Source organism: Reichenbachiella sp. (genome assembly GCF_965233835.1).
Classification (GTDB): Bacteria; Bacteroidota; Bacteroidia; order Cytophagales; family Cyclobacteriaceae; genus Reichenbachiella.
Window position 1 is genome coordinate 2,923,087 of the sequence record NZ_OZ247585.1, and the last position, 57,671, is coordinate 2,980,757.

General features: G+C 38.4%; 54 protein-coding genes (2 of these 54 only partly in view). 27 read left to right on the forward strand and 27 right to left on the reverse strand.

Annotation, left to right across the window (positions count from 1 at the left end; translation table 11 throughout):
• The 14 genes from ACO6S2_RS12315 to ACO6S2_RS12380 form a co-directional block, all read left to right on the forward strand.
• A protein-coding gene (locus ACO6S2_RS12315; protein ID WP_422358855.1) for a S8 family serine peptidase crosses the window boundary here: on the forward strand, positions 1-776 show its 3' portion. It extends 601 nt beyond the left edge of the window; 776 of the gene's 1,377 nt are visible here — the last part of the coding sequence; its start codon lies off the left edge, out of view; the stop codon is at positions 774-776.
• Positions 777-789: 13 nt separating this feature from the next.
• Positions 790-1,164 (forward strand): hypothetical protein, encoded by a 375-nt coding sequence (locus tag ACO6S2_RS12320; protein ID WP_422358856.1) that lies wholly within the window; start codon positions 790-792, stop codon positions 1,162-1,164.
• 201 nt (positions 1,165-1,365) lie between these two features.
• On the forward strand, positions 1,366-1,548 hold the full coding sequence (locus ACO6S2_RS12325; RefSeq protein WP_422358857.1) for a hypothetical protein: 183 nt from the start codon (positions 1,366-1,368) through the stop codon (positions 1,546-1,548).
• 131 nt (positions 1,549-1,679) lie between these two features.
• Positions 1,680-2,129, forward strand: coding sequence for a hypothetical protein (locus tag ACO6S2_RS12330; protein ID WP_422358858.1), 450 nt, complete (start codon positions 1,680-1,682; stop codon positions 2,127-2,129).
• Positions 2,126-3,508, forward strand: coding sequence for a hypothetical protein (locus ACO6S2_RS12335; protein WP_422358859.1), 1,383 nt, complete (start codon positions 2,126-2,128; stop codon positions 3,506-3,508). Before ACO6S2_RS12330 ends, ACO6S2_RS12335 begins: the two co-directional genes overlap by 4 nt.
• Positions 3,509-3,513: 5 nt before the next feature.
• A complete protein-coding gene (locus ACO6S2_RS12340; RefSeq protein ID WP_422358860.1) occupies positions 3,514-5,481 on the forward strand; it encodes a hypothetical protein in 1,968 nt (655 codons plus the stop codon).
• Between the two features lie 424 nt (positions 5,482-5,905).
• The gene (locus ACO6S2_RS12345; protein ID WP_422358861.1) at positions 5,906-7,924 is read left to right on the forward strand and encodes a tetratricopeptide repeat protein; all 2,019 of its coding nucleotides are present in this window, start codon (positions 5,906-5,908) and stop codon (positions 7,922-7,924) included.
• Positions 7,925-9,214 carry an APC family permease gene (locus ACO6S2_RS12350; RefSeq protein WP_422358862.1) on the forward strand — a complete coding sequence of 430 codons (1,290 nt, stop codon included), beginning with the start codon at positions 7,925-7,927 and terminating at the stop codon, positions 9,212-9,214.
• A 369-nt stretch (positions 9,215-9,583) separates the two neighbouring features.
• Positions 9,584-10,078: a GbsR/MarR family transcriptional regulator gene (locus tag ACO6S2_RS12355; protein ID WP_422358863.1), complete on the forward strand. Its 495-nt coding sequence runs from the start codon at positions 9,584-9,586 to the stop codon at positions 10,076-10,078.
• Positions 10,079-10,153: 75 nt separating this feature from the next.
• On the forward strand, positions 10,154-10,519 hold the full coding sequence (locus tag ACO6S2_RS12360; RefSeq protein ID WP_422358864.1) for a hypothetical protein: 366 nt from the start codon (positions 10,154-10,156) through the stop codon (positions 10,517-10,519).
• Positions 10,520-10,521: 2 nt separating this feature from the next.
• Entirely contained in the window at positions 10,522-10,887 is a 366-nt protein-coding gene (locus ACO6S2_RS12365) for a hypothetical protein (RefSeq protein ID WP_422358865.1), read from the forward strand.
• Positions 10,884-11,804, forward strand: coding sequence for a TIGR01777 family oxidoreductase (locus ACO6S2_RS12370; RefSeq protein WP_422358866.1), 921 nt, complete (start codon positions 10,884-10,886; stop codon positions 11,802-11,804). The genes ACO6S2_RS12365 and ACO6S2_RS12370 overlap by 4 nt, the downstream gene beginning before the upstream one ends.
• 4 nt (positions 11,805-11,808) lie before the next feature.
• The gene (locus ACO6S2_RS12375) at positions 11,809-12,516 is read left to right on the forward strand and encodes a YqjF family protein (protein ID WP_422358867.1); all 708 of its coding nucleotides are present in this window, start codon (positions 11,809-11,811) and stop codon (positions 12,514-12,516) included.
• A 240-nt stretch (positions 12,517-12,756) separates the two neighbouring features.
• Positions 12,757-14,589, forward strand: coding sequence for a type II CAAX prenyl endopeptidase Rce1 family protein (locus tag ACO6S2_RS12380; protein WP_422358868.1), 1,833 nt, complete (start codon positions 12,757-12,759; stop codon positions 14,587-14,589).
• Between the two features lie 260 nt (positions 14,590-14,849).
• Here the strand turns inward: ACO6S2_RS12380 and ACO6S2_RS12385 are convergent, their stop codons facing one another.
• Positions 14,850-15,887, reverse strand: coding sequence for a helix-turn-helix domain-containing protein (locus tag ACO6S2_RS12385; RefSeq protein ID WP_422358869.1), 1,038 nt, complete (start codon positions 15,885-15,887; stop codon positions 14,850-14,852).
• A gap of 148 nt (positions 15,888-16,035) precedes the next feature.
• On the opposite strand from ACO6S2_RS12385, the gene ACO6S2_RS12390 reads away from it, so the two are divergent.
• The 3 genes from ACO6S2_RS12390 to ACO6S2_RS12400 all read left to right on the forward strand — a co-directional run bounded on the left by ACO6S2_RS12390 (position 16,036) and on the right by ACO6S2_RS12400 (position 18,133).
• On the forward strand, positions 16,036-16,443 hold the full coding sequence (locus ACO6S2_RS12390; protein ID WP_422358870.1) for a c-type cytochrome: 408 nt from the start codon (positions 16,036-16,038) through the stop codon (positions 16,441-16,443).
• Between the two features lie 108 nt (positions 16,444-16,551).
• Positions 16,552-16,911, forward strand: a complete 360-nt coding sequence (locus ACO6S2_RS12395) for a YciI family protein (protein ID WP_422358871.1) — start codon at positions 16,552-16,554, stop codon at positions 16,909-16,911.
• The gene (locus ACO6S2_RS12400) at positions 16,904-18,133 is read left to right on the forward strand and encodes an RNA polymerase sigma factor (RefSeq protein ID WP_422358872.1); all 1,230 of its coding nucleotides are present in this window, start codon (positions 16,904-16,906) and stop codon (positions 18,131-18,133) included. The genes ACO6S2_RS12395 and ACO6S2_RS12400 overlap by 8 nt, the downstream gene beginning before the upstream one ends.
• 84 nt (positions 18,134-18,217) lie before the next feature.
• On the opposite strand, the gene greB is transcribed toward ACO6S2_RS12400, so the two are convergent.
• Positions 18,218-18,730 (reverse strand): transcription elongation factor GreB, encoded by a 513-nt coding sequence (greB, locus tag ACO6S2_RS12405; RefSeq protein WP_422358873.1) that lies wholly within the window; start codon positions 18,728-18,730, stop codon positions 18,218-18,220.
• A 449-nt stretch (positions 18,731-19,179) separates the two neighbouring features.
• Here greB and ACO6S2_RS12410 point away from each other — a divergent pair, with 449 nt between their 5' ends.
• The 3 genes from ACO6S2_RS12410 to ACO6S2_RS12420 are packed head-to-tail and all read left to right on the forward strand — an operon-like array spanning position 19,180 to position 21,529.
• Positions 19,180-19,917 (forward strand): class I SAM-dependent methyltransferase, encoded by a 738-nt coding sequence (locus ACO6S2_RS12410; protein WP_422358874.1) that lies wholly within the window; start codon positions 19,180-19,182, stop codon positions 19,915-19,917.
• Positions 19,918-19,923: 6 nt separating this feature from the next.
• Positions 19,924-20,757 carry a class I SAM-dependent methyltransferase gene (locus ACO6S2_RS12415; protein ID WP_422358875.1) on the forward strand — a complete coding sequence of 278 codons (834 nt, stop codon included), beginning with the start codon at positions 19,924-19,926 and terminating at the stop codon, positions 20,755-20,757.
• Entirely contained in the window at positions 20,750-21,529 is a 780-nt protein-coding gene (locus tag ACO6S2_RS12420; protein ID WP_422358876.1) for a hypothetical protein, read from the forward strand. The genes ACO6S2_RS12415 and ACO6S2_RS12420 overlap by 8 nt, the downstream gene beginning before the upstream one ends.
• On the opposite strand, the gene ACO6S2_RS12425 is transcribed toward ACO6S2_RS12420, so the two are convergent.
• Both ACO6S2_RS12425 and ACO6S2_RS12430 read right to left on the reverse strand, forming a co-directional pair.
• Complete coding sequence (locus ACO6S2_RS12425) at positions 21,518-22,225, reverse strand: glycosyltransferase (protein ID WP_422358877.1); 708 nt, start codon at positions 22,223-22,225, stop codon at positions 21,518-21,520. The two genes, ACO6S2_RS12420 and ACO6S2_RS12425, sit on opposite strands and share 12 nt — an antisense overlap.
• On the reverse strand, positions 22,218-23,195 hold the full coding sequence (locus tag ACO6S2_RS12430) for an NAD-dependent epimerase/dehydratase family protein (RefSeq protein ID WP_422358878.1): 978 nt from the start codon (positions 23,193-23,195) through the stop codon (positions 22,218-22,220). Before ACO6S2_RS12430 ends, ACO6S2_RS12425 begins: the two co-directional genes overlap by 8 nt.
• 39 nt (positions 23,196-23,234) lie before the next feature.
• On the opposite strand from ACO6S2_RS12430, the gene ACO6S2_RS12435 reads away from it, so the two are divergent.
• From ACO6S2_RS12435 to ACO6S2_RS12455, 5 genes are all read left to right on the forward strand, one after another.
• Complete coding sequence (locus tag ACO6S2_RS12435; RefSeq protein WP_422358879.1) at positions 23,235-24,923, forward strand: DUF6044 family protein; 1,689 nt, start codon at positions 23,235-23,237, stop codon at positions 24,921-24,923.
• Positions 24,910-25,116 (forward strand): hypothetical protein, encoded by a 207-nt coding sequence (locus tag ACO6S2_RS12440; RefSeq protein WP_422358880.1) that lies wholly within the window; start codon positions 24,910-24,912, stop codon positions 25,114-25,116. Before ACO6S2_RS12435 ends, ACO6S2_RS12440 begins: the two co-directional genes overlap by 14 nt.
• 360 nt (positions 25,117-25,476) lie before the next feature.
• Positions 25,477-26,970 (forward strand): CehA/McbA family metallohydrolase, encoded by a 1,494-nt coding sequence (locus ACO6S2_RS12445; RefSeq protein ID WP_422358881.1) that lies wholly within the window; start codon positions 25,477-25,479, stop codon positions 26,968-26,970.
• 650 nt (positions 26,971-27,620) lie between these two features.
• Positions 27,621-27,887, forward strand: a complete 267-nt coding sequence (locus ACO6S2_RS12450) for a hypothetical protein (RefSeq protein WP_422358882.1) — start codon at positions 27,621-27,623, stop codon at positions 27,885-27,887.
• A gap of 19 nt (positions 27,888-27,906) precedes the next feature.
• A complete protein-coding gene (locus tag ACO6S2_RS12455) occupies positions 27,907-28,182 on the forward strand; it encodes a hypothetical protein (RefSeq protein WP_422358883.1) in 276 nt (91 codons plus the stop codon).
• 247 nt (positions 28,183-28,429) lie between these two features.
• On the opposite strand, the gene ACO6S2_RS12460 is transcribed toward ACO6S2_RS12455, so the two are convergent.
• From ACO6S2_RS12460 to ACO6S2_RS12480, 5 genes are all read right to left on the reverse strand, one after another.
• On the reverse strand, positions 28,430-30,007 hold the full coding sequence (locus ACO6S2_RS12460) for an argonaute/piwi family protein (RefSeq protein ID WP_422358884.1): 1,578 nt from the start codon (positions 30,005-30,007) through the stop codon (positions 28,430-28,432).
• 3 nt (positions 30,008-30,010) lie between these two features.
• Positions 30,011-31,555: a toll/interleukin-1 receptor domain-containing protein gene (locus ACO6S2_RS12465; protein ID WP_422358885.1), complete on the reverse strand. Its 1,545-nt coding sequence runs from the start codon at positions 31,553-31,555 to the stop codon at positions 30,011-30,013.
• On the reverse strand, positions 31,548-31,889 hold the full coding sequence (locus tag ACO6S2_RS12470) for a helix-turn-helix domain-containing protein (protein ID WP_422358886.1): 342 nt from the start codon (positions 31,887-31,889) through the stop codon (positions 31,548-31,550). Before ACO6S2_RS12470 ends, ACO6S2_RS12465 begins: the two co-directional genes overlap by 8 nt.
• 109 nt (positions 31,890-31,998) lie before the next feature.
• The gene (locus tag ACO6S2_RS12475; RefSeq protein WP_422358887.1) at positions 31,999-32,763 is read right to left on the reverse strand and encodes a metallophosphoesterase; all 765 of its coding nucleotides are present in this window, start codon (positions 32,761-32,763) and stop codon (positions 31,999-32,001) included.
• Position 32,764: 1 nt separating this feature from the next.
• Entirely contained in the window at positions 32,765-33,019 is a 255-nt protein-coding gene (locus ACO6S2_RS12480) for a hypothetical protein (protein ID WP_422358888.1), read from the reverse strand.
• A 335-nt stretch (positions 33,020-33,354) separates the two neighbouring features.
• Here ACO6S2_RS12480 and ACO6S2_RS12485 point away from each other — a divergent pair, with 335 nt between their 5' ends.
• Positions 33,355-33,585, forward strand: coding sequence for a helix-turn-helix domain-containing protein (locus tag ACO6S2_RS12485; protein WP_422358889.1), 231 nt, complete (start codon positions 33,355-33,357; stop codon positions 33,583-33,585).
• A gap of 56 nt (positions 33,586-33,641) precedes the next feature.
• Here ACO6S2_RS12485 and ACO6S2_RS12490 read toward each other — a convergent pair whose 3' ends face one another.
• The 18 genes from ACO6S2_RS12490 to ACO6S2_RS12575 all read right to left on the reverse strand — a co-directional run bounded on the left by ACO6S2_RS12490 (position 33,642) and on the right by ACO6S2_RS12575 (position 57,328).
• A complete protein-coding gene (locus ACO6S2_RS12490; protein WP_422358890.1) occupies positions 33,642-36,137 on the reverse strand; it encodes a heavy metal translocating P-type ATPase in 2,496 nt (831 codons plus the stop codon).
• Positions 36,138-36,196: 59 nt separating this feature from the next.
• A complete protein-coding gene (locus ACO6S2_RS12495) occupies positions 36,197-36,457 on the reverse strand; it encodes a heavy metal-binding domain-containing protein (RefSeq protein WP_422358891.1) in 261 nt (86 codons plus the stop codon).
• 138 nt (positions 36,458-36,595) lie between these two features.
• A complete protein-coding gene (locus ACO6S2_RS12500; protein WP_422358892.1) occupies positions 36,596-38,380 on the reverse strand; it encodes an efflux RND transporter periplasmic adaptor subunit in 1,785 nt (594 codons plus the stop codon).
• A 1-nt stretch (position 38,381) separates the two neighbouring features.
• Complete coding sequence (locus tag ACO6S2_RS12505) at positions 38,382-39,617, reverse strand: TolC family protein (protein ID WP_422358893.1); 1,236 nt, start codon at positions 39,615-39,617, stop codon at positions 38,382-38,384.
• Positions 39,614-43,414, reverse strand: a complete 3,801-nt coding sequence (locus ACO6S2_RS12510; protein WP_422358894.1) for an efflux RND transporter permease subunit — start codon at positions 43,412-43,414, stop codon at positions 39,614-39,616. Before ACO6S2_RS12510 ends, ACO6S2_RS12505 begins: the two co-directional genes overlap by 4 nt.
• 102 nt (positions 43,415-43,516) lie before the next feature.
• Entirely contained in the window at positions 43,517-43,936 is a 420-nt protein-coding gene (locus ACO6S2_RS12515; protein ID WP_422358895.1) for an HYC_CC_PP family protein, read from the reverse strand.
• 112 nt (positions 43,937-44,048) lie between these two features.
• A complete protein-coding gene (locus ACO6S2_RS12520; protein WP_422362446.1) occupies positions 44,049-44,846 on the reverse strand; it encodes a cation transporter in 798 nt (265 codons plus the stop codon).
• Positions 44,846-45,445 (reverse strand): methyltransferase family protein, encoded by a 600-nt coding sequence (locus ACO6S2_RS12525; protein ID WP_422358896.1) that lies wholly within the window; start codon positions 45,443-45,445, stop codon positions 44,846-44,848. The genes ACO6S2_RS12520 and ACO6S2_RS12525 overlap by 1 nt, the downstream gene beginning before the upstream one ends.
• 10 nt (positions 45,446-45,455) lie before the next feature.
• Positions 45,456-46,643, reverse strand: coding sequence for an efflux RND transporter periplasmic adaptor subunit (locus ACO6S2_RS12530; RefSeq protein WP_422358897.1), 1,188 nt, complete (start codon positions 46,641-46,643; stop codon positions 45,456-45,458).
• Between the two features lie 60 nt (positions 46,644-46,703).
• Positions 46,704-51,071, reverse strand: a complete 4,368-nt coding sequence (locus ACO6S2_RS12535; RefSeq protein ID WP_422358898.1) for a CusA/CzcA family heavy metal efflux RND transporter — start codon at positions 51,069-51,071, stop codon at positions 46,704-46,706.
• Positions 51,072-51,167: 96 nt separating this feature from the next.
• Positions 51,168-51,470 (reverse strand): DUF6660 family protein, encoded by a 303-nt coding sequence (locus ACO6S2_RS12540; RefSeq protein WP_422358899.1) that lies wholly within the window; start codon positions 51,468-51,470, stop codon positions 51,168-51,170.
• A gap of 46 nt (positions 51,471-51,516) precedes the next feature.
• Positions 51,517-51,918: a Fur family transcriptional regulator gene (locus ACO6S2_RS12545; protein WP_422358900.1), complete on the reverse strand. Its 402-nt coding sequence runs from the start codon at positions 51,916-51,918 to the stop codon at positions 51,517-51,519.
• A gap of 5 nt (positions 51,919-51,923) precedes the next feature.
• Positions 51,924-53,156, reverse strand: a complete 1,233-nt coding sequence (locus ACO6S2_RS12550; protein ID WP_422358901.1) for a hypothetical protein — start codon at positions 53,154-53,156, stop codon at positions 51,924-51,926.
• Complete coding sequence (locus ACO6S2_RS12555) at positions 53,153-53,584, reverse strand: Rieske (2Fe-2S) protein (RefSeq protein ID WP_422358902.1); 432 nt, start codon at positions 53,582-53,584, stop codon at positions 53,153-53,155. Before ACO6S2_RS12555 ends, ACO6S2_RS12550 begins: the two co-directional genes overlap by 4 nt.
• A gap of 1 nt (position 53,585) precedes the next feature.
• Positions 53,586-54,743 carry a di-heme oxidoredictase family protein gene (locus ACO6S2_RS12560; protein ID WP_422358903.1) on the reverse strand — a complete coding sequence of 386 codons (1,158 nt, stop codon included), beginning with the start codon at positions 54,741-54,743 and terminating at the stop codon, positions 53,586-53,588.
• A gap of 709 nt (positions 54,744-55,452) precedes the next feature.
• Complete coding sequence (locus ACO6S2_RS12565) at positions 55,453-55,677, reverse strand: GDCCVxC domain-containing (seleno)protein (protein WP_422358904.1); 225 nt, start codon at positions 55,675-55,677, stop codon at positions 55,453-55,455.
• A gap of 2 nt (positions 55,678-55,679) precedes the next feature.
• Positions 55,680-56,966 carry a mercuric transport protein MerTP gene (merTP, locus tag ACO6S2_RS12570; protein WP_422358905.1) on the reverse strand — a complete coding sequence of 429 codons (1,287 nt, stop codon included), beginning with the start codon at positions 56,964-56,966 and terminating at the stop codon, positions 55,680-55,682.
• Positions 56,963-57,328: an ArsR/SmtB family transcription factor gene (locus ACO6S2_RS12575; RefSeq protein WP_422358906.1), complete on the reverse strand. Its 366-nt coding sequence runs from the start codon at positions 57,326-57,328 to the stop codon at positions 56,963-56,965. The genes merTP and ACO6S2_RS12575 overlap by 4 nt, the downstream gene beginning before the upstream one ends.
• Before the next feature lie 198 nt (positions 57,329-57,526).
• Here ACO6S2_RS12575 and ACO6S2_RS12580 point away from each other — a divergent pair, with 198 nt between their 5' ends.
• Positions 57,527-57,671, forward strand: the start of a protein-coding gene (locus ACO6S2_RS12580) for a recombinase family protein (RefSeq protein WP_422358907.1). 482 nt of this gene lie beyond the right edge of the window; 145 of the gene's 627 nt are visible here — the first part of the coding sequence; the start codon lies at positions 57,527-57,529; its stop codon lies off the right edge, out of view.

Sequence of the window (57,671 nt, forward strand, 5' to 3'; positions counted from 1 at the left end):
CGATTGCAAGTACGGATTCAATATTTCCAGGGATTGCCCCAGGAGTTGATTTATACAATATCAAAGTCTTAAGGTCTGATGGGCGTGGCAGCCATACCAACGTAGTACAAGGTATAGATAAGGCGCTTGATTTTGGAGCAGATATATTGTCCATGAGCTTGGGTTTCAATCATTTACCAAAGTGGTCCTCCAATGGCCATGGCTGGATGTGCGATAATGGCCATTGCCCACTTTGTGTGGCAGTTGACAACGCCGTCTTACTTGACAATACAGTAGTTGTGGTGGCAGCCGGCAATGATCATATGAGAGCCGAAGCCTTAAGAAACCAGGGGAGTGGAAATACATTTGATACAGAACTCGGGTGTCCTGGTCAGGCAAGAGAAGCAATTACTGTTGGAGCCATTCACAAGAGGTCATTTCACCCTGCCGCCTTCAGCAGTCAAGGTACTACAAGTTACCACACCACTAAGCCCGATTTGGTAGCACCAGGTGTCAATATTACTTCTACTATACCCGTACCTCGCAATGCAAGAGGGCAACTGATGGCCAAGCCTCCAAGGTCTCTACTATTTGACCGCAAAGATGGTACCTCTATGGCTACTCCTATGGTTTCGGCGGCATGCGCGCTTATTATTGAGAAAATGAGAGCCTCAAATATGAAGGTGACTCCATATGCCGTGAAGCAGCAGTTATATCAGGATGGCATCATAGCAATGCGTGGAAAAGGAAGAAATGTAATAGGTAGAGGGCGTTTGACGTTATCTAAAGTGAGATAATTTCGTTAAATTTATGAAGGTAAGTGAAGAGAAAAGTATTATGGATGGCAAAAGCTTATTGAATATTGCTAAAGAGCTTTCGGAAAAAGGGTTTACAGATAAACTGGGGTCTGGAGAAAAAGCTATTAATGTAGCACTCGGTAGCCAAGTTCAATTTCATGACGGCTCACGAGCACTAAGAAGGGAAAAATTGAAAAGCCAATTTACCGAATCATTGAAATTGATAAATCCGGACGATGTTGAGGTAGATTTTGATTCATTATCTGTTTCAGGTCAGACAGTAAATGCTAAGATTAAGATTGAACGCTTGATCGATGTTTGCAACAAACTGGACAATCAAAAAATAAATATTTATCCCAACAATTTAGAGCAAGTACACAATTCCTGAATTATCTCGTTGAAGTGTGGTTTAAGCATTCAACAAAAAGTAAAGGATTTGGCATCTTAGTTAATGTCGTGTTTTTAATTTTCCTAAATTTATATAATCTCTAGTTGGGGAGCCTATTACACAACGGAACGTTCTTCATGGTTTGTAAAACAGGGGTTTAAATTATTTAATAGCAACATTGAATACCATTATGGAGGCACGATGGTGTTGAATGATGACGCTAAGAAAATCGAATTTTCCTTTCTTGATGGTTGGAATCTATTGATGGATGAAATCAAGAAAATTCAAGACAATGGAATCATGACCCGAGTGCGCATCTTTGATGAGTACCCCAATCACCAAACACTTTTGACATTTTTTGGCTCAAAGAGCTGGAGAGTTTAAGTCGCAAAAATGCGGCTCTGTTAAAAAAAAAAGCATATTCTTTTCAAGAACCCTTCTGACATATGGAAAATACCTGAAATTGGGTATTTCGATAACAGAGAAATAGCCTAGCTTTAGATAAAAATAAAACTATGCCAACAACCTATCTACTTCTCATTTCATTTGTTGTCTTTTTATCTGCATGTGATGAAGCAAAATTCCAGGATTTATCCGATAATGGATGTACAGATCCATTAGCCATCAATTACAATATCAATGCTGTATCTGATTCGGCAGATACATGCCACTATAGTAGTGTTATTTTCTATGGACTTAATACAGATAGCCTCCAGTATCCAATTACTCTTCGATTTGACCAGGGATTAACCAATCTTATGCTTGATGGTCCAATAGCAATTGTTCCTCAGAACTGCTTGGATGGGATAAATGGAACTGCAATTTTGGATTTAACTGGTTCGGAGACGTTAAGTTGGGTAGCCACAACAAAAGCTTCGGATGAAACTGATAGTTTAATATTTTCAGGCAACTTAACACCGAGCCCAATTCAGGCGTGCATCCAAATCCATGTTGCCAAGCAATGATTCAATCAACACCTCCAATGGAAGACCAATTGATCCTAATTTTCAGCTTATTGTTTATGTTAAGTCTGGTTTCAGAAAGACTTGCGAATTTCCTCAAGTTACAGCTTCATGAAAAGAAATTTATTGGATTGAGTTTCGGGAATCTACGACTCAAAGGAGAACATAAGGACAAAGAAAAACATCGTGAGAAAGCTGTATTAATTATCAATATATTTTCAGGATTTATTATCGCCGCATCACTGAATGTAGACCTTATTCAGGTGATAAATAATTTAGGCACTATTGATAAAAACATTGGTTGGGAAAGGACAGATTATTTTAAATGGTATACCATTTTTGGTTGGGTTTTCACTGCGATTTTCTTAAGTCTTGGTTCGAAATTTTGGCATGATTTGCTCGGCATTGTTTGGGCTATAAAGGACACTAAGAAAAAAATTGGAGATTCATCAAGTTCAGCTGCTAAGCATTCCACGGACTTACCAGAATCAGAACAGGAAGATATTCTCAAGAGAGCAATCGCAAGGGATAGCAAAAAATGGAAGCATCAATATTCGGGAATAAAAAGTGTAGCCATTGGCAGAAATGTTACAAGTGGCAAGACGGATACGACTGGTCTCACCTTAAGGTTTGGAGTGAATAAGAAGAATGAAGATGTCACATCAGTCATTCCTCAATATATTCCGTTTGAGAATTACAAAATACCTACAGATGTATATACTGCCGGCGGTTTTCAGTTCAATTCATTAAAACCCGGAGACCATATCTACAGAAGAAAAAGAGGATCTGGCGATGAGGAGAAGGGCACTTGCAGTATAAGAGTCCAAAGGAAGATTGATGACAACACATTCAAGCACTTTTTTATTTCCTGCTATCATGTAATCTATAATAGAGAACTTTTTGTGAATGGAATAAAAGAGTCGGCAGGTACACCACAAAATCCTGATGTATTTGATATGAAAGGTACTTTAATTGGTAAAGCAGAGGAAGGTATGATGAATACGTTCATCGATGCTGCATTAGTTGAGATCACCAGTCCAGACAATATGGAAAGTCATCCGGATATTAAAAGTAATGAGATTGTTCAGCTTGGTTCAGGCAACCTGGAGACTAAAGTAATTGTAATTACACCAGGTGGAAAAAAAGACTCAAAGATTAAGCTTGTTTCGACCGAACATGAAGTGAACGAGCTCAACTTCCGCAATGAATTTGAAGAGTTGATTGCGATTGAAAAAGTTACCTCTCCTGGGGATTCAGGTTCCGCTGTTATCACAGCAGATGGAAAATTAGTTGGAATTGTTATCGGAAGTGACAAGCAGCATACGCTCATACAGAATTTTCAGTATGTAGTAAATAACCTCAGAGTATCACCTAACAATTAATCGATATGAAAAAAATATACAGTATAGCCATTGCACTTATTATCTATGTCCAGGGCATTGCTCAGGAGCAAAAGGTGGGTGAAATTGATTGCAGATTCGTCTCAGGTGCTAATGTGGTAGCAAAGGATAAAAAATCTTTCACGTTTATAGGTGAAAATTGTGACTGCAATAAACTTTCAGTATTTCATGCGAATGCCATTGACAAAATAGAAGTTGGATCTGATTGCAAAGTAGATATAAGCCCATGGCTAGGTGGCGTGAAAAAAATGACTCTGACTGTTAAGTCGGAAGGTGGAGAATCTGAAAGAAAGCTCAATGTACTAACGTCAAAAGCTTCTATCACTGCAGACTCAGACTCGAACCCAAACCCAAATCAAGAAGATGATGCCCCTGCAAACCCACAAGTAAATGACAATATTGAGCCCCCACATGATTATGGCAAGAATATACTTCCGAAAGAATATTTAGAATTAGATGGCACTAATTGCCTCAATACACACCATACAGGTCGCGAATCCAAGGTAATAGAGTACAACGTGTGTTGCAATCGCTTTTATTATAACTATTATCCTGGAATGAATTTTTTCCCACTTAAAGGAAAAAATTTCAAATCTAAATCGGGCAATAAACGTGGAATTAGCAAGCAAGATATATATCAGAAAGGTACCAGGGTATTCGTGAACGATCCACTTGTCTTTAAACTTTCAACCATCAATTATAGAAACTACTTAACCACCGTCACTCGCAATTATGCATCAGAGAGTGAAGAGTTACCAGCTTTTTTTGAAAAAGCATTAAGCCCAGATGCGATTAAACTAGAAAACTCCTCGGGATGTGAATTAAGTATTCAACTATGGCTTTACAATAAGACAGGTCAACTCACGAGTTATTATGAGGGTTTACCTGATTGCATGACTGTTGATCAATTCAACAAATGGAACAAAGAAATCAAAGAAAAACTGGATGAATCGTTCAAAGAAGTATGCCCGAAATGTGACACAAAAAATTTAGGAATAGTTTCATGTTTACAGGCAACATTTAAAGAGAAATTCAGTGGGCCTGAGGATAAGGAAAAAAGCGAAGAGGGAAATCAAATAAAGGAATTTCTTACTCTCTATTATGCACTTGACAAAAAAAGTCATGACCTTCAATACAATGTGCCTCAGGTAAAGAATTATGATGAAATTGAATTTTCCTTAAATATTCTTCCAAAAGATAGTTCTGCTGGCATTTATCTCAGCGACGAAAAAGTTTCCATTCCCATATTTGGTGGTTTTAAAATTGATGGCAGCAGCGGATTGTTTTATAGTTCGCTGACCGACCATATATTCAGTACCGTACAGGATTCTGTTCGCTCTATAGCTCCAGATGGTTCGATTTCTTATCAAAGTGGAAATAGGATTGTTCGTCAAAATACGTCAACGGGTGATCCAGGACTAGCGGGTTTAGTACATTTTTATTCTAGATGGGGCAAATCCTTGAATCTGGCATTCTCACTTGGTGCAGGATTCACATTTAAAGACAATCCTCAGGCTCGATATTTAGTTGGTGGGAGTGTCTTAATTGGCAGAAAAGAACGAATTGCCTTAAGCTATGGTGCGGCTTTTGGACAAGTCACAAGATTGAAAGGTGAATTCGAAGACCCCAATATCTATCAGGACGTCACAAACATCACAACCAAAAGATTTGACACAGGTTACTTTTTCTCGCTCTCATACAACATCCCATTCAGGAAAAAAAGTCAGAAAGTAGCTCCAACGAGTTCAGCACCCCCGCCAACAACCCCTGCCGCGGTAACTACCGATGATGCTGGAGATAATGAGAGTGATGGAAATGGAGACGAAGGAGGAGATGGAGAAGAAAGCGAGGAAGAAGAAAGTGAGGAAGAAGAAAGTGAAGGAGAGGGTGGAGGCGAAGAAGAAGAAGAAGAAAATGATGGAGAAAAAGGGAAAGAAAAAAATAAAAAAAAATAAAGAAAAGTACAAGGCAAAAAGAATTGAGGAAAAAAAGGATAATAGATTAAAAACCAACTAAATCATATGAGATCCCAATTCCACGTCCTCTTTTCTATTTCAACATTCTACAAGGACTTTCCCAAAATCAATTGAGGTTAATTTGCTTCGAACTTCTGGAATCTTTGAGGATCGCACTAAAAGAGGAGGCTATTCAGGTATCGCCTTTTTAAAGGGAACAGAGTGGCGAAAAGAAGGAATCAAGTTTATTATAATTTCTGATAAACGATAAGGCGTTTGCTCTGCACTACTTGCTTGTAAAGGAGTCGTCGTTAAAGTCTTGTTGAACGATAGGTAACACAGCATTTGAATAAATAATTCTTAATTGATGCCATGACTACCCGGTCAATTGATTAATTTAATTTATTATGTGCCTTGAAACTTTATGAAGATATATTTCATTCTATCGGTTTGTTTAATAAGTACTTTACGGCTTTTCGCTCAAAATCCCAGAACCCTTGATTCGCTATTTACACGAGTAGAATCCGGCAATCAGAAAGAACGGATAAATACGTATGTCGCGATCGCCAGAGAGTACAGACAAATAAATGCCGATTCTACTAATTGGTATGCTCAGATAGCTATCCAGAAGGCTGAATTATTCAAATACCCTAAGGGTAAAATCGACGCGCTATATGAAATTGGTTATGCAGCTGATCGTACTGGGGACTATACTCAAGCAGTCAAACTATTTAATGATGTAATTGCTCAGTCTGATTCCATCAATTATACTATCGGGTTAACCAAAGGATATAATGGTCTTGGCCTTGTCTATGAATTGCAGGGTGATTATGTCAATGCATTGCATTATCATTTACTCAATCTGGAAATTCTAGAAAAATTAAATGATCGGCCAGGGATGGCTATGGTATACAACAACATTGCTATAGTTTATAAAGATCAAAAAGAGTATGATAAATCATTGGAAAGCCATTGGAAGTCGTTAAAAATAAGTGAAGAGAGTTTGGATAGTCTGGGTATGGCTATATCCAATTTTAATATTGGACACATGTATCAGTTGAAGGGAAATGGTGAGCAGGCGCTATTTCATTATCTCAAAACAAAAGAAATTACCGAGCTGATCAATGACATTTATGGCATGGGTAAAGTGCATCATAGTATTGGAGATATCTACTACTCAGACAAGCTGTATAAAAAAGCCTTTGATTATTATTCTAAGTCAAAGGCTTTTTTTGAGGAATGCAAAGCCAATACAGACATAACGGACCCACTTATCGGCCTTGGAAAAATTTACCTCCAAGATAGCAATCATGCTCGAGCCCAGCAATACTTGTCTCAAGCATTAGTAATGGCTCAAAAGACTGGTCATATTGATAATATTATGAACAGCTCCGAACTGCTCTTTCAGTCGGCAAAACAAATGGGTGACTATCAAAAAGCCCTTGACTATTATGTACTTTTTAATACCATGAAAGACAGTACTTTAAATAGTGAACAGATTAAACAGTTGACGCTTCTCGAAGCGGAATACAATTTTCAGAAAGAAAGAGCTTCAATAAATTATGCTAATGAGAGAGCTCGAATGACCCTAGATCAACAAATAGAAAAGCAACGAAATACTCAAAATGCAAGCATCGTTGGTATGGTACTTCTTGTTGGTGTTTTGATCATTTTGTATAGATATTACCGATTGAAGAAACATGCCAATCTTGAACTGCAATTGCTGAATGCAGAAATCCAGGATCGGAATGCATCCCTTAGCAATTTGAATGCTGAAAAAAACAGTTTGATTGGCATTGTAGCTCATGACCTCAAGAACCCGTTGTCCAATATTATAGGTGCTGTAGGTGTCTTGAAAGCATCTGAAAAGGAGGAAGAAAAGATAAAGTTTCTAGATATCGTGCAAGCGAGTGGGATGAAACTAATAGACATGATATCGGAGATTCTAAATGTAGAATCCATCGAACAACGTGTGGCTGACTTAGATTTATCCAGTATAAATTTAACTGAAATTATCAATGATGTGATTGATCAGTTTGATCAGCAAGCGAAAACAAAAAATGTTCAACTGGTTCGGGACATTACAGAAAATGTACACATCATTGCACATGTTACCTATGTATCTCAGGTTATAGAAAATTTACTTTCCAATGCCATTAAATTTTCATCTGAACAAAAGAATGTCTTTATCAACTTGTCTATAGATCAGAGTCAGGCTCTGATAGAAGTAAGAGATGAAGGACCTGGACTTGATGAAGAAGATAAGGCTAGGCTTTTTCAAAAGTATCAACGGCTTAGCGCAGAACCCACCGCAGGTGAAGACTCCACTGGACTAGGACTATCTATTGTTAAGAAGTTTGTAGATGCAATGAAAGGAGGAATTTGGGTGGAGAGTGAAGTAGGTAGGGGAGCAAGTTTTTTTGTGGCATTCGAGCTTGCATAAATGGTTACAAAAAATCTAGGCATTTTGACCGCTTCTTCCTTAGTCATTTCTTCAATGATAGGAACGGGTGTATTCACCTCCTTAGGTTTTCAGGTAGTTGATATCAAATCTGGCTTTGCCATTCTTTTCTTATGGTTTATTGGTGGAGTGGTTGCCTTTTGCGGAGCAGCATGTTATGCTGAGCTGGGTTCGGTTTACAAACGTTCAGGTGGAGAATACAATTTACTTCGAGAGTTGTATCATCCTGCCTTAGGATTTGTTGGTGGCTGGGTTTCGATCACCGTAGGCTTTGCAGCACCAGCGTCTTTAGCGGCCATTGCACTTGCCTCTTACTTAGGCACTATCATTCCAGGTTTATCAGAAAATCATGTAGCAGCGGTTACTATTCTTTTGTTTGGTGTCGTTCACGCACAATCCCTTCAGTTGGGTAGTCGAATTCAGAATATTACGTCACTGTTAAAAGTGGGGCTGATTCTGATCTTTATTTTGCTTGGTTTTGGCGTTTCGATCCCTCAGGAAGTCATTCTTACACCATCAACCAAGAGTTGGACGGAGATAACAAGTCCTCCATTTGCTGTGGCCTTAATCTATGTATCCTATGCTTATACGGGTTGGAATAGCTCCGTTTACATCATTGGAGAAATGAAGGAACCGAAGCGAGATCTTCCAAAATCTCTGTTTTTAGGCACATTGCTGGTCATGATCCTTTATGTTTTGCTCAATTACATATTTCTATACACGGTTCCGATTTCCAAGTTGGCAGGGGAGTTGGAAGTAGGCTTTTTATCAGGCCAAGCCATTTTTGGGGAACTGGGAGGAATGATCATTGCTATCGCAATATCTGTACTGTTGCTGTCCACAGTTAGCGCTTATGTTTTTCTAGGCCCACGAGTCAGCAAAGAATTGGGAGAAGACATGGCCGCCTTTCGGCTATTGGCTAAAACCAATACCAAAGGCATACCGATCAACGCTTATGTTTTTTCTACACTGCTCAGTCTAGTGTTTATCTATACTTCCACATTCGAGCAGGTATTGTTGTACACCTCATTCTTGCTCATCTTTATCACCACCATCACCGTTGCAGGTATTTTTGTCATGCGTTTTAAAGTCAAGATCCAGTCAGATGGTTATAAGGCTTGGGGCTATCCATTCACTCCAGTGATTTTCATTATAGTAAGCTTATGGACTTTGATTTTTGTAGCCGTGCAACAACCCTTCGAAAGTGGAGTAAGCATTGGTATATTTCTCCTAGGCATTGTGCTGTACTTTGTGACTAGGGACAAGGCTTAGGCGCTCAAGTCCGTACAAAATTAGAACTATACAGAGTACAAATATTTGGTCTAAGTGGTTGACACTAAGGTGCATCTTGAGTTTTTGAGCCAAAGCTTAATTAGAAGATAACCAAACATTTACACCTATATTGCTATCCAACAATCTTGGGGATATCAATGGCAAAAATTATCAAATAGATTATTCTAGTCACGAAAACTTGAACGACAAGCGTTGTCTGTAAAAAGTACGAGAAGACTAGACTGACCTGATTGGCGTTTAATCTTCGCGATGGACTAATTCAATTGACATCATTTAATTAACAACCAGAACCATAAAGTTTCAATAAGTTTTGAAAGTTTAATAATTAATTGTAGGTTTGTCTCAGATATGCAATACACAGAAGCAAAGCAAAACTTTATACAAGCTTGGGGTACTTTAGGTTCTAGTTGGGGAATAAATAAGGCCATGGCTCAAATACATGCGTTACTTCTGATTAGTGGAGAACCCCTTGCTGCAGAGGAGGTGATGGAGGAATTAAAGATGTCACGGGGTAATGTGAATATGAACCTAAGAGCTTTACTTGATTGGGGAATTGTTGAGAAAGTCAGTAGGATTGGTGAGCGCAAAGAATTTTTTGTAGCCGACAAAGATGTTTGGGAACTTGCCAGACAAGTGTCCAAAGAGAGAAGAAGAAGAGAGATAGAGCCAATTATTAAAGTGCTTGAACAAGTACAAGGAGTAGAAGGTACAAGCAAAGAAGTGAAAGAATTTAAAGCAATGACTAAGGACCTTCAGGACTTTTCGTATAAGGTAGATAGTGTTCTTGAAAAATTTACTAAGTCTGATAAAAACTGGTTCTATAAGTTATTGATGAAGCTCTGATATTTTTTTAACAAGATCTTTCAATAATTTCTGAAACTAATGAATTAATTGAATTTAAACTAAATACATACTGTTATGAATTATTACATTGTTACTTACAGCCTTTACGTAATTATGTCCATTGCACTTACCGTTTGGGTGGCTAATACGCTCTTTAAAAATGGACGTATATTTCTTGTAGACATTTTTCATGGGAATGAGCCTCTTGCTGACAGCGTCAACCGATTGTTAGTGGTTGGATTCTACTTAATTAATGTAGGTTATGCTGTCCTCACACTAAAAATTCTTAGTGAAGTTGTGACCGTACAGGCTGTAATCGAAACACTCAGTGTTAAGATAGGAGGAATCATTTTGATTCTCGGTGGAATGCACTTCTTCAATCTATTCGTCTTTTTCAGATTAAGAAGCAGAGCCAAGCACGAAGTTCAGACCGCCGTTTGATCATGAAGAATTTGCATTTTTATATTCAATGCATCATGGTTCTGATTGCACTTAGTCTAGCTGTTCAGATACCATCACAACGGGATCTTTTTGTTTATGTGGGGATGATTGAATTCTTTCTCGGCATTTATCAAATGGGTATGAGTATCATGCTCAGAAATAGGCTTTCCAAAAAGTCGCAGCTCCTTCAAATTCATTTTTTTGGCTCAATAGGTTATCTGATTATGATAATTAGTTTGGGCTGCTTAGATGTGGATTTGGTGGACGGCCTGTGGTCTTTTGCCTTATTCGGTCTTCCTTGGGGATTTGTCATTTTGTTTTTAGTCGCAATAGATGAATTAGAACGTGCTAGACACTATCGCTTATGAAAAAGGTTGTTTTAGCAGGAGGCACGGGTTTTTTAGGAAAATTGCTTCGTGACCATTTCGTTGATAAAGACTATCAAGTGGTTATTTTGAGTAGACAAGCATATACGTCAAAACTTAATATCACATATGTGCCATGGGATGGAGAGACACTGTCGGAATGGAAAAATGAACTAGAAGGAGCGGATGCACTGATCAACCTTTGTGGAAAGTCCGTCGATTGTAGATACACAGAGAGCAATAAAAAGCTCATATATGATACTAGGTTGAATTCAACTCAAGTGCTTGGGAAAGCAGTTGGATTATGTAAAACTCCTCCGAAAGTCTGGATAAATTCATCTTCTGCTACGATCTATAGACATGCTGAAGATCGTGATATGGGTGAGGAAACAGGAGAGATTGGAACGGGATTTTCTGTAGACGTCTGTAAGAAATGGGAGAATGCTTTCTTTGATTGTACTTCACCAGGCACACGGAAGGTTGCGTTGAGAATAGCGATCGTAATAGGCAAGAATGGCGGAGCACTCCAGCCATTGAAAAGCTTAACTAAAATTGGATTTGGTGGAAGACAGGGGAGTGGTAATCAATATTTTAGTTGGATTCATGAAGTAGATTTCATCAATGCGGTAAACTTTGTATTGGATAACAAAGAGTTATCAGGAGTTTGCAATGTTTCTTCACCAAACCCGGTAAGAAACACCCAATTCATGAGTAGCTTAAGAAAGGCCTTGAAAGTTCCGTTTGGAATACCTATGCCTAAATGGATGCTGGAAATGGGTGCGTTGATCATTCGAACTGAGACTGAATTAATATTGAAAAGCCGTAGAGTTGTTCCTAAAAAGTTGATTGAGAGTGGATATAGGTTTCACTACGGTAATCTTGAGAATGCCTTAATCGATTTAGTACAGAAAAAACCTTAATAGCATGAATTTTTTGAAAGCTGAATGGCGTAAACTAGCAATAGCTAACTATGAGGTAGAACCTTCGCTACTAAAGAAGTACCTACCTAATAATACAGAGCTTGATATTTGGGAGGGTAAATGTTTCGTGAGCCTAGTAGGCTTTATGTTTAAAAACACGCGGTTGTTAGGAATCCCAATTCCATTTCATAGGCACTTTGAAGAAGTCAATCTTAGATTTTATGTGCGCTATTGTGATAAGGGAGAATGGAAAAGGGGTGTAGTTTTTATAAAGGAAATCGTTCCAAAACCAGCGCTAACCTTTGTAGCTAATCATATCTACAAGGAGCATTATCAAACAATGAAAATGTCACACATTTTGGAGCAGCAATCGGATCAATTACGTGTGGAATATACATGGAAAGCGGGTCTGCATCAGCATAGGCTTAGAGTCAATGCTTCAAGCCATCCGGTAGAAATCCCTGAAAATTCAGTGACTGAATTTATAACTGAGCATTATTGGGGCTATACTAAAGTAACTGAAAAATGTACATTTGAGTACGAAGTAGTGCATCCTAGATGGCTGGCATACGAAGTATTAGATCATGGAATAGATGTTGACTTTGAGACGGTTTATGGAAATGATTTTAAAATGCTATCCAAGCGATTACCAAGTAGTGTGATGCTGGCTGAAGGATCAGAGATTGTAGTGAAAAGCAAAAGAAAAATATAGTCTTATGTCTAGTATGTTGACCAGAGAGTAATCACTAGATTTTTGCAAACATTCTATCATAGTATTGGCTATCGATAAAAAAGTAAAAACGTAGCGACTTTATTGATTAAGCATGCACTGGCTCAAAAAAATACATAGTGCATACTCATGCAAAGCATCTCAAAGAATAAATGGATTTCTTTAAGAAGTTTTTTTTTGCTTATTTCACATTGCATTAAGAACCCTTCTCTAAATCAAAGTATGCATTCACGATTATTAATATTGGGTCTGTTGATTTTTTCGACGACCTACAATCTTTATAGTCAAGACTTCATCAAAAAACCTAGTAGTTCAGAAGTATATCTTGACATTTTAAAAAACTCAAAAGACTCGTTATATGCTGATATAATAAGAGAATTTGATACCTATTTATCTGCTAATCCAGATGATTGTAATACGCGAATTGAAAAATGCATTGTCATTAATAAGGCTTATTATGATTACTATGATGATTATAACCCAAATTATGAGGAATTTGAAATATGCTTGAATGATCTGTTGAAAGATTTTCCAGATAATCAGGCAGTACTATTGTTCAAGTTAGAAAATACTTATGGAGAGTCCTCGATAGAATTTTGCAAGGAAGTAATTCATGAAAATATTAAAAACCGAGGTAGTTGGCCTGATTATAAACTCGCTAAATTTTATGAAGAATTGGCACGGCAATATAGCTATCAGGAGGAAAGAAAAAAGACGATAGATAATGCCAAAATTGCAGAGGCACTAAACGATTCATTGGATTTAAGTACCATACTTGCGGAACAGTATATGGCATTAAATAAATATGAAGAAGCCAAGAAGCAATTGCTAAGCAGTTTAGATTCAATGGATGATTCCTGGGATTCCAGAAATAAAGGTGACTTATTGTTAAAACTAGGAGAACCCGAAAAAGCACTTGAGGCTTTTGGTTATGCACAGCGGGATACAAGTTTATGGATGAATAATGGGCTTATCGCCCAGGCGCTAATCGATAACGGAAAATACATGGAGGCCAGAGAGTATTTGCTCAAAGACTTAAGTGAAGCTTATGATTCTACCTCTGCTCTTCATCAATTATTCGCATATGATTTTAAATATAGCCCGGCAGATACGACAATAACTACCTATAATCAAATCAATTCTGCTAGTTTTTTAAATGATGTTTTTGGTAAATACAGATTGATGATGCTAACCATAGCACCCTTTAGCTCATGGCAAGTCTATGATTTAGTTAAACTATTGATTTTGGTTATATCAGTTATCATCCTAGTTACTTTGCCATATTTGTGGATTTTGCCGATACATTATATATCCTACCATTTCAAAATAAAAGACGTTAAGACTTCATTAAAAGAAGTGCGTTGGGGACTCAAAGATTTTTGGATTATTTCTTCCTTGGCTTTGTTGATAGATTTTTTTGCGACAATTACGTTCAATTATCAAGGTCTTCTTTCTTCGATATTTAATGATTATTTCGTAGATGAAACAGCCAACATTAGTTTGGATAATGCAAATTATGGTCTGTTTTATTTTGTTGGCATGCTGACTGTCCTTTTGATATTTCTTAAAAAGCAAGATTATCGGTTTATTAATGCCGATAGATGGTCGACAGGAAAGGGGATAGCCATAGGAATTGGTCTTGCTTTTGCAATACGTTCCACATATTTTACCTTGGTGAAAATTGGGCTAATGCCACAGCCAAATGCCTCAATAATTGGTTCGGTTCAAGATTATTTCTCATCAATTAATTCATTTTATCACCCCGCTTTGACTTTCCTTTTTATAGTCATTTTAATACCTTTTTACGAAGAATATATTTTTAGAGGAATTGCCTTAACTGCCATGGAGAAGCGCATTAAGTTTATTGGTGCAAATATCATTCAGTCAATTATATTCGCTTTAGTTCATGGCAATTTGGATCTGTTTTTTTTCTATTTCACATTTGGCCTAGTTACCGGTATTCTTGTCAGAAAATCCGGAAGTGTAGCTCCCAGTATTGCCCTTCATATGACCAATAACTTATTAGCTTTTATTGTACTTTCTAGCAATTCCTAGAGAGAGGTTAAAGAAAAGATTCTAACTAGATCAAACAATCGATAGTGGCCATAAAAGTAAAAAAATTACTTATCGTAGCTCTCTAATTAGTACTCATCAAAGACTGAGGTTTAGAACAAAAGCGTTGGCAAGCAGCTGAAAAACTGGGTATTAAATGCCTGGTAGGATTAGGGCGAAATCTCGCGCGGCTAATTAATAAAACCTCTGGTTCTATAACAATCTTTCTGGAAGCATGTACTTAAAAAGATATGAAGAAATTGTTAGTTGACCTTGACCGTAGCATGATTCGCAATTGATTTTAATGCATTGTTCCGATACTTGTTTGGAGTTTTTCTATTAGTTCTCTTAAACGCCGTATAAAACGCAGAAAGCGCACTGAATCCACAAGCATAGGCGATGGCTTCTACGGTGAAATGACTTTTGTGAGGGTCGACCAACATTTGCTCTGCTTTTCGTATGCGATAGGTGTTGATTAGCTCTGGGAAGCTTTTTTTGCTGTATGAATTGATGGCCAGAGACACCTGGTAGGCTGGTACCTTCAATTGTTTGCCCAACAAACTAACACTCATCAACGGGTTGGCAAATATATCTTCTTGGGACATTAGATTTTCAATTCTCTCACCAAGCTCTCCGATTTGTTGTTGCTTGTTTTTTCTAGCAGGTTCATACATAAACAATTTGACGTATCGAAGTGCAACTAGGGTGATGGTATACAATACAAAGGCAGAGGCCACAATTATACTCTTGTAAACGACTGAATCAAAATAGAACGATTGTGCCAGAAAGAGCAGCATCAGCAAGCCAATGCCGGCATTGAAATACATGGTCCATTTCCATCTCAGGTTATCGAGGCGATTGGTGATGCGTGATTTATTGAATTTCAATATTCCTATGACCACATAGATGAGCATGAACAACATGGACAATTGATACAATCCAAAGACCACTTCTACCGTCACAAAAGGAAGAGCCATAAAGATGAGTAGGCCAGGAATCAGGTGATAGGCATGTCGGGTGTGCAAACGAAAAGTCGGTTTCAATAAACTATGAAGATACCAATAGGTGCAAGGACCAATCAACGAGAAGGCAACGGCACCAAAATAAAGTCCCGCTGATTCGAGTTTCTGGTTACTTAAACCGACCAAGCAAGCACCCATTCGAATCGCTAGTAAAAACAATGTTACAACCAATAGTTTATTGGCGAGCTTGCCGCTCAATCTCAGCAAGGCGGCAATAAGAAAGAGACAATGAACAATAGCTCCTCCTCCAATCATCAAAGGTATCATATCAATAATCATATTCTTTCAACTTGACCATATGGGTGCAAGGACTTTTTTGAATGAATTGTAAAGTAGTAGAAAATTCGAAAATCAGAACTTCTGATTCGCAAATCAGAAGTTTGGTCAAGGATGTAAGACCTAGGTTAGGTTCAAAACAAACATCACTATGCAAAAGAATAAAAAGAAAATACGTGCGTATATGATCATCATTCCTATTTTATTGCTTATCCTATTTGGGAGTTTAAATTCTATATTTGAATACACTGTTGTCGCCGAAATAAAGGAATCAGTATCACAGGCGGATCATGAAAACCCTCTGACTTATGGCAAAATTCTGTTTGAAACGAGGGGTTGCATAAACTGCCATTCGATAAGCCCAGAAATTGAAAATTTTGGCCCTAACTTGTCAGGAATCTCCAAACGTGTTGCCAGGGAATATATCCGTGAATCCATAGTAGATCCAAATGCGGTGATTGTTGACGGCTTTCCAGACATTACTATGCCAAACTTTGGAGAAGTACTCAATAACGACCAAGTCGAAGCGCTGGTAGTGTATGTTTCAAGTATTGAATAAGCTTATTAAAGCTATTTTTTTAAAAAAACTTTCAATGTATGTCCTATTTTATTGACTTCAATCATTAAAGAATTGAAATCATTTTTAATAACTTAAAAACAAAAAGACATGAAAGACTTTATGATGCTTTTCCGTAGCGAACCCAATCCAAATTTTGAGCCTACACCAGAAGAAATTGAGGCTGAAATCAAATTGTGGATGGATTGGATCGGAGGGATCGGAGCGCAAGGAAAACTGAAAAATGCCGGCGAAGCATTAAACTTCGAAGGCAAGACCGTGCATGCCGATGGATCTATCACAGATGGCCCATTCACAGAAATGAAAGAGATCATCGGAGGCTTCACGATTGTTACGGCCAATAATCTGGAAGAAGCCGTTGCGCTGACCAAAGGATGCCCAGCATTTGAAAATGGAGGAAAAGTTGAAGTCAGAGAGGTGATGCCAACTGGCGATATTCCTAATGATTGATCAACTGAAACTATCTGAGATCTTTAAAACTGAGTACAGTAATTTGATTGCTGTACTCAGCAATTATTATGGCATTAAAGATCTTCAGTTAGCGGAAGACATCGTTTCAGAGACCTTTGTAAAGGCCATGAAATCCTGGTCTCACAAGGGCATTCCTCAGTATCCACAGGCATGGTTGAGAAAGGTGGCTCAAAACCTCTATTTCGAAGACTATCGACGTCAGAAGAACTATAAAGATAAAATCAGCCAAGCCATAGCTACTGTATCGGAACCCATCGAGTCAATTGAGATTACCGAAAAGCTCATTGAGGATAGTCAGCTGAGAATGATTTTTTTGCTCTGCAACCCTGAGCTCAATCGTGAGGCCCAGTTGTGCCTTGCGCTTAGAATTTTATGTGGGTTTAGTGCAGAAGAGATTGCCAAGGCCCTGCTGTCCAATAAAGAAACTGTCAATAAAAAACTGTATAGAGCCAAAAAATCTCTTCAAGGGAGCCTCTCAATAGAGGAAGAACTAACCCCTTCAGATTATCAAAAGCGACTCGATAATGTATTGAGAGTCATTTACCTACTATTCAATGAAGGCTACTACAGCAGTACGGTTGAAGAAAATATTCGAAACGAGCTATGCTGGGAAGCCATGCGATTAGGCATATTCCTATCTAACCAAAGGCACTTTGAGGTGGACCATGTCCAGGCTTTGATTGCCCTCATGTGTTTTCAAGCTTCCAGACTGAAGGCCCGTCAATCCGATGGAAACGGCGATGTCCTCTATGAAGAACAGGACCCATCACAATGGGATCAGGAACTCATACAAAAAGGGATACAATATCTGAAAATGGCTTCCAAAGGAGAAAGGATTTCTAAGTATCACCTGGAAGCCACCATCGCCTTTTGGCATACACAAGAACAAGAAGGGAAGTGGGATAAAATACTCATGCTTTATAACAAACTGCTGACCATAGAATATTCACCGATCATTGCCATGAATCGTTCCTATGCCTTGGCCAGAGCACAATCTCCAAAAAAAGCCATTGAAGAAGCGCTAAAACTATCGCTTCAAGACAATGCTCATTATTGCTGTTTGTTGGCAGAACTCTACCGAATGGTCGAAAATATAGACCTTGAAATCAAACACTTGAACGAGGCACTGAAACTAGTCAAAAAAGAAAACGAAACAGCCTTGATTCAGAGAAAACTTGAAGTAGCATTAGGTAAAATTTAACTAATGTAATACTTTAATTAGTAAGATTATGTCATTCTAATTCAATAACTTAACATTGTTAAAAGACAATTGTATTAATAGCCACTACTCATATTCAATATTAAGAATCTCCCATACAAAATCACCCATTTGGGTTTTAACGATAGCTTCATCACCAACGGTTTTATCAAGAAGTGCTTTGGCCATTGGGGAGTCCATAGAAATATAATCTTTATTACTTTTCAACTCTTCGTAACCCACAATACGAAAACGTCTTTGAAAACCTTTCGCTTCGTTTTTAACTTCTATCCAAGCACCAAAATTCACTTTTCCTTCTTGGCTGGAGTGGTAGTCGATCACTTTAAAGTCATCGATGCACTTACGCAAATAACGCAGCCGACTATCAATTTCTCGAAGCCTCTTTTTGTTGTAGTGGTAATCAGCATTTTCTGAACGATCGCCCAGACTGGCTGCCCAAGACACTTTGTTAGTTACATCCGGTCGCTCCACACGCCACAGGTGATCGTGCTCTTCTTTGAGTTTTTCAAATCCCTCGGGCGTAATCATTTGTGAGCGATTGAGTTTTGGTAAAGTTGATTCTGGAATTTTTCGCCTCATAATAAATGATATTGTTTGGAAACCTGCGCAAGATAATATTTCGATGAATAATTTGTTGTGCGCAACTATTCGAATACTTAAATAATAAGGAAAAGCTTTGACTCTAACAATTCCATTGCGGACCCAATGCCATTGGGCATAGTCAGTCCATATTCAATCTGGAAGGAGCTTTGGCCGTCCGTACGTCGTGAGGCGGCTATTTAATATAATGACTAATTACATAACACGGCGATTAGAAGCAGAATCTAAAAGATCGTCAATCAGAAGCGTGCATACCAAAATCCTGCGAGTTGGTTATCTCATCAACCAGGGTATTCGCATCATTTCTCAGCAGTGACGAGCACTCCTTTGACATTTTTGACGTGGGAAGGGCAAATGTGTGCGAATTCCTGTACAGGAATATTCTAGTAATTTATTATGTTGCGAAAAAAATTGAAACCAATAGAATAATGGGCACAGACCTCGTAAAGTCCAAAATAAAAATTCACAACCAAACACAATTAGACTACTATAGTCAGAAGATAAAACGGACAATGAAGCCTGTGAATTCTAATTATGTCAATAGGCATATAGATGAGTTTATTAAGGTATCCCAAATCAGGCGTGATCAAAACGTCATAGACGTAGGGTGTGGCATGGGAAAGTTTACGCTTCCATTGCTGAAAAAGGGTTATAAGCTTACCGGTCTAGATCTTTCTCCCTTTTTGCTACAACAATTGCTCCTTCACAATGACAATCAATTCAATGTCGAATTGATTTGTTCAGATATTCTGGAAGTGCCCAGTGAGTATAACCTTAAATTTGACAAGGTCATTGGTTTTTTTGCGCTTCATCATTTTCATCATCTGCATACCTATTTTCAGGCTATGAGTAGAATATTAAAGCCAGGTGGAGAAATCGTTTTCATAGAGCCCAATGCGTATAATCCATTATACTATATTCAAATTCTTTTCTCGCCTACCATGTCCTGGAAAGGAGATAAGGGGGTATTTGATATGAAACGAAAGAACTTTAAAAAGGCTGCGGAGTATGCTAAATTGAATGATTTGGAGATTTATAAATATGGATTTTTCCCTCCATTTGTTGTCAATACCAGCATTGGAAAACTGCTGGAGAAACTGATTGAAAAACTTAGGATATTTAAATTTTTCTCGGCTTTTCAAATCATAAAAGTCAAGAAACCTTAAGTCTGAATGGATATTAAAAACATATCAGAGGATCTCATTTTATCCGATTCCGGAATTTGGGAGGCTCCCAAAAGTGATGTGATTTCATATACCGAAAATGGTCATGAATTGATCAAGGACTGTGAAGAAGGATCCTTTTGGTTTAAGCATAGACAAGATAGTATTTCATTTTTGACTGCACACTATGAGATTAGTTCACTGTTAGATGTGGGGGGAGGAAATGGTCGGCTTTCCAGTCACTTACAAAAAAGGGGAATTGAGTGTACCTTGTTGGAACCTGGCAAACAAGCCATTATCAATGCTCAAAGTTCAGGTCTGCAATGTTTGATTTGCAGTTCGTTGAATGAAGCAAAGTTTAAAGATAATAGCTGGGAAGCGGTTGGTATATTTGATGTTTTGGAACATATTGAAAGTGACGAGGCCTTTCTTCAGGAAATTCATAGAATTTTGAAACCAGGTGGCAGGCTATTCCTCACCGTACCTGCATATCAATCTTTGTTTTCGGATTTTGACAGGGAAGTCGGACATTTCAGAAGATACACATTAGCAGATCTTAGGAATAAGTTAAACGCCATTGGATTTAATATCAATTATAAAACTTACCTGTTTTCTGTCTTGCCTGTACCCATTGTTATCTTAAGACTTTTGTTTAAGAAACGGCAAGCAGATAAGCAGATCAAAAGAAACAAAGAACATTTTAAAGATCGTGCTTTTATCCATCGAGTCATGAGCTTTATATTAAGTCCTGAAAAATGGTTAGTCAAATGGCGATGGCTCATCCCGTTTGGATCAAGTTGTTTAGTTGTAGCGCAAAAAAAAACTGAAAATATTGATGAGTAAACCGTTCGAACTATTTTCATTTTATTCCAATCTGGAAAAGACTTTAACTGGTATAGAGGCCGGCTTAACTGGTGTAGTAGTTGACTTGGAAACAAAGGGCAAGAAAGGTCGCCAATCACTGTACAATACTCAAATCAGTAAACATCATTTGTCCGATTTACAAGAATTACGGGCTAGCTCATCATCCCACATCATTTGTCGCATCAATGGTGGTAAATACCTGAGTGAAAAAGAAATCTTGGATGTTGTAGAATCTGGAGCCAATGAAATTTTGGTCCCTATGATTACCAACCTAAAACAGATGGACTTTTTGTTAGATGTTGTTCCGGATGAGATTGATTTGTCTATCATGATTGAGACCAACGAGGCAGTGAATTTGGCGTCAACATTGGGAGAATATCCGATTTCTCGTGTTTTTGTTGGATTGAACGACTTGTCTATTGCACGTAAGCAGAAAAATCTCTTCTTACCTCTGATTGATGGAACTGTAGAAGCCGTAAGATCCCATATAAAATGTCAATTTGGTGTAGCCGGACTTACCCACCCATCATCTGGTTATCCAGTTCCGTGTCAGATGTTGATCAATGAAATGAAACGTTTGCGTTGTACATTCGGTTTTCTAAGGAGATCTTTTTACGGTGATCTTAATGACTATACGCAAGGTGAAATCATTAGGGCATTACAACAAGAATTTTCCAATAATGAAGTCCAATTAGACTACGGTCCAGAATTAAAAGAGTGCATATTGACAGCAAATGAGCTATTTGCTTGATTTTCTACTTAGTTCTATTCTACAATAGATGGCACAATAAATGGCCTTATGGGCCGCAGTAATCCTTTTAGTAAAAGTGTAACCAGACTGAGAAATCGATTTTTCACGATGAGCCTTAATGTATTTCAAGTGCGTGGCACAACTGCCGGCTGCAATTGACATGTATGCATACCGGCAACTCTGTCCCAACTCTATGATAGTAGCCAACAAAGCTCTTGGTATTAAAAAATAGCTTCCAGCCTTGTGATGTAACCCAGTAAATACTCGGACTATAGATTTCATTATAAACGAGGTAAACATTCTTGCCTTTGACTGATATATACCTTTGCGTATAATAAACACGGCTTCATCGTCCCCGTTTACCAGCTGGTGCATATCGGCGATTAATTCTGGCTGATCTTGTAAATCCGCATCCATTACTACTATGTGCTCACCTTGTGCTATCTCCAAGCCTTTTAAAATGGCCTCGTGCTGTCCAACGTTTTTAGTTAGAAAAATGGGCCTGACATTACCATCCAGTTCACAGATATTTTGAATTACTTCCATAGATTGATCCTTAGAGGCATCATTGACCACGATAACCTCAAATGACAATCCATTGTGATTGAAGTGATCAGCAAGACGCCGGTTCAGTTCTACCAGAGATTCGGCATTGTTGAATACAGGGATAACCACACTTATCTGAGGCCTACGCATTGTCCTGTATTTGGCTATACCAGTCTATTGTTTTGCGTAGGCCGTCGGTGACAGATGTCCTTGGTTTCCAATTTAGGACCTTGGCTATATGATTCAAGTCTGCCTGATATGCCAGCTTGTCTAGAAAGTTAGCCGGAAACGATGCCTCTGATGTATTCATTTTTTTCCCCATTAGCTTTTCAATTTCTTCGACTATTTCTTTTGCACTATACTGATGGCCAGAACCTAAATTCAATTCTGTTCCATTGGGAAGGTCCGACAAACACATTCTCATGATTCCCTCCACTAAATCGTCAATAAAGATAAAATCACGCATAAAAGGAGCAGAAGAAAGCGGGATTGAAGCATCATTTTTAATAGCCTTTATCGACTTAATAATGAGCTTTTTATGTGAATCCCATGGACCGTAAGCCCTAAAGATACGTGCCAAGGTTACGGGCACATCATATTTGTGCGCATAGTACCTCATCAAGTTCCTTTCCTGAAGTTTTACCAATCCTCTTGCGGAATCAGCCTTGAGTTCCTGGTTTTCCGAAAAGGGGCTGGTATTTTTCCTACCATAAATGGCGGAGCCACAACAATGCACCATTCTTTTTGGTGAGTGTTTTCGAACGGATTCTAACAGGTTGATAGCAATTTTGGAAGTGGTGTTGAGCTGATGTTGAAGCGCTGACGATCTATCTAAATCATAAGCCGATGGCTGCGCGGCATGGATGATATAATCGGGAGCAACCTTTTGAAACAGGTTTTCTACTTCCTTTTCATTTTCTAAATCCAGAACATGAAAATCGATTTCATTTTCCACTTCCTTCAATTTGTCCAACTGACTGGATGCTCTAATTGTTCCGCTCACTTGAACACCATGGTCCAGCAACCTTTTGGCTATACTCGATCCAATAAACCCACTAATTCCTGTAATAAGTACATTTTTCTTTTTAAAGGCACTAAACATATTTGTTGTTGGCGGCATGAATTAATTTTGGTTACAATTATTATAAACAATCACTGGATGGTTTCATCAACAAAAAGATACATCTCGAAATTAGCACCATCTTTTACGATTGCCAATTTAGCTGTCCTAATTTATTGTCTGCCCCTGCTTATTTTAGGACAGGATGCACATGTAGGCATAAATGACAATCTGGATTCGCATGTCATCTGGTACCGAATACTTACCAACAATGGGTTGGTATTTGCGGACTCATCAACCACAATACCCGAAATCATGTCAGCTCCGCGTGTATCGTTATACAATGAGTTCTTTTTATTGTTTTGGATTCATTACTTGTTTGATACATTTCCTGCGATGGTCATTAACCAGTTGCTAATACACTTTATTGCACTTTGGGGCATGTATTTTCTTCTCACCAAACTTAAATTTTCCAAAGCTACCGTTGTATTTGGCTCAGTGTTTTTTGCATTTCTGCCTTTCTCACAATTCTGGGGATTGAGCATTGCGGGCCAGCCATGGGTACTACTTGCTTTGTTACAAATAGAACAGAAAGGTATAACGCTCAAAAATATACTCGTTTTGATCATCTACGTGTTGTACTCCAATTTTTATTCTGTGAGTTTCTTTTATCTGATGCTAGTATCCTTATTTTACGCTACACGATTCATTAAAATCAGATCGATTAATTGGCAAGTAGTCATGACCATTTTCTCCATGGTTTTATTAGCTCTTGTTATGGAATACAGACTCATTGATAGTCTGTTTTTCGATCAATCATTTGTTTCTGCTAGGGCAGAAAGAGGTGTGAAACACTATTCATCAGGATTGGTAGAACTTTTAAAAACAGCTTTATTTGGACATTATACCGCCAGGTCGTTCTTAATATTCTTTTTGCCAGTGGTAATGTATGCTTCTAAGTTGGCCTATGAAAAAAAAGTATTCCTTTTTAAGTGGGAGTTGAAATTTCTGATAGTGACTATGCTAATCACACTTTGTGTGGTTGTCGTTCCTCAAATACCTTTCATGGTAGAATGGTACCAAAACAGTCTTTTGAATATATATGGTTTCACCAGACTCTATACTATACTTCCATTTTGGACAGCACTCACAGGGGCTATTTGCATTGATTACGTGATGAATCAGCAAAAACATCTAAGAGCCTTAAAGGTCTATTTGATCCTCTCGCTTGTTGTTCTAAGCCTGTCAAACCCAACGGTACTAGCTTTGATCCCTGGAAACGAAGTTGTTGGTGAAAAGGATAAATTATCCTACAGGGAATTTTTCGCTGAAGATCTGTTTACACAGATTAAAACGTACATCAACGAAAATCAAAGGAGCTACAAGGTCGCAAGTTTGGGATTGCATCCATCAGTTGCTCAATACAATGGATTCCATACTATAGACGGCTACCTCACCAACTATCCACTAGCCTATAAAAAGGAGTTTCGAAAGATTATAGCCAATGAACTTTCCGCAAATATTGATATAGGGCTTTATTTTGATAAGTGGGGTTCAAGATGCTATCTGTTTGATGATGAGCTTGGTAAAAGTTTTCTTACAACAAAGGAAAAATCAAGACCCATCAAACTATTAGACATTGATTGTGCGCAATTCAATAGTATGGGGGGGAGGTTCATCATCTCAGCCGTTCAAGTTGAAAATTTTTCATGCAGCAAAACACAGGTCAAATATCATAGGAAATTTGAGGACGACTGCTGGAAACTATATTTATATGAAATCCGATAGACTGGACAACTCATCTCTGGCTGATATCAATGGAAGCTACCAGTCTGTGCAAGGAAGTAAGATATTGCCCATACATTTTCGCATGTTTCTTACCAACTGCATATTGATTTTACTTCCATTTTCATTTCTGTTACTGACTAAATATTCTCCGCTAGAGTTAGTACGCTATTTAATTGAGGCCATGGTCAATTGAACTTAAAAATACATTTATGTGTCGAGGTCATTTTAAATAATGTAAACCTTAAGGTCAAATATTTACCAAAAAACCTCAAAGTATAAGAGTATGGACCTGTTATATAGTTTTTCACTATTGAAATGGAGTATCATTTAAAAGATGTAAAACTGCGGATTAATAACTTTTGGTTCAAATAGAATATGAATTTTAGCGAAATCGTTTTGGGTTGAAATCTGTTGGAATGAGTGGGCTAAAACATTAAACTTTTTTTGTTGATCTATTCTATAGAAGACTATTGAAACGGGTATTACTCAAAAATGAGTATTTCAGAAATGAGCTGAAGTGGCTATCTTACAGTTAAACCAAATCCTAACTAAAATGAAAAAATCTGTATTCCTATTATTAGGCTTATTGATCGTTAAGATTAGTACAAAAGCTCAAAATCAAGTTTTTTATGGAAATCTTCATTCACATACATCGTATAGTGATGGAAGTGGTATTCCAGAAGATGCTTATAAACATGCCAGGGACGTTGCAGGGCTAGATTTTATGGCCATAACTGAGCATAATCATGAAAGAGCTCCTAGTAAGATTCAAACAAATCCTGAACTTTATTCTGGCAGTATTCCTGTCTCTCTAATATCAACAGCAAAGCGCTACACTGAAAATGGTAGATTTGTTGCTTTATATGGGCAGGAATTTTCAAGTATTAGTTCAGGTAATCATGCAAATGTCCTCGAAGTCAATGAAGTGATTGAAACTTCTGAAGTAAAAAACGGAGCATGGAATGACTTACTTGACTCTTGGCTACCCTCTCATCAGGATTCACAAGGAGATAAACCTATTCTTTTGTTAAATCACCCAGCTACATCAAGCAGTCCAAATTACAAAGAATATGGAATAGATGACTATTCTGGTGATAGATCCGCTTGGTTGAATTCTATTGATAAATATGCTCAACTTATTAATATTGTCAATGGACCTTCCCATAGATCAAATAAACCTCCAGGCAAACCCTCTGAATCTGAATTTTTAAGATACTTGAATATGGGGTTGCATGTAGCGCCAACAGCAGATCAGGATAACCATTTGGAAAACTGGGGAAGCGCAGCCGATACTCGAACTGGAGTGATTGCTGATAATCTTGACAAAGCTTCAATATTATCTTCCCTTAGAAATAGAAATGTATTTGCAACACAGGACAAAAACTTGAAGTTACTTTTTAGAGTAAATGGGGAATTGATGGGTAAAATATTTGATTCCAATGAATTACCTGCTACCAATAGTGAGTTAGACATTTCAATTGAAGTATCAGATTCGGATGAGCCATATGCCATATATAAAATTGATATTTACAAAGACGTTGTTGGAGGGGACCGAGCTAAAGTGGTAAATGAAATTGATTTAGATGGAAATCAAAATGTTTCAATAGATGGAATAAACTTTGAAGGAAAAAATGAATACTTGTTTGTAAAAGTAACGCAGACAGATGATGACGGAGAGATTATTGATCACGCATGGTCTGCACCTATATGGTTTTCAGGTTCTTCGAACGCACCACTTTCCTCAGCTGTAGAATTAAGTCTGAATGTAGACCCGTTTAAAGAGGAAGCAACTATTACCAATATTGGAGATGTATCAATTGACTTAAAGGGCTGGGAGCTAATCAGCGAAAAAGGAAATCAAACCTTTACATTTAAAAATTCCAAAAAATTGGAGCCTTCTGATTTCGTAGTAGTTACATCTGGAAAAAACGCTAAAAGTGGAAATGAATTTATTAAGTGGACAGAATCTTTTATATGGAGTAATAATTCCCCGGATAAAGGCATTTTGAAGAATGAGTCCGGTCATGTAATTGTAACTACTGAATAAATCATATAATGGATCTGAGGAAATAGCTTTTTGGTCAATGATTGGGTCAGTTGGAGCATTAATTGTTTCTGGATTTGCCTTGACCCATTCCATTCGGAGCATTAATTGTTTCTGGATTTGCCTTGACCCATTCCATTCGTGTATCTAAAAGGAGTGCGAGGCTTTTAACTCAGATTGCGATTGCGGATAACATTGATAGGTTAATGAACTATCTTCAAAAAGTGATTGAAAAAGTTCTCGCATAAAAATAGTCTCACATAACCAATAAAATGAACGAACCTACTGAACCAACCCGAGTTAGGGCATTTGCCAGATTTTTCAAGAACTATATGAGCGTGTCAACGATCGTTGTCGCGGCCTTACCAATCCCCGTCAACTTAATTGGCCTAATACCGGTTTTCGAAGCGCATAGAAACATTTTATCCGTATATAGTTCAGTATTCTGTTTTTTAGTTCTTGGATTTATTTTTTACGCAAGACATGCTATAGCCAAACTGTTGTTTGTTGAAAAGAGGAGTGAGGGTACTTATCAAGTATCTACCCAGACTTTGGTGACATTAAAAATAGCAGGTTCAATCCGTTCTTTGCAAAAATTCACAATTCTTATACTACCATTTATATTGATTTTAGGCGCGATATATTGTGTTTATATGTATCAGTTCTATTTAACGGAATCCATTCTCAAACTGAGATTTGAAAGTGAGGGTCTGATATATCAAGACGCTTTGACGTTTACTGAAATGGACAAAATTCCCTATGGGACATTGCTGATTACATATTATATCAGTTTTTTTATACTAGCGGAAGGGGCGTTCGTATTTATGGCAATAAAAGAGTATCTGCAAGACTTATTAGGACTATCAGAAGTCGATCTAATCGAAGGTAAGAAGGTTGAATCGAATCGTCTGTCAGAATAGTCTCACAAAATGAACAAAAATGAAACAAGTAGCCGTATTAGTACAAATTACCGTAGAGGGACAGTCTCCAACAGTTCAACTTGTATGCATATATGATGAAGATTGGACAGATGAAATTATATATAAACTAAAGGCGACTGAATATTTGAAGAAAAAAGAACCTGAAAGAAAGGCAGAATATAAATCAAGAGGTATTCGCTATTTTCAGTCTAGAGAGGAACTTGAAAAGTATCAGGAGAAAATGAGAAAATATACTTCAGATGAGATATCAAGTAATTGGATGATCCAATGCTAGTACTTAATGGTATTGAATCTTATTTCGACAGCAAAAAGCTTGGGCTTATGTTCGGCAGATTTCTTTATCTAACTTCAAATGGAAGAATAAAATGTGTGCGGGAATTCCTAAAACTCTATTACAATTGTGATAGCCATATTGAATTATTGGTAAAACTTCGATTAGTTGAATCGGTGGCTTGGTACAAAAAAAGGCCATATTTCGCAACTAACTGATTTTCAATAAGATAATATGAAATCGCTGACTGTTACATATAAAATCTGTACTCCGGTTTAATGACTTTAACATCATTTGGTAGTTCTGATAGCACTTCTCCAACCTTTTTAGAAAAAGCTATTGTAATTGGCATTCCGCAAGAAAAACTTGAAGTATTCCAGTTCATTTTAGTTAATGCCATTATTTCGCTCAACATCCGATTCCAAGGACTATCTCCAATGAACTCGATAATATCAAGAGGCTTTGCCGTTCTTGGCCCATTGTAAGTATTATGATAAGACACGTAGCCAGTGGTATACAGAAGAAAGTTTGAGTCAGAAAGTTTCAGGTATGTCCCTCTTAATGGCGGATATTTTCCCGGCCGAAAAAAGTTAATCCTTCTACCTCCAAAGGCCACAAAATCTTTTTGCGGAATCTCAGCGCAAGCCTCGTTAAAACCTTCTAGTTCCTCTTCCCAATATTTTGAAGTTTTATGAATAACAATTCTTGAAGGAAGGCTTCCATTATTCTGCTGTTTGTACATCTGAATTACTTGTTCTAGAATTTCTTGTGCTCCTACTTTATCCAGATGTGGGGATTTACTCTTTGACTCATCCCAATCAAAAGTCTTGCCCCTCAGAACATACCCATCTCCAGCAGAGGTAAATGATTGTGCCATGCTACTATGCATTTTACTCTTTTTATCATGAATATCTTTATAAAAGGAAATACCTACAAAGCAAACACTCGGATCTACATGTTTCAATCGCCATGGGGTTCCACCAGCCTTATAATACAACGCGGTTGTAAAATTCCAAGCTTTTGTAGCTATATCCTGAGATGATAATTCCCTTTTGGTAGTTCTTGATGGGTCTAAGTTTAAGGTTCTGGGCCAGACAATTTGGGTAGGTATTCCGTAACGCATTGCTTCAGCTTTAATGCCACGTCTTAAGTTTTTATGAGCATAAATTTTCTCTTCAAATTTGGTAAGTGGATTCAAATCATCGAATAAAAATGTCTGACCTGTTTTAGCAATTTTGAGGTTCTTTTTTTCCGATTTATTAAGCTTCACTCTTTCTTCTTTTCCATCCACTCCAATTCTAACCGTACATAGGTCTATGATCTGTTGTGGGATACAAACAATAATAACCTGAGGGTTTGGTTCTCTTTGTGATAAAACACCTATTGCCTCTACATACAACTTCACTATTTTGTTCAACCGCTCATTATAATTCCCTTTTAGTCCATCATTCAACTGGTTATCGTCTATGGTCTCATACCAGGTTTCACCGAAGACGAGATTACATTGATATGGACTTTCCTTATTTATTCCAGGAAAATGCGGATTCGAATATGGGCTGGCCCCTTCGTTGGTCAGCATACCCTGACATGCTTCTAACCATCGAAAACTGTCAGAAATCATTTCACTTGGTCCTACAACTCCAACAATCATATTTCCTAAAGTAGGAATATCTGTGCCGTCAGGAGTGTAAGGCCCATAAATACTAAGTCCAGTCTTTGGATCTATATGAGTGTGGTTACCTCCAAAATTTATTAATGGTTCCTTAATCAATCCGCTCTCGAATTTTACCCCATTATATTTTCTTTTATGTCGCCCTTTGCCCATCATTAATCATTCTTCAGGATCCAAATCATTATCCTCTTCACCAAGATCGTAGTCCTCATAGTCATACTCTTCCTCAAAAACTTCGCTGTTCATAGCTTGATAATCATCTTCAGCTAGAGTTCGTTCTATCACATCATCCAACGATTCAGGAGCTTCCATTTCAAGAGCTTGGATATGATCTGTGGGAATACCAAAATCCATATCACAAAAAGCAGGACGTGAATCTATCTTGAGCAGTTGATCACCAGCATATATTTCAATCACTTTCTTTCCCTTACTCAAAATTGCTGACCAGAACTTATTATGTCGTAAAACACTTTCATTTCTTTCAGCATTAGTCCAGCGGTTTACGGTTCTAGCAACATCCTTTCCTCCTGCCGGCGTAGTACCATCAGTAGTCAATACCCAGGTTGGGTTTACAATAAGAAAGAATTTTTTCCCTAATTGTATAAGCTTCAGATATGCTCCCTGATGAAGCCAAGAAATCACGATATCCTCTTTTTTAATTGGCTTGGCAACAGTTCGAGGTACGGTGTTTTTAAAAGATTTATACCTAACTATGTTAGGTTGACCATCCTTTGATGGAAAAAAATACCTGGCATACTTTGTCTGATCAACGATTAAACCGCATCTATAAACATGTCTTGAGAGAGCCATGTTTAGCAAGGAGATAATGATCCCATAATACTTATCACTTCCAAGAAGATCTCCAATCCTTTCCTCAGTTACCGTTCCCTGATCAACTAGATCGTGTAGTAGGTTTTTCTGATCATTCAAATCATAGAATGTGAATATCTGATCCTCATGACATCTGAAAATTGGTATATAGATTTTTTCATAACCTCTGTCAATTTGAATCTGATGAAGCACATCTTTTATCTCACTTTTGGTTGGCATTCTTTTTTCACCATTCTTTTTGGAAGACATTAGGGAATTCGAATAACTGCCTATATAAATTTTCCGTGGCAAACTAAGTACAGGAAAAACATTACTTCGCAGGCGTTCTTTAGAAGCTTCCGGATTACCCTGTGGAATTGCTCTTTCTGCGAATAAGGTAGTTTTATCAATATTTCCGCTAGAGTTAATTACTTGACCATTTTGTCTGGTTGGTCCTGGGATTGGTTTTTCAGATAATATATTAACGATTTGTTCAATTCCTTTTTCATAATTATCCTTTCGGAGATCTATATAACGCAAGTGCATCAATAGCGGTGGAAGGTATGGGCAATCTTCTATTAAAAGGGGTAATATTCTTTTTCCTCTATTATCCGGATCTGAATATAGAGCTGAATGCCATTCAGCATCAGTCCATCCACTTCCATGCTTGCTGAAGTAATCTGGACTCATTAGAATGGCAAAAAAACGGCTGTTTTCTAATCCTGAATTAACCAAGCCTGTAATACTTTGACCTATTCCAATTTCGGCTTCGTCAAACCATGTTAGTAGCTTTCTTGACTTAAATTCGCGCGACTCAATATCAGCAGCAAGCATCCGGGCAATGTCTTTATTTGCCGAACTATGAGAAAGAAACAGATCTCTTTGATTAGCCATTTGAAAACTTTATAGTCCCTTGTAGTTGATCCCTATTTCTTAAATATTTCATTTTAGATCTAATCAACTGGAGAATTTCCTCAGGCTGCTCAATTACCATAATTTCTCTTGCTATTTTATCCGAAATAAATTCATTCAAAAGCTCTTGTTTTTCAATTTGAAAGAGTTGAGCAAGCTTGTCTATGAGAGATTCGTTAGCATATCTTTCACTTCTTTCAATCTTGCTTAAAGTAGAAGGATCAATGTCGGCAAATGCTGCTACTTTCCTTATTGGAAGCTGCTTTTCCTCTCTAAGGTGTCTAATCCTTTCTCCGAATGTTGAAATATTTTGCATTGAATAATTTTTTCAGGACAATTAATGTCCAATTTAAGAAAAAATAATCAATTACAACTAATTAATTCGAATGAATGTCTATTGAAATGATCAAAACAATTATCCCATTTCACAATTCAATACATTTACTGTATTCAAAATCGGCGTGTTCCATATTAAAACTGTAACCGAATTGATTGGATATAAATTTAACCCCATAGATTTCGATATCTTTATTCCAATGATTATGGCCATATATCCAGTAATCAACATCCCAATCCCGGATTCGGTTTTCTAGATCGGCCACAAAGTACCTACTAATAATTGGGCCTAAATAATTGTCAATACTTTTCGGATAGCCATTCACTTGAGGACAAGGTACAAAATGGGAAACCACAACTCTTGGGCGTTTCTTATCTAGACTCAGTACTTTGCTGAGCCAGGTAACTGCTTTTCCATGAAGGTTATCATGCTGAGTATATTTAAATGGGCCATCTGCATATTTACACTGTCTGAAGTCAGCTATCAATGATTTGATTAAAGAAGTGTTGACTCTTGACCAGAGTGTGGTGAATATAAAATCAACTCCTTCAATGGTAACCACCTGGTGATTCAAATATCGAACATTAGAATTTATGGTTAGCTTTAGGCTATAGGAAGTTGCAACATTTCCTTTTTTATAAAATTCATGATTTCCTGGAATGATATATACTTCCTGCCAATGGTCTGATAGGTATTGAAAAAACTCAGATCGAGTGACTTGACCACCTGAAATAATATCTATGTCACCTGCCAGAATTAGATATGGAGCTACAGGTTTTATCTTATTCTGCATCAGAAAGTGATAATTATCGTCAAATTCGACATGAAGGTCAGATGCGTATTGAAATTTCATATTAAGGCGTTTCTTCTTTCTTATTATTTGACTTTTCACATTTGTCATTATTTGACATATCTGAGTTCTTTTTTCTATCTGAGAATTGCACATAAAAGGGTTCAAAGTACCTTAATCTCCCATCTTCAAGTTCTACGAGTACATGAGTCTCACTGTGGTAATTTGCCAGCTTGTAAACGAAACGATGAAAGAAGCCCTTTATGCTTTTTCCTTTGTCGTTTACAAGAACTGGTCTTAGCTCATTTTTGCCAGTCATAACTAAATTCAATCTCGAAATTGGTTCATAATATCTCTATTGATATCGGATTGATATTGTCTTTTCCAGTGGGCTAAAATATTATATGTTAAATCAGCTAAGGCTATATTATAGTGATTGGCAGTTCTTTTGAGAAATAAATGTAAGTCTTCATCTAAATTTATTGTCCTATACTTACTACTCTTTGGCTCAGTTCTCGCCTTAACAAACTGTTCTAATTCCATAATCAATTTATTCTGCTTAAAAATGGCGGTCAAGATATAAAAACTAAATTACATCCATAGACTATAGTCTGTGGATAGCAGTCTTCGCATAATCTACTTTGGTCTCCGTAAATGGAGGACAAACAGATCATATCAGCGTATAGTAAAACCTTAAAAAAGCTGCGTATGGAGCAATCAATATCGCAAGAGAAACTTGCATTTAAAGCAGGTCTCCATCCTACTTATATCTCGCTTTTAGAAACAGGTAAAAGACAACCATCCCTGTCCGTGATTTTTAGAATAGCCAAAGAATTAGGTCATCTACCTAATGAATTTGTAAAGAAAATTGAGGAAGCTATTTGATTAGATTTAACTACTTTTCAATTAGCTCTATTCAATTAAAAATCGTCTATTCCATTTTATCTAAGCCTAAGACTATTTCCAATAACTGAAACTGAACTCAAACTCATTGCCAAAGCAGCAAGCATTGGACTAAGCAGAAGACCAAAAAATGGAAATAAAATTCCTGCAGCAACTGGCACACCCAGTGTATTGTAGACAAAAGCAAAAAACAGATTTTGCTTAATGTTACGCATGACATCTGTACTAAGCTTGCGTGCCCGGACGATCCCATCAAGTTCACCTTTTACTAGTGTAAGGCTTGCACTTTCAATAGCAACATCCGTACCTGTTCCCATGGCAATACCTACATTGGCTTGAGCTAAGGCAGGAGCATCATTGATGCCATCACCGGCCATAGCTACTGTTTTTCCCTCTCTCTGAAGTTCCTTTACCTTTTCATATTTATGTTCTGGTAAAAGATCCGCGGCATAGCCATCTAGACCCAATTTGTTGGCTACTGCTTGCGCGGTATTCTTGTTATCTCCGGTTAACATTATTACCTCTAAACCTTGGTCTTGAAGTGTTTTTATAGCAAAACCAGATGCTTCTTTGATGGAATCAGCTACACTAATAAACCCAGCGATAGATTTTGAAATAACAACGAACATTACCGTTTCACCTTCTAGCTGTCGTTTCTCTACTTCTTCAGTAAATTTAGTTTCTAACCGCAAGTTGAATTCTTCCAACAATTTACTGTTACCAATAGCCACGTTCAATTCAGCTACCTTCCCCGTCACTCCCTTCCCAGTAATCGAGTTAAAATCATCAACAAGCTTAATTTTAAATCCTTTTTCTTCTGCGCCCAAAACAATTGCATTAGCTAGCGGGTGTTCGCTGTTATGTTCCAGAGAAGCAGCCAATGTAAGAATCTCTTGCGTGGTATACTTATCGTTTAAAGATTCAACATGCTGAAGTGTTGGTTTGCCTTGAGTAATAGTCCCAGTTTTATCAATGACCAACGTTGTTACTTTATGCATTTCCTCTATAGCGCTTGCATTCTTTACTAAGATTCCTTGTTTAGCGCCTTTACCTGTTCCTACCATAATGGACATTGGAGTGGCTAATCCTAATGCACATGGACATGCTATGATCAAAACAGTTACTGCACTGGTAAAAGCATAGACTAGTGCTGGGTCAGGACCCCAAACAGCCCAAACAATAAATGAAAGAATGGCAATGCCAACTACAACTGGAACGAAGTAACCTGAGACTTTATCTGCCAAATTTTGGATTGGTGCTTTAGTTCGGCTGGCCTTGTTAACCATATCGATGATTTGCGCTAGCAATGTGTCACTTCCTACCTTAAGTGCCTTCATTTGAAATACACTGGTACCATTGATCGTGCCACCAATGACATTAGCTCCTTCAGACTTCTCAACCGGAATGGGCTCTCCTGTAATCATAGATTCATCAATACTGCTTTTTCCTTCAGTAATTTCTCCATCAACGGGAATCTTCTCTCCAGGCTTAATCTTAATAATGTCATGCAATTTAACATGCTCCATAGGAATGGTCATTTCGACACCATCTCTAATTACCGTTGCTTCGGGTGGTACCAGGTTGAGCAATTCCTTGATAGCTGAGTTCGTTTGACTCCTTGCTTTTGCTTCTAGCAATTGTCCCAAGAGAATCAGCGTAAGGATAACGACTGCTGCCTCAAAATATAAGTGGACAACTCCTCCTACAGTTTTGAACTGATCAGGGAAAATTTCAGGGAATATCAAAGCGAAAATGCTAAAAAGGTACGCTGCTCCAGCTCCAAGGGTGATTAATGTCCACATATTTGGAGAACGATTGACAATAGACTTGTACCCTCTAATAAAGAAATTCTGACATGAGTAAAAAATGACAGGAGTACTCAAGGCAAATTGCACCCAACCCCATGTTTCTTCGTTCGTGATTCCTGAAAGTGTTACACCAATCATATCACTCATGGCAATGAAAAATACCGGAAGCGTAAAAGCAACTGAAATCCAGAACTTAGCAAGCATGTTCTTATATGCTTTCTGCTCCTCTGCACCGTCTTCACTTGACACCTCTTTGGGTTCTAAATCCATTCCACATTTGGGACAAGAACCAGGATGGTCCTGTTCAATCTCGGGATGCATTGGACAAGTATATATGGTCCCGGAACTTGACGATGCTTCTTCTTTCACTAAATCCATACCGCACTTAGGGCAATCGCCAGGCTTATCGTACTTTTTATCCCCTTCACAAAGCATTGGACAATAGTATTTTCCAGTGCTATCCATATCCTTTTGTTTGATTTCAGGCATGAGGTGATGGGTCTGGGTATGTGTTCCTTGAGGATGAATATCGTATCGGCCACCGTCATCTTTAAGTGCTTGTTTCAAAAGCTCAATTGGCATATGCTTATCCATTTTGACCATCGCCTCTCCCTTGCCTAAATCAATCGAGACTTCTGTTATTCCTGGAACTTGGCCCAAAATTATTTCAACATGGCCTCTACATCCTTCACAGGTCATTCCAGTAATTTGATAGGTATGTTTCATATTTTTGTTTTGAATATTTGAATTTATATTTTCCTACTTCATAGCCTAAAAAATTAATTCTAGTGTTTATGGTTTTCATGATCTGAATTACTAGTTCTATCAGATTCTTTTAGTGCCATCCCACATTTCGAGCATTTGTCTCCCTGTTTACCTACTATTTCCGGATGCATTGGACAGGCATAAATCTTGCTCTCTGATGATTCTTCCATCATGTTTTCATGATTAGCTTCATTCTTGTTTTGGCTACATCCTGTCAGATATAGGCTACTAGCCCCTAGAATAAGTATAAAAGCTGTTAGTGATAAAATTGACTTTTTCATTTTATGAATTTTAATAGTTAAACATTTAGATTATGGCTATAGTAATCACCAGGAGGATCACAATCCCCCAGAAGATTCGGGTAGCCCATATTTTTATTTTGGATTGAGGTTTTACATCCCCTGTCTTACAACACTCTTTCATTTTATAGTTTCTGTTATTTCTCCACAATTAGGCATGTCCGCTCCGAAATAAGGGTTTTGAATTTCGTCTGAAAGACTGAGCCAATCTGCTCCTTTATTATTATCTACCATTGGACAGTGCTGGACATAAATATCCTTCTTCAATGGAACAAAGGATTTTGCCAGGCCGATCATGGAGTTGGACAATAGCTGAAAAGCTTTTCTCATTTCGCCAATGTTCTGAAAATGTGCTGCATGTTGCATTGTCTCTTTTGCCTCACTACTATATTCCATCCAGACCTGATGTGCTTCTCCAGTAAAAACCGACATATTTATCTTACCCAAGCCATCCTGAAATAAGGTTGTTGCCTTTTGCGCTTCTTCCAAATCGTCATTGACCAATGCGTCTTTGATTTTCAAATAATCCATAAATAAGGGCTTCAAAGCTTCCTTGGCTTTGGTGTTGACATTTACCTTTTTATTCTGATGTTGACGTGACGGAATTGAAGCAGTAGTTTTGGATCCGCCGTGATTGTGACCTGTCATCACAGGCCCTCCTTCAGGACTCATCATACTTGGCTTTCCTGCTAATTGGGCCGCAGCATCGATACTAAAAGTTCCGTTGATTGCTATTTCTTCTCCTTGCTGCAAGCCTTTTTCAATGATATAGCTGGTTCCTAATGCCGGCCCCAAGTTCACCTCTCTCATCATAAAATTTATGCCTTTACCTGATGTTTCCTTGACGTAGACTACTGATCTTTCACCTGTCCACATCACTGCAGTTTTTGGAACGATCACAGCATCAGTACTATTAACAGGTAGCCTTGCTTCCAGAGTAGCTGACACAAACATTTCAGGTTTTAGTCTTAAGCCTTTGTTACTAATTTCCAGCCTGGCTTGAGCTACCCTTGTTCTAGGGTTAATTACCGGATCTATGTAGCTTATTTCACCTTCAAATTCCTCTCCGGGTAATGAAGCCACTGTGAAGGTCACAGAATTTCCTCTTTTTGCCCAAACCATATCATTTTCATAGATATCCAATAATACCCAGACCTTAGAAAGGTTGGCGATTTCATATAAAGCTTGTCCCTTTTTGATATAATCTCCTAGGTTCACTTTTTTCTTAGTCAAGTACCCTGAAACATCAGCGTTGATAGGAAATTCATCTATCGGTTTTCCACTGTTAATGATGTTATCAATCTGTCCATCTGTCAACTTCCAATTTTTAAGTTTTCCTCTAGCAGCCTGATATAATACTGGTTGACTATCCTTGATCTTTACTGCTTCAAAGAGTTCTTCCTGAGCTGTGACCAAATCGGGGGAATAGATATAGGCAATGGGTCGGCCTTTGCTGACATATTCACCAGTGAAATTAACGTTAAGCTTTTCAATTCTTCCCTGAATATGAGAAGACTGAGAGTAGACTAGCCTTTCATCTTCCTGTACCTTACCATTTAACCTAAGGGATTTAATGGGTCTCATTTTCCCTACTACATCAGTAGATACATTGGCCAATTGCATGGCCGTTGGAGACATACTTACGGCCATAGCATTTACTTCTCCCTGATCTTGATCGACAGGAACTAAATCCATTCCACAAATCGGGCAAGAACCTGGTTCATTGCTCCTTATTTGTGGGTGCATTGAACATGTCCAGGTAGTTTCGCCAGCTATCTCTGTAGCATGATTGTGTTCGTCCTTTGTGCCATTCTCTGAACCTCCAAAGAATAGCCAACCTAGCAATAATCCTCCTACTAAAGTGGCGAATGCTACGGTAATTAATGTTTTTATTGAGATGTTCATCTTAGTAATCTTTAGCTGTGATGTAATCGATTTTTGCCAATACTGTATGGCACTTTGTAAGAGCAGTGGCTTTCATTTTTTGATATTTCAATAGTTGCTGCTGCATTCTGAGTACTTCTTCAAACTCTTTCCCTGAATTGCCATAAGCCGTATATAGTAGATTTAGTGCTTGTTGAGTTTCAACTATTTGTTGATCGTACAATCCAATCATTTGTCGTTGTTTGCTCAATTCAAATACCATCGTTTCATAGTTGGAGATTAGTTTATTGGTGTATTCTCCTTTCTGGAACTGATAGCTTTCCTGCATTAGCTGAGCTTCCTTTACTGAAGCTCTGTACTTACTTCTGAAAATGGGAATACTCATTGAAACCATCGGCATTAAAATGTCCTTGCCATTGTCTGGTAGTTCTACATCCGATCTTTTTCCTACTATGGCATAATCTAGTCCCACACCGAACTTTGGCAGTCCTTGCTTAATGGCAACCTGCTCCATTTCCCTACTTGCTTTCAATTTCAAGTCTATTTCCTTTAGTATTGGATTGTCAGTAAGCAGGCTGTCCCTTCGGTAATCGTTGCGCTGAGTTTTGATCACAAGTGAGTCCTGAACAATCACGTCTTCCGTTTCATTTCTGTTGAGTAATACATTGAATGCAGCCACTAACGGCTTCTTCTTCTCTTTCAGAATTTGAAGATTAGTAGTTGCATCTTTCAACATGATGTCTACTCGCAGTACGTCAACCATTGCACCGTTGCCATTCTCGAACTGCTTTGTTGAAATAGTTTTATAGGACTCCAGTATCTCTATGTTTTCCTGTTCGAGTGCAGTCCATTGCTCCAGCTCATACAATGGATAATAGGAAGCCGCCACCTGATAGTAGAGTTGGTTACGCGCATCTAAAAATGCCTGATACTTTGCCTCTGCCAATAGTGCTGTTGCATCTCCTTTGGCTTTGAGAGTACCAAACCAGGGAAACATCTGAGTCAATGAAAACTTTGCCCTTTGCGGACCAACTCTTGTTTCAACAGCAGATAGAAAATATCCAATTGAAAATGTCGGGTCCGGCAGTGCCTTGGCCTGCGGGATCTTCTGCAAGGCCGCTTCGAACGTTTTGTATTCGGCTTGAAGTCCAGGATTATTCTCTGCAGCTTGATGGAAATAATCCACTAACGTTTGAGCCTGAAGGTTATAAAAGCTACAAGCAGTTAGTATTAATGATATAACGATATTCTTTCTCATGATTGCAGTTTTTTAAGTTTTCGTTCTTCTCTGAGGCTGTATAGTACAGGCACGATGAAAATGCTGACCAACGAAACAGCCATGCCACCAAAAGACGGTATGGCCATTGGTATCATGATGTCCGATCCTCGACCTGTTGACGTCAGGATAGGAAGTAAGGCAATCATAGTGGTCGCAGCTGTCATCAATGCCGGTCTGATTCTTCTTACTCCGGCTTCAACTACTGATGTTCTGATACTATCTTCTGTATCAGGCTTATTGCGTGTGAAGCTCTGATCGAGATAGGTCGAAATCAAAACCCCATTATCTGTGGCTATACCGAAAAGAGCTATGAAACCTACCCAAACAGCTACACTCAAATTGATGGTATGCATCTGAAATAAGTCTCTGAGATTAGTTCCAAACACGGTGAAATCGGCAAACCACCCTTGGCCGTATAACCAAAGCATGATAAACCCGCCACAGAAAGCCAGGGCTATTCCAGAAAAGACCATGAGTGAGGTGGAAACCGAACCAAACTGGAAGTAGAGGATTAGAAAGACAATTCCCAGAACCAGAGGCACAATGATGGATAGTCTTTTCTCTGCCCTTACTTGATTCTCATAGCTACCAGAAAACTTGTAGCTAATACCGGCTGGTACCTTTAGATCCCCTGAATCAATCCTTTCCTGGATTGCTCTTTGTGCATCATTGACTACACTTACTTCTGAATAACCGTCATTTCGATCAAACAGAACATAGCCCACTAAAAAGGTCTCTTCACTTTTGATGGCCTGTGGTCCCCTGACATACTCAAAATCTACCAGCTGACCCAACGGAATTTGTGCGGCAGCCGGAGATGAAATGAGTATTTTACTCAATTCGGCTGGATCATCTCTTAACTCTCTTGGATAGCGCACCCGTACTGGGAAGCGTTCTCTACCTTCCACGGTAGACGTTACCTTCATTCCACCGATGGCCGTTTCAATGGTCTGTTGCACATCTTCTACATTCAGACCATATCTTGAAATTTCCTCTCGATCAATATTCAGATGCAAGTACGGCTTACCTACTATTCTGTCGGCAAATGCTGCTTCTGCTTTTACCGAAGAGACCTCCTTCAATATTCCTTCTAACTGCATTCCAAAAGCTTCGATGGTAGGCAGGTCGGGCCCATATACCTTGATTCCCATGGGTGCTCGCATCCCGGTTTGAAGCATGACCAGTCGGGTTTCGATGGGCTGCAGTTTAGGAGCAGATGTAACTCCAGGGATTTTCGTTACCCTGATAATTTCTTTCCAGATATCATCAGGTGATTTGATATGTGGGCGCCAATTACGAAAGTACGTCCCATTACTATCTTCAGTCAAATCATCAAAGCTGATTCCTTGAGTTAGTGCTTCTTCATGGGCGACGGCTTCACCGGACTTTAAAATAAACTTACCTTCCTTGTCTACTTCAAATCGAACTCTGTGCCCTTTCTTATTGAGTTGGTACTCAGATTTATAGTTGATAGTATTTTCATACATACTAATAGGTGCTGGATCTAGCGCAGATTCTACCCGACCCAATTTGCCCACAGCCAACTCAACCTCGGGGATATTGGAAAGTAACATGTCCAATTGCCCCAAAACTTTGCGGTTGTATTCAATACCTGAATGTGGCATAGAAGTAGGCATTAAAAGAAAACTTCCTTCGTCTAAAGAAGGCATGAACTCTTTTCCAACACCTGGAAAAGCAGCGGTCAGACCTGACCAACCCTTTGAATTCCTCAGTTCCAAGTTAACAGCATTAGCTCCTTTTGCAATCAGACCGAATACTTTGTCAAAACCTAACCAAGCCGTAGTTCCAAACAGTACAATGAATGAAGGCATTAATAGGAATTTGAGTTTATTGTCCAGACACCATTCAAGCAGACGTTTGTAATACCTTTCAAGTAGTGTAAAACTGCCCAAGATCAAACCAACGAGTAGTGTCACAAAGATGAAGTTGATCAGCAGGGATTGCTGTGCACCCAATGGGAGCCAGTACTTGGCCAGCAACCATGTGACGGTAATTACCGAAATGATCAATGTGAGATTACGGGTAAACCAGTTTTGTTTTGGGCTGTATTCCTGAATAAAATAGGATGCTCCAAATCCTATGAGCACCATACCAATCCATATGCTTTGAAAGATTGATACGATTAGGCCAATTAGAACCAGTCCAATATTGAGCCACCTGGCTGTACTTTTTCTTTTGATCTTTAGTCCGAAAAACCAGTGAGCCAGTGTAGGTAATATAAAAAGGGCTACAATAAGTGCAGCCAATAAGGCAAAAGTCTTGGTGAAAGCCAAAGGTTGAAACAGTTTACCTTCTGCAGCTTGCATCGTAAAGACCGGAACGAAACTCACAATCGTAGTCGAAACGGCGGTGAGTATTGCTGATGATACTTCAGATGCCCCATTGTAAATTGTATCTATAAGTTTTTGATCTGTTGGTGATTCATCAATGTGCTTGATGATGTTTTCAGAGAGAATAATCCCTAAATCGACCATAGTACCAATCGCAATGGCAATGCCTGACAATGCGACTATATTCGCGTCAACACCAAAGTACCGCATGGATATGAATACCATAAGGACGGCAATGGGAAGGATACTGGAAATAAGTAAGGAGGCTCTCAAATTGAAAACCATTACAATAACTACCAAAATGGAAATCAGGATTTCCAGAGATAAGGCTTCTTCCAGTGTACCTAGTGTCTCATAAATGAGTTGTGAACGGTCGTAGAAAGGCACAATAGTCAATTGACTTTCTATACCGTTACTCAATATCTTCTTGGGCAGCCCTGGTGCTATTTCTTTTATTTTGTCTTTTACATTGTTGATCACTTGTAGGGGGTTAGAGCCATACCTGGCAACTACTACACCGCCAACCACTTCAGCTCCGTCTTTGTCCAAAAGGCCTCTTCGAGTAGCAGGACCGAGACTGACTACACCAATATCTTGAATGCGAATGGGAACATTGTCTTGAACAGCGACAACCGCTTTTTCAATGTCTTCAACCTTTTTCACATATCCCAATCCCCGCACCAGATATTCAGCCTGGTTGATTTCTATAGTTTTTGCTCCTACATCTCGATTGGATTTTTTTACCGCCATCATTACTCTATGCAATGGGATGTTGTATGCTTTCAATGCATCAGGGTTAACATCTATCTGATATTCTTTGACAAATCCTCCAATTGAAGCTACTTCGGAAACCCCTTCTGTAGCGTTAAGTCCATACTTCACATAGAAATCCTGAACGGTACGGATCTCATGTAGATCCCAACCTCCAGTAGGATTACCATCTTTATCCCGTCCTTCGATAGTGTACCAGTACACCTGACCTAAAGCTGTGGCATCTGGTCCAAGGGCTGGTTGAACTGCATCTGGTAATAATCCAGAAGGTAAGGAGTTGAGTTTTTCTAGAATACGAGATCGAGACCAGTAGAATTCTATCTCTTCACTGAAGATGATATAGATACTGGAGAATCCGAAAATGGAAGAACTACGAATGGATTTTACTCCCGGTATTCCTAAAAGATATGTAGTTAAAGGGTATGAAATCTGATCTTCGATGTCCTGAGGAGAACGCCCCGGCCATTGAGTAAAGACGATTTGTTGATTTTCACCTATGTCAGGTATGGCATCAACTGGAACAGGATCAGAGGGCAAAGCTCCAACCTGCCAGCCAAATGGAGCGGTTACTATGCCCCAGGCAATAAAGCCAATGAGAATAAGTACAGTGACGAGCTTGTTCTCTAAAAAGTATTTTATTATTCGATTCAGCATAATATGAATGATTAGAATTGAACAGAAAGAATTTGTTCAAAAAGACGAATAGCCTTTTAACCCGACAGAATTGTCAGGTTTAAGAAATCATATTGTGCGGTCTTATATGCGGAATACCTGATGCAGAACAGAAAAGTCCTGATCGATCAGAGGGGGTGAATAGTTTGCGTATTGAACCTCTTCTTTGATTGAGGAGATAGGTAAGTGAAGAAATGTGATAATAAACGCGGCAACAAACTCAACATTGACATTGCTATGAACAATAGAAGGCTTGAAATCATCTTCTATATCAATTGATTGGTATGTATTTTCACAACATGCCCCTTCTTTAATGTGGATGCCAATCGGAGAATCATTTTCACACTCTTTATCCATATTAGCCATTCCGCAATCAAGAGCTTTATGCCCAAGGACAACTTTAGATTCAACAGCAAGACCACTACAATAATGAGTGGCCAACGAGAAACCGGAGTTGCCTACGAGTAGAATAATTGCTAATGATATGGATATAAGTTTTCTCACTACAACCAAAGATACGTAATTATGGAAGGTAAAGGTTTATATAATTACGAGAATTCGTTACATAATTGCCAATCTAAATACGAATTGACTCATATGAAATTTGAATCTGCACTTATTTAGCAAGTTTAAGAATCCGAAGTGCCCCTCTGATAACTATTAAAAATATCATCGATCCAATAACCAGATCCGGGTATGGACTGGAAGTGAAATATACCAATAGACCAGCCACGATCACACCAATATTAATGATGATGTCATTCGAAGTGAATATCAAAGAAGCCTGCATATGGGCCTCATTACTCTTTGTTTTTTGAATCAGGTATAGTGAGACTGAATTGGCAATTAAAGCCAGGAACGATACGATGATCATTGTTTGAAACACTGGCATTCCATCTACTCCTACAAACCTTCTTATCACTTCTATCAGACCCATTGCAGCCAATGCGATTTGAAAATACCCACTCATCTTTGCAATGGACTTTTTTCTGGCAACAGCTGCACCTACGGCAAGTAGACTCAATCCATAAACTATGGAATCTGCAAGCATATCTAGCGAATCAGCTACTAACCCCATTGACCTGGAAATCCACCCATAAGTCATTTCGATGATGAAAAACCCGAAATTAATACCAAGTACCCACCATAAGGCTTTCTTTTGTAGGTGGTCAGCGTTATCTTCTATTATTTCATCATTTGATGCTATACTATCAATTAACGTAGCGTCTAATTTCAAATCATAAATACTTTGCTCAAAAACTGAAGCTTCCCCAGTATGAAAGACCATTAGCTTTCCGTTCGCGATATCAAAATTCAATTGCTTTATGGAAGGAAAACCTTCCAATTTCATTCGAATCATTTGCTCTTCAGAAGGGCAATCCATCTTTGTAATTATGAATGTGCTTTTTTGAATTATAGCCATCTTCTTACTTTTGCTTTATATTTTAAATAATCCTGCCCCTGAACATTTTCCAAATACTCCTCTTCTAGTCGAACTTGTGTTTGAATAGTAATAAAGGTCACTAACAGAACTGAAAAACTAAGTGTATTTGGAATGATCAAAAAAGTACCCAAATATGAAATCAGCACGCCGAGAAATATGGGATTTCGTGAATAGTTGAACAGTCCATGATTGATTAATTCGGTCTTCTCATCATAATCAATTCCAATTCTCCATGATTTGGACATTTGATATTGCGCTATGCTAGTCCATAAGAAAGAAACAACTAACAAGATAAGCCCTGAAAGCTTCAGGAGTTCATGCTCCAAATAATCCACTGGCATAAGAAAGTGATATTGGTCTGGCAAGAATGAATAGCATCCAATGGATATCCATGTGCCCAGAACCATCAATTTATAGACACGTCCGACGTAGTCATGTGCTTTATCCGTTTTTCCGAAAACAAACGGATTTACACCCGTCTGCTTCCAAAGAATAACTGACCTTAAAACAAATACCAATAACAAATAAACTAAAGTCGCAATTGGCAGGAATATCTGATAGAAGTTCATTGTTGTAATTTTAATGTTCGTGTTCTGCTTCTCCTTTCTTTATTTCGGCTAATAAATAGTAGGCATTGTTCCAGGCAACAATACTGTTTTTATTCAAAGTTTCAAGTGGCTTAATTTCAACCCAGCCATCGTCTTCAGTTCCCAAAACCACTTCAATGGGCTGAAACTCCCATTCTATTTCACCTTCTTCATCTTCTTTTGTTGCAGAAAATATGTAGAATTTTTCACCCTCTTGAGCCACCCCTTGACGAGGTAGAGCATAAGCTCTAACTTCGTCAACCAATATGCGTCCCCGAACGTACATGCCAGGAATGAGAAGCCCTTCTTTGTTCTCAATTTCTGCATGCAAATGGATAGCTTTTGGATCTTGTTCAAACGCCTTGCCTACAGAATATATCTCTGCTTCTAACTCTTTATCGGGTGAAGATTCTACTTTGAATTTTACTTTTTGCCCCTTTTTCACCTTGCTCATATCTTTTTCAAAGACCATTAGATCTGCATGAATGTGATCAATATTGACGACTTCAAACATTTCTGTCTGAGGTTGAACATATTGTCCAGTTTTCACTTCTACTAACCGAATAAAACCTTCGATTGGACTTTTCACGGGCACCTGTTCATAAATTTTGCCTGTTTGAATCTTACCTGTATTGAGTCCAATTAATCTGAGCTGGGCTTCCAAACCTTTTACCGTACCATCCATCGATTTAAACTCGGCCTGAATTTTTTGAAACTCTTTCCCTGAACCAACTTTCTCCTCATAGAGTTTCTTTTGTCTTTGATACTCTTTTTCCAAGTAATGAAATTGGTTCCATGCGTTAACATAATCTGTCTGTAACTGAATCAAATTAGGGTGACTTATATAAGCCAGAATTTGCCCTTTTTTCACTTTGTCACCTTCAATTACTTTTATAAGTGAGACATTGGCTCCAATAATGGCAGTGACAGTAGCTTCATTTTGAGGTGGTACCTCCAATTCGCCATTTGCTTCTACATAAGATGACAAGTTCTTACGTGGAATAGTATCTACTTTCATCTCCAGTGATTGGAATTGCTGAACTGAAAAGTGCACCTTGTCTCCATGCCCTTCTTTCTTTTCGTACTCATTGTTTTCGGTAACTGTTGGTTTTCCACAAGCCACCATCAATATCACTACTGGTAGGAAGAGAATTTTTGATTTTATATTCGTTATACTCATTTTTCTTATCGTTTCGGAGAGTATTTTATACCCTCGATTTCGTTTAATTTCTTCTATTAATTATTGGCCTATGAGGTATTCCAAATCTATTATGGCTTGGTTGTACTCATTTAGCGTATTGAGGTAATTGAATTTTAATTGCAATCCCTGATTGAGACTTTGAAAGTATTCCACGTAATCAATGGCTCCATTTTCAAAGCTCTTTTGAGCGTTTTGGATAATTAATTCAGCTTGAGGCACCGCCTTTGCTTGATAGTAATTCAGACTACCTCGATATTTGAAAACCGCTTGCAACTGCTGGTCATATTGACCTTTTAATACTGTTGAAAAGTAATCAGCTCTCGTTTGTGCCATTTCACTCTTAAGCTTTGCAACTTTGATTTTTGCTTTATCAGATCCATAAAACAATGGAATGGATATACCAGCTTGAATGCCACTGAAACGATCTGCAGAACCAGCAATTTCTCCATTGGCGTTTACTATTCCCGTTAAAGATTGATTAAAATATCCAACGGATAAACCAGGAAGCATTTTTGAGGATTGGACGGACACATTTGCATTTGCAATTTCAATTTGCTGAATGATATAAGCCATCTGAGGATTATCATCTATTCGAGCTGAATCAAGATTAGTAATGAGGTCTCTTACTCCCAATTGTTCGGGATTAAAGGTCATCTCATCTTTCGCATTCAAAAGCACCCTTAGTTCATACTCTTCAATCTCGGTATCTGATTGTAGCAATTGCAGATCATTTTGTATTTCCATGACACGCGTTTCCGCTGCCGCTTTTTCTAAGTAGCTAGAAGCTTCCGTCTCATATCTAATGTTAGCAGCATGTAAGAAACGTCGGAAAAGGCTATCCTGAAAGGCCAATAATTCTTGCCTTTCTCTGAGATAGACGAGTTGGTACCAGGATTGCTTGATATTCCTTTTCAGTTCGTTTTCAGTAATCTTAAGCAGCTTTTCAGAACTGGAAATCTGTGCTTTGGCCAATTTGCTTTGGTTTGAATATACAGTAGGGAATTCAAAACCTTGGTTCAATTCCCAGGCAAAATCATTTTCGAAGCTGTTGTATTGTCCGTATTGAATACCGAAATCAGTCTTGCCTGGATTGAAACTTCCTCGCTTATTTTGTCGCTCTGCTTCGATATTGGTTTTAGCTACCTGTACATTCCCATTGTTAGCCAACCCAATTTCAATGGCTTGCTCAAGGGTGGTAATTTGTTGTCCGGAGCCCTGTGCCTTAGACTCATTTATTGAAAATACAAAGAGTAAACCTATCACCACGGATGCTCGGCTTGCTTTTGGTAAGGTAATTTTGCCGGTTCTACTCTCAACCCATTGGTAAAGAACAGGAAGTACGAACAAGGTAAGAAATGTTGCAGTGATCATTCCACCTATTACTACAGTAGCCAATGGACGTTGTACCTCTGCACCCGCAGAGCTAGAAATAGCCATTGGTAAAAAACCAAGCACATCTGTGAGAGCTGTCAACAAGATTGGTCTTATCCGTCTCTTGGCACCCAATCGAATACGTTGATTGAGGTCTGTCATTCCTTCCTCTTTCAATTCGTTCCAACCGCCAATCAGAACAAGTCCATTAAGAACGGCCACTCCGAAAAGCACAATAAACCCAACACCAGCTGAAATACTAAATGGCATACCTCGTAACCAAAGAGCGAATACACCACCTATAGCAGCGAGGGGAATAGCCATATAAATCATAAGCGACTGACGGAATGATTTCAAAGCAAAGAAGATCAACAAGAAGATCAAGCCTAATGCTACTGGCACCACCACTTGTAGTCTTTTGCTTGCTCGCTCCAGATTTTCGAATGCTCCACCATAACGGATGTAGTATCCTGCAGACAGCTCCAACTTGGATTCTAATTTTTCTTGAATTTCAGTTACTAAGGATTTCACATCTCGACCTCTTACGTTGATACCTACATAGATTCTTCGATTGGTATTATCCCTGCTGATTTGCATTGGTCCTGGTTGATAACTTATATCAGCCACTTCCTTAAGTGGGATTTGAGAACCGTTTGGAATATTTATGTATAGGTTTTTAAGGTTTTCAATGCTCTTACGATGCTCTTCATTCAACCTCACTACAAGGTCGAATCTCTTTTCCCCTTCAAAAATTACACCTGCTTTTCCACCTGCGAATGACGATTCAAGTATCAAATTAAGCTGATTCACATTAAGCCCATATTGAGCTAGTTTGTATCTGTTGTACTTTACTGTCATTTGTGGAAGACCTTTTGTGGCTTCCACTCGCATATCTCCAATACCCGGAGTCCCTGCTATAATTTTAGCCACCTCATCGGCTTTACTAGCTAAAATATTGATGTCTTCTCCATAAAGCTTAATGGCTATATCTTCTCTGACACCTTCAAGCAATTCATTGAAACGCATTTCAATGGGTTGAGTGAACTCATAATTAACTCCTGGAATTTGCTCAACAGTCTTCTTCATTTTTTCCACCAGCTCGTCTTTTGAAGAAGCAGATGTCCATTCTTCTTTTGGTTTGAGAATAACAAAAACATCAGCTAAATCCATTGGCATGGGGTCTGTAGGAACTTCTGCTACGCCAATACGACTGACTATTTTCTCCACCTCTGGAAACTCTTGCTTTACTAATTTTTCAATCTTAGTCGTGGTTTCAATTGTTTCAGTCAAGGAGCTGCCAGGTTTTAATATGGCATGGAAGGCAAGATCTCCCTCGTCCAACTCAGGAATAAATTCACCTCCCATTCGGGAAAAGGTGAATATTGCGAGTACCAATAACACGATGGCAGAGGACATCAGTATCCAGCTCTTTTTCAAAGCCTTACTCAAAACAGGATCATATATATTTTCTAACCATACTACGAAACGATCTCCCCAGGACAATTTGTCCGTATTACCCATTCTAATGAACCAAGCCGACATCATAGGAACATAAGTCAAACACAATATCATGACACCTATCATGGCGAACATGAAAGTGAGTGCCATAGGTTGGAACATTTTTCCTTCTACACCTTGTAGAGCCAATATTGGAATAAATACAATTAGGATAATTAACTGTCCAAAAAAGGCAGAATTCATCATTTTACTAGAAGCACTATAGGCTACTTCATCTCTAATTTCCTTAGTGACGGATTGCTTTTTGAGTACCCTGTCATGCAATAAGAAAACAGTGCTTTCGACAATGATAACTGCACCATCTACAATGATCCCAAAGTCAATGGCTCCCAAACTCATGAGATTTGCCCATACATCAAACACATTCATAAGAATGAATGCAAATAGTAAGGAAAGAGGAATTGTGGATGCCACGATCAGACCACCTCTCCAATTACCTAATAGAAAGACCAACACAAAAATGACAATCAAAGCTCCTTCTGTTAGGTTTTGACCAACAGTTCCAGTGGTCTTCGCAATCAGTTTGCTTCGGTCAAGCAGCGGTTCAATAATCACTCCTTCCGGAAGTGACTGTTGGATTAGCTTCATTCGCTCTTTGACATTGGAAATGACATCATTGGAGTTAGCTCCCTTTAACATCATGACCAACCCTCCGACAACTTCACCAACTCCATCTTGAGTGAGTGCACCGTAGCGAATAGCAGATCCATATTGAACTTTTGCAACATCCTTGATCTGGATAGGTAGACCATTAGTAGTTTTCACTACGATATTCTCCAAGTCTTTAAGGCTTCTAGCTAATCCTTCTCCTCTAATGAAATTTGCTTGATGGTCTTTTTCAATATATGCTCCTCCTGTGTTTTGGTTATTGTTTTCAAGCGCTTGAAACACATCCAAGGTAGTGATACCAATGGCCTTGAGCTTATCCGGGTCTATGGCCACCTCATATTGTTTGATTTTACCACCAATAGCATTGATCTCTACGACACCAGGTACCATTGCCATTTGTCGCTGGACAATCCAATCTTGAATGGTTCGAAGGTCTGTAGGCGTGTATTGACCTTGATGATCTTCATCTACCTTTAAAGTGTATTGATAGATTTCACCTAATCCCGTACTTATTGGTCCCATCGAGGGTTCGCCAAATCCTTTTGGAATATCCTCTTTCACCTCTGTTAACTTTTCAGCTACCAACTGACGGGGCAGGTAGGTTCCTTGGTCATCCTCAAAAACAATAGTAACTACTGAAAGACCGAACCGGGAGATGGAGCGAATTTCTACCACTCCTGGAAGATTGGACATAGCTATCTCTACCGGGTAGGTGACGAATTGCTCAATGTCTTCAGTTCCTAAATTAGGAGCCTGCGTGATTACCTGTACTTGATTATTAGTGATATCAGGTACAGCGTCGAGCGGAACTTTGGTAATACTCCAAATGCCCGTGACTATAAGTATTATAGTGAGTAACGCAATTAAGAGTTTATTCTTAATTGAGAACTCAATTAAAGCATTGATCATATAAAAATGAGTTTAATATTCAGTTTGAAATAATAATGAATAGCCGATCTACACGATCAGCTATAGGAACAGATTTATCCCTATGATAGACTGAATTTAAACTTTGGGAGGTTGCAGAACCGACATTTGAAACCCATCGGTCAATAGGTCTGAATAGCTAGTTTCTAGAAGAATATATGGAAGCACTACTAGATTAGCATAAAAAGAAGGATGTGTCGTAAAATGAGATTGACAACATTGACACACACAAAACGGTGAACATAAATCGACATCATGATCATGATCTGCATTGGATGCAGAGATCGATACCGAGTCATCTTGACTCAAATCATTATCCGCACATGGAACTAAGGATAGTCCCATAATAAACATTGCCAATATGATTGCTATTGATCGCATAAGGCAAACATAGGAAATAAACAATGCAACCTGTTTGCAAAGTTGATCAATCACAATTTGCACAGGTCCCTTTATATACCATGCTGGCACTTGAAGCTTTGAATCCAGAAGGAATATGCGTTTGAGGTATCTTGGATTTCGTCAGACAATATGTTTCACCACATTTTACGCAGTGAAAATGAACGTGTTGATCTTGTGGTGCACATTCGCAACCTTCTTCGCAAAGTGCGTATTTCAAAGACCCTGTTCCGTCTTCAATACTGTGAATGAGTCTTTTTTCTTCAAAGGTTTTTAGTGTGCGATATAATGTTGCCTTATCCGCTTTTTCAAATTTAGCCTCCAAGTCCCTAAGACTGATTGCGGCACCACATTCTACCAATTGTCTCAGCACAAGCAATCTCATGGTGGTAGGCTTAATGTTTCTATTTTCTAGTTTTTCTTCGAGCATTTGACTTAAAAGTACGAAGATAGTCCAAATTGTACACCTGAAATCTTAGCTGGTGGATTTCCTAATATGTCAGTTTGTTGCATATATCTGTAGTTCAAACGTATCACAGTCTGAGCTGTTGGGCGAAAACTTATTGCAGGAACTAATGCCCAAATATGATCTCCAATCTCTTCTTTGGTTTCTTCAAATTTACCAACATTCCAATCTACGTATTCCAGACGCATGGCGATGTTGAAGGTTGCATTCTCAAATCCGAATATATTTCCTGCGGCAACTGGCTGCACGAAATCAATAAATCCACCTTTTTGCTTATCCCCATACTGTTGCGTATAAGTTTGCGGGACATCTACAAAAATCCAGGACCATTCTCCAACAATAAAGGTATTAAACATCGGCAGCGTTGTATTGAAATCAATAGCGAACACATCTAATTTTCTTTTTTCATCAAGGATCAAACCGTCCTTTTGGTAAGTATTGTAGATGCTACCCATATAGGAAAGTCCAACTTCACCAATTTTATTGTTTCTTACAGCAATCTTTCCGGTAAACAACGGCTCGCCATTGGAAGACTCTTCAAAGCGCCCTTTGTTTGCTTTTGATGCCGGGAGAAAGGTTCGGTTCTCTCCATTGTCAATAATAGAGTTATCAAATCCATTTGTTAAGTAGGCTTCGTATCCGAAAGCCCAGTCTTTCGAGTAGTATTTACCATACAATCCAAATCCTACATTACTCCAAGTGGCTGGGAGCATTTCTGTAGCAGCGATAGGGCGGTCCACAAATTCCCATTTTGGTCCGTCATGATTTTGATTGAAAGCTCCAATAGGATTCATTACGATTCCACCTCGCAGGTTAAGCAGTGGGTGCATACTTATATCCAAAGCAGCAAATTCAATGGCAACTTCTTCACCACCTTCCTCAAATTCAATTTCTGAAAGGAACTTGATCTTTCTGTGTATGGAGGAAGCTACAAATAATGTCATACGTGGTATTCGGAAGCTGTGCCCGTCTGTCACCCCATCTTCACCTATATATTGATAATCGGCCTCGACATAACCTCCCACAGATACCGGCAGTTTCCCTACATCTAAAAACGGGCGGTCATATACCGCGTCCATGTTAAGCAAATTTTTAGTGGTATCGACAGGTGTACGTTTTAGCAATGTGCTATCAATTTGGCTCTTCGCCTGAAATGAAATGAAGCTGATGGCTATTATATAAAGCCAATTTTGAAACCTCATGATAAGTCAATTTTTAATGTTTCTAATTCTTTAATTACCTGAAAACTTCGGAGTGTCTGATCAGCAGGACCATTTTGCACATTGCCTCTACTGGTAAACTCGCTTCCATGTGCAGGACATTGCAAGCGGTCACCAAATACCTGGAGTTCTGTACCCTGGTGAGTGCATTTCATTAGCAAAGCTTTGTATTCATTGGAATTGAAGCGAAAAACGACAATCGGATATTGCAGTGCCTCATTCTGCACTACTACATGCTTTAAATAGCTATTGTCCTCTTTCAAATAAGCAGCTTCGGGCAGACTCAGATAAGAGCCTTCTATGTTTCCGGAAATGTAGCGGGTTCCTGCACATCCCTCAAGCAGTAGACCTGATGCAATTACACCCAAACATCCAATTCCACATTTCTGAACAAACTCCCTTCGTTCCATACTAAAGTGATTCAAGGAATTTTATCAGTGCTTCTCTATCACTATCATTAAGTGAAGAGAATAGGTTTTTACTATTTTCAGCTTCACCACCATGCAACAAAATCGCCTCACTAATACTTTTAGCCCTACCATCGTGCATCAAAAAGTATGAACCACCCTGCGAATTAGGTGAAAGTCCCAAACCCCAGAGCGGTGGAGTTCTCCATTCATAAGTTTCAGCAGACCCTTCAGTAGAGCCATCGTCCAGGTCTGGCCCCATATCATGCAGTAGCAGGTCGGAATAAGGATAAAAGGTTTTGTTTGACAATGCTTCAATATCAGATTCCGGTGTTGTCCACTCTGGTATGTGACAAGCTGTACATTGAATCTGATTAAATAGTTGTTTTCCGTTAAGCACTTCTGTAGCTTCTTCCGATCTTGGAATAGGAGCTTTGAGTGTTCGAAGATAAAAAACCACATCTCTAACTGTTTGATCAGATACTTCCGGATCTACAGTTAATCGAGTGGATGGGTCCAATGGCTCGAAGGTGGAAGTAATTCCCATGTCCTGATTATACGCTCCAACCGTCTGCTGAAGTAAATTAATGGCAGATGCTTTCTTGCCAAACCTTCCTATTATTTTTCCATTGACAGGTTGATGAAACCATTGCTGTTCAAAATAATTCGGCGGAGTTATGAAATTGGGTACTCCTGATATTCCGTCGCCATCTTGATCAAGAGAATCGACATTTTCAAGTATCTGTAGATCTGTAAGCGCTGCAAGAAAACCCAACCCTGTTACAGCAGGAGGAGTAAACTTCATGAAAGGTACTCCATCAGGTATTGTTTCAGGCTCATATCCTGGAATGGCTCGGTTTTGCAGTTGAGGGCCGCCTATTGATAAGTCTGGTGTTGTATTAGGTAAGGTCTGACCAAATCTGGTAAGGGTAGTAAATGGATGTCCTTTTCCATCTCCAGCATGGCAACTACCACAGGATGTGGCGACGAATTTTGGTCCCAATCCCGTTGCTGAAGAAAATACATCATCGTTAAATGCAATGTCCCCATTTAAAAATTGGAGATGCTCAGCATGAGATAAGCCCTCCGTAGGTCCATCGAGTAGCTCATTTTCAGCTGGTATCATTGGAACTATCTCATCACATGCAAATATGATCGCCATAAAAATTGCAATGATTGATGATCTCTGAATAATTGTTGCTGCCATTTCTTATTATTATTAGTGAAAGCAAATTTAATAATTTGCTTCATATAAAAATAATTTTAGTCTAGCCTAAATTATTAGATGTAGTTATTTCATCTATCCATAAAGGCCTATTTAAGCTAGATAATTGTTGAATAATGACTGATTATTGATTCCAAACCTCTGATTAGTAGGATGTTCTTGTCATTAAGTCCGATGTCTCATCAAGATTCTCGATAATTTAATTATTAGCCAATTATTTTTTGTATTTCTGTTTCACACAAATCGATGGGTATAAAAAGCAGTCAAGTAAGATGAATGTATTTACCTATTACAAAGATGGAATCGAAACCACTTCACCACCCGGGTCAGTTCGAAATGTTAATACAATTAGCCTTATCACGAAAGAAGGTAAGAGCTCAGGTTACTGCCGGTCGTTATGTCTCATAAAAACATTGCTTATCCAAGACATATAAACCCATCGCCAAGCCTACATGTTATTATTGGGGGATAAACTTCAGTGACAAAAAGGAACCCTAACGCAACACATCCATAAGGTTTCTAAACCAAAATGGGACAAAATCCGCAACAGATAAACGCATCGAAGATGCTCCTGTTTTTGGTATCCTAAAATTTATTTGATAAACTCAAATCGATTCAAGCTATACATTAACGTATTCTTAATGTCTCAACTGCAGCAACTACCACTTATACCTAACTCTTGAATTGGCGGACAAGGATTCGTGCCGTAAGAACAATAAACACAGCAATCTCCTTGAAGTGGTTTCAGTACCTTTTGACAATTTTCACATTCGTAAAAATATTGACAAGCATCCGTCGGCATTGATTCTTCTTTTTTATGTCCGCATTCCGGACAAGTAAGTATCGATTTTAAGGTGATTTCTTTTTCCATATTTATGATTTTTTTGTGCTGCACGATGAAGAACAGCTTTTGTGATTACAACTTTTAGAGCCGTTTGAACAGGCATTCCATAATTGATCCTGAGTCGGCATATTGCCTTTGCCTACTATGGTTTCTCCGTATTCAATGAATTCAGCAATCATAGCTTTGTAGATTTCAGGATCACTGAGCTCAGTGATCGACTTGTAGTTAAGGAAAAAATCATAAATCATATTGACCATTTTGTCCTTCATTTTTTGCTGATTAACAGCGTTCATTTTTGTTTTCTCCATAATTGGAATCATTAACTGATCAGCTATGATTTCGGCTTCCTCTTTGCTCAGTTTATTGACATCAGCTCCTTTATACCATCCTTCTCGTTTAGAAAAGGAATCCATGCTGTTAGCAAAGTCATCGGACATCAATGCACTTACCTTCATCCCATGCTTGTCAAAAATCTCGTTGGTGAGTTGCCGTCTTCCTTTATGGCTTTCGTCGTGGTTCCAAACAATAGCTACAACAGTTCCTGTACGATTTAACCAGGCTTCTTTAACCAGGTCAGATTTTTCAAAATCATTAAGGACCGGTTTCGAACGGCTACCACAACCAATGGAAGGAGCAGCATTACAAACCAATGGTACTTTATAAAAGCTTATCTCATCATCAAATGACAATGGTGATATTGTTTCTGAATCAGTATCCATCACCTTATATCCAGTATTGTTTATTGCAGTAATAATATCGTCTCGTTTCACCTTTGAAAGCACATATTCTACCGAAGCAGAACCCTTAGCATAAGAAGCTGTCACACTTTTTATCCCGTTAAGTTTATTTACTTCATGAACAATATGACTTTCACATCCGCTGCATGTCATCCCTTTAACATTAACTGTTAGCGTAGCTGTTTGTGTACTATCCTGGGCCATCATGATCGAAGAATTAGGGTTGTTATTATAGAATATGTGTGAGTAACTGGGAAAGACTAACATCAAAGTGGCGAATACTGTGACTATACTTAAGAATTTTTTCGTCTGCCAAAACGAAGGTTTGTCATCTTCACATGCACAAACGACTTCTTCAGTTGTCTTTTGTTTTAATTTGTGATACCAGGCAAACCCTAGTGCACCAATGGTCAATGCAATAAAATATGGGCGAAAAGGCTCCATCCATGAAAAGGTAGCAGCAATACCACCTATTCCGGCAAGCAATGAAAATACTGGTGTAATGCAACAAAGTGAAGCTACAATTGCAGCAAACACTCCGGCTCCTGCACTCTTCGAAGATAGATTTGAAGTACTCATACAGCTAATGTTTCATTTAATAAACTTTCCAATACAGGTTTGATGATTAGTAGATTTTCAGATTTGATAGAATAGAAAATCGTTTGTCCAACTTTCTTGTCTTGTACCAAACCACCGTCTTTTAATTTTCTTAGATGTTGAGATACACCGCCCACGGACATATCCAATACATCACTTAAATCACAAGGGCACATTTCATCTTCCCTATGTAATAGGAAAAGAATTTTCAGTCTTGCCGGATTACCTGAAAGATTGAAAACCTTAGTTGCCTCAGATAGTTTTTCTTCCAAACAGTCAATAGTTTCTTTACACTCCTTGATTTGTACTGGATCAGCCAATACCCTTATGCACTTACTACTCATTCTTATGTATTTTAGTATTTACTATAACACAAAAATAAGGAAATGGTTTCATTATTTTAGCAATTACTTAAATATAACTATTACCAACACAATTTTGTTATCCTTTAAACTTAGTTATCAAACATGGTGTAATTCTGAATTTCTCGTGATATTGACATTATATATTGTTATCTTTTTAGCTAGACTTTGAATCATAACATGAAGGCAATTATATACACCAGGGTTTCCACTAAAGAGCAATCAACAGCTCGACAATTGAATGACATGAAATCTGTAAAGGGCTTTTCAATTGATAAGGTATTTTCAGAGAAATCATCGGGCTTCTCTATTTCTATATTCGATA

Coding starts and splice junctions, on each gene's coding strand:
- ACO6S2_RS12320 (WP_422358856.1), top strand. CDS start 790: ATGAAGGTAAGTGAAGAGAAAAGTATTATGGATGGCAAAAGCTTATTG.
- ACO6S2_RS12325 (WP_422358857.1), top strand. CDS start 1,366: ATGGTGTTGAATGATGACGCTAAGAAAATCGAATTTTCCTTTCTTGAT.
- ACO6S2_RS12330 (WP_422358858.1), top strand. CDS start 1,680: ATGCCAACAACCTATCTACTTCTCATTTCATTTGTTGTCTTTTTATCT.
- ACO6S2_RS12335 (WP_422358859.1), top strand. CDS start 2,126: ATGATTCAATCAACACCTCCAATGGAAGACCAATTGATCCTAATTTTC.
- ACO6S2_RS12340 (WP_422358860.1), top strand. CDS start 3,514: ATGAAAAAAATATACAGTATAGCCATTGCACTTATTATCTATGTCCAG.
- ACO6S2_RS12345 (WP_422358861.1), top strand. CDS start 5,906: ATGAAGATATATTTCATTCTATCGGTTTGTTTAATAAGTACTTTACGG.
- ACO6S2_RS12350 (WP_422358862.1), top strand. CDS start 7,925: ATGGTTACAAAAAATCTAGGCATTTTGACCGCTTCTTCCTTAGTCATT.
- ACO6S2_RS12355 (WP_422358863.1), top strand. CDS start 9,584: ATGCAATACACAGAAGCAAAGCAAAACTTTATACAAGCTTGGGGTACT.
- ACO6S2_RS12360 (WP_422358864.1), top strand. CDS start 10,154: ATGAATTATTACATTGTTACTTACAGCCTTTACGTAATTATGTCCATT.
- ACO6S2_RS12365 (WP_422358865.1), top strand. CDS start 10,522: ATGAAGAATTTGCATTTTTATATTCAATGCATCATGGTTCTGATTGCA.
- ACO6S2_RS12370 (WP_422358866.1), top strand. CDS start 10,884: ATGAAAAAGGTTGTTTTAGCAGGAGGCACGGGTTTTTTAGGAAAATTG.
- ACO6S2_RS12375 (WP_422358867.1), top strand. CDS start 11,809: ATGAATTTTTTGAAAGCTGAATGGCGTAAACTAGCAATAGCTAACTAT.
- ACO6S2_RS12380 (WP_422358868.1), top strand. CDS start 12,757: ATGCATTCACGATTATTAATATTGGGTCTGTTGATTTTTTCGACGACC.
- ACO6S2_RS12385 (WP_422358869.1), bottom strand. CDS start 15,887: ATGATTATTGATATGATACCTTTGATGATTGGAGGAGGAGCTATTGTT.
- ACO6S2_RS12390 (WP_422358870.1), top strand. CDS start 16,036: ATGCAAAAGAATAAAAAGAAAATACGTGCGTATATGATCATCATTCCT.
- ACO6S2_RS12395 (WP_422358871.1), top strand. CDS start 16,552: ATGAAAGACTTTATGATGCTTTTCCGTAGCGAACCCAATCCAAATTTT.
- ACO6S2_RS12400 (WP_422358872.1), top strand. CDS start 16,904: ATGATTGATCAACTGAAACTATCTGAGATCTTTAAAACTGAGTACAGT.
- greB (WP_422358873.1), bottom strand. CDS start 18,730: ATGAGGCGAAAAATTCCAGAATCAACTTTACCAAAACTCAATCGCTCA.
- ACO6S2_RS12410 (WP_422358874.1), top strand. CDS start 19,180: ATGGGCACAGACCTCGTAAAGTCCAAAATAAAAATTCACAACCAAACA.
- ACO6S2_RS12415 (WP_422358875.1), top strand. CDS start 19,924: ATGGATATTAAAAACATATCAGAGGATCTCATTTTATCCGATTCCGGA.
- ACO6S2_RS12420 (WP_422358876.1), top strand. CDS start 20,750: ATGAGTAAACCGTTCGAACTATTTTCATTTTATTCCAATCTGGAAAAG.
- ACO6S2_RS12425 (WP_422358877.1), bottom strand. CDS start 22,225: ATGCGTAGGCCTCAGATAAGTGTGGTTATCCCTGTATTCAACAATGCC.
- ACO6S2_RS12430 (WP_422358878.1), bottom strand. CDS start 23,195: ATGCCGCCAACAACAAATATGTTTAGTGCCTTTAAAAAGAAAAATGTA.
- ACO6S2_RS12435 (WP_422358879.1), top strand. CDS start 23,235: ATGGTTTCATCAACAAAAAGATACATCTCGAAATTAGCACCATCTTTT.
- ACO6S2_RS12440 (WP_422358880.1), top strand. CDS start 24,910: ATGAAATCCGATAGACTGGACAACTCATCTCTGGCTGATATCAATGGA.
- ACO6S2_RS12445 (WP_422358881.1), top strand. CDS start 25,477: ATGAAAAAATCTGTATTCCTATTATTAGGCTTATTGATCGTTAAGATT.
- ACO6S2_RS12450 (WP_422358882.1), top strand. CDS start 27,621: ATGTATCAGTTCTATTTAACGGAATCCATTCTCAAACTGAGATTTGAA.
- ACO6S2_RS12455 (WP_422358883.1), top strand. CDS start 27,907: ATGAAACAAGTAGCCGTATTAGTACAAATTACCGTAGAGGGACAGTCT.
- ACO6S2_RS12460 (WP_422358884.1), bottom strand. CDS start 30,007: ATGATGGGCAAAGGGCGACATAAAAGAAAATATAATGGGGTAAAATTC.
- ACO6S2_RS12465 (WP_422358885.1), bottom strand. CDS start 31,555: ATGGCTAATCAAAGAGATCTGTTTCTTTCTCATAGTTCGGCAAATAAA.
- ACO6S2_RS12470 (WP_422358886.1), bottom strand. CDS start 31,889: ATGCAAAATATTTCAACATTCGGAGAAAGGATTAGACACCTTAGAGAG.
- ACO6S2_RS12475 (WP_422358887.1), bottom strand. CDS start 32,763: ATGAAATTTCAATACGCATCTGACCTTCATGTCGAATTTGACGATAAT.
- ACO6S2_RS12480 (WP_422358888.1), bottom strand. CDS start 33,019: ATGACTGGCAAAAATGAGCTAAGACCAGTTCTTGTAAACGACAAAGGA.
- ACO6S2_RS12485 (WP_422358889.1), top strand. CDS start 33,355: ATGGAGGACAAACAGATCATATCAGCGTATAGTAAAACCTTAAAAAAG.
- ACO6S2_RS12490 (WP_422358890.1), bottom strand. CDS start 36,137: ATGAAACATACCTATCAAATTACTGGAATGACCTGTGAAGGATGTAGA.
- ACO6S2_RS12495 (WP_422358891.1), bottom strand. CDS start 36,457: ATGAAAAAGTCAATTTTATCACTAACAGCTTTTATACTTATTCTAGGG.
- ACO6S2_RS12500 (WP_422358892.1), bottom strand. CDS start 38,380: ATGAACATCTCAATAAAAACATTAATTACCGTAGCATTCGCCACTTTA.
- ACO6S2_RS12505 (WP_422358893.1), bottom strand. CDS start 39,617: ATGAGAAAGAATATCGTTATATCATTAATACTAACTGCTTGTAGCTTT.
- ACO6S2_RS12510 (WP_422358894.1), bottom strand. CDS start 43,414: ATGCTGAATCGAATAATAAAATACTTTTTAGAGAACAAGCTCGTCACT.
- ACO6S2_RS12525 (WP_422358896.1), bottom strand. CDS start 45,445: ATGAACTTCTATCAGATATTCCTGCCAATTGCGACTTTAGTTTATTTG.
- ACO6S2_RS12530 (WP_422358897.1), bottom strand. CDS start 46,643: ATGAGTATAACGAATATAAAATCAAAAATTCTCTTCCTACCAGTAGTG.
- ACO6S2_RS12535 (WP_422358898.1), bottom strand. CDS start 51,071: ATGATCAATGCTTTAATTGAGTTCTCAATTAAGAATAAACTCTTAATT.
- ACO6S2_RS12540 (WP_422358899.1), bottom strand. CDS start 51,470: ATGCGATCAATAGCAATCATATTGGCAATGTTTATTATGGGACTATCC.
- ACO6S2_RS12545 (WP_422358900.1), bottom strand. CDS start 51,918: ATGCTCGAAGAAAAACTAGAAAATAGAAACATTAAGCCTACCACCATG.
- ACO6S2_RS12550 (WP_422358901.1), bottom strand. CDS start 53,156: ATGAGGTTTCAAAATTGGCTTTATATAATAGCCATCAGCTTCATTTCA.
- ACO6S2_RS12555 (WP_422358902.1), bottom strand. CDS start 53,584: ATGGAACGAAGGGAGTTTGTTCAGAAATGTGGAATTGGATGTTTGGGT.
- ACO6S2_RS12560 (WP_422358903.1), bottom strand. CDS start 54,743: ATGGCGATCATATTTGCATGTGATGAGATAGTTCCAATGATACCAGCT.
- ACO6S2_RS12565 (WP_422358904.1), bottom strand. CDS start 55,677: ATGGAAAAAGAAATCACCTTAAAATCGATACTTACTTGTCCGGAATGC.
- merTP (WP_422358905.1), bottom strand. CDS start 56,966: ATGAGTACTTCAAATCTATCTTCGAAGAGTGCAGGAGCCGGAGTGTTT.
- ACO6S2_RS12575 (WP_422358906.1), bottom strand. CDS start 57,328: ATGAGTAGTAAGTGCATAAGGGTATTGGCTGATCCAGTACAAATCAAG.